Source organism: Exiguobacterium sp. MH3 (assembly GCF_000496635.1).
Classification (GTDB): Bacteria; Bacillota; Bacilli; order Exiguobacteriales; family Exiguobacteriaceae; genus Exiguobacterium_A; species Exiguobacterium_A indicum.
The window spans coordinates 1037416-1095086 of the sequence record NC_022794.1; the positions used below are offsets into that span (position 1 = coordinate 1037416).

Below are 57671 nucleotides of genomic sequence, written 5' to 3' on the forward strand. Positions count from 1 at the left end.
TAGTGCAACCCGAATCGAGTTATGTATCGGGAGCCATCCTTAAAATAGATGGCGCGTGGATGTAAGCATTGGAATTTCAGTTCAGGAATGCTTTTCATTTTTCAAAAAATCATTTAACATGAGGAATGGATAATCGTATCAATAGAGGAGGATGGGCGCGTGAGTGAGTTCGAGCAATGGTATCTCGAATATGAATTAAAGGTCAATCGTCCCGGTATACTCGGGGACATTGCTTCGTTGATGGGAATGTTACATATTTCGATCGTGACGATCAATGGTGTCGATCATCAACGACGCGGTATGTTGCTCCAAACGAAACAACCGGATCAAATTCCACGACTCGCCGCTATTCTCAAGACGATGTCAACCATAGAGGTCATCAAACTACGAAAACCAAAACTACGTGACCGAATCGCGATTCGTCACGGGCGCTATATCGATCAAAGCAGTGATGAACGAAAGACGTTCCGCTTCGTCCGGGAAGACTTAGGGATTCTCGTCGATTTCATGGCAGAGCTATGTAAACAGGATGGGCACTTGTTGATTGGTGTCCGCGGCATGCCACGCGTCGGTAAGACGGAGTCGATCGTCGCAGCGAGCGTCAGTGCAAATAAGAAATGGCTGTTCCTATCGTCGACGTTGATTAAACAGACGGTTCGAACATCGTTGTTCGACGACGAGCGGACGGGTGATTATGTTTACATCATCGATGCGTTAGTGTCACAACGAAATTTCGATGAACGACACTGGCAAATCCTGCGGGAAGTCATGCGTCTACCCGCGACGAAGATCGTCGAACATCCGGATGCGTTCGTCAAATCGAGTGAGTATACGTGGGATGATTTTGATTACATCATTGAATTACGCAACACGACTGAAGAAATCATTGTGACTGAACTGCCTCGTTCCCATGGGGGAAATGATTGGTTCAACTTTGAATAAGTATGAAAAATGGAAGGTGTGTTACCGATGACCGAGCTCGGAACCTACTTAAAGGAACAACGGGAGGCGCTAGGCGTCTCTCTCGAACAAATTCAAACGACGACAAAGATTCAAAAGCGTTACATCGTCGCGATCGAAGAAGGCAATTATGATCAATTGCCGGGAGCCTTTTACGCCCGGGCCTTCATCAAGACATATGCGGAAGCACTCGGTCTTGACGTCGATGAAGTCTTTACGACTTATAAACGTGATCTTCCGGAACCGGAAGCACAACCGGTCGTCGAACTGTCACGGCGCGCGACGTATTCGAAATCCAGTGCTCCGAAAAAGAGCGTTGCGAAGCGTTGGATTCCGAATATCATCATCATCGTACTAATCTTTGCAATCGGTACTGCCTTGTATTATGGTCTGCAGACGTTCCTCGACGGTAACGAAGAGGCGAAGACGTCCGCACCGAAGCAAAATGATGTCACGATCGATCAAGGGGACGCGCCAAGTAAAGAGACGGATGCGCCTGCGAAGACGGAAGAAGAGCCGAAGGAAGAACCGGCGAAACAGGAAGAAACAAAAGAAGAACCTAAAAAAGAGGCACTTGCTGCGAAGTCGACATCTGGTCAAGATGTCACATATGAAGTCGCAACGAAAGATACGATGAGTGTCTCGATTCAAATCAAGAAAGATGCCTCTCCGTCGCCATTCGTCGGTGTGCGTGATACATCACTTGAAGGAAAAGCACTCGCGCCAGACCACATCAACGCATCGGATCCGAATCCGATCGTCGTGAAGGACGCGAAGACGGACTTGATCCGCATCCGGATTGGTTCGATTAAAGGGATTGATAAAATCGTCGTCAATGACCAAGAACTGAAACTGAACCGTTCGCTTCTCGTCCAAAACATCTATCTAAAGAAAGTAGCCACGCCGTAATCCGGCGTGCCTTCTTTTAGATGGTATGTCATTTACATATGAAATGAAGGAGGAGGGCGTTACATGAACTTACCGAATCAATTGACAGTATTACGCGTTTTATTAATTCCCGTGTTCGTCATCGTACTTGCGATTGATCCGAACTGGGGACAGTGGGATGTGTTGGGAGCTGAGCTTCCCGTCTCACACTTCGTTGCAGCTATCATCTTCCTTGTTGCTTCACTGACGGACTGGCTCGATGGTTATATCGCTCGTAAACAAAAATTAGTGACGAACTTTGGAAAATTCATGGATCCACTTGCTGACAAGATGTTAGTCGCTGCTGCGCTTGTCTACTTGGTGGAACTTGGATTCGTCGCAGCATGGATCGTCGTCATCATTCTCTGTCGAGAGTTCGCAGTCACGGGTCTTCGTCTCGTCGCATCTGACGAAGGAATCGTCCTTGCTGCCGGAAACTCTGGCAAAGCCAAGACATGGGTCCAGCTGACATCAATCACGGCATACTTGTTGCACGATATCATCTTTGCGATGTGGAACATCCCGTTCGCAGATATTACGATGTGGCTTGCTTTGATCTTGACGATCTACTCAGGCGTCGAATATTTCTCGAAAAACATTAAGTTAATTACGAAATCCATGTAAGATGGATCAATTTAGACTGTTCGTCATACCGAACAGTCTTTTCTTATACTTCAAGAAGGTGAGGAATCAACATGAAAGCAGAAATCATCGCAGTAGGAAGCGAGCTCCTCCTTGGGGAAATCGCGAACACGAATGCACAGTACCTTTCCGAATGGTTAGCGAGTGCCGGAATTGACGTTCATTATCACACAGTCGTCGGTGACAATCGTGAGCGGATGCAAGAGACATTCCGTCAGGCGCAACAGCGGGCAGATCTCCTCGTCATCACAGGAGGTCTTGGACCAACGGAAGACGATTTGACGAAAGAAGTGCTCGCTGATCTCCTCGGACGTGATCTCGTCCTCGATCAAGCGGCGTACGAGCGAATCGAAGGATTTTTAAAGACACGTCAACGGGAGATGACGATCAACGAACGAAAACAAGCTCTCGTCATCGATGGTTCGACGGTATTACGCAATGATGCAGGGCTTGCTCCTGGTATGTCGGTCCAGACCGAGCATCACCAATATATCGTCTTACCCGGTGTGCCACGCGAGATGAAGCAAATCCTCAAAGATCACTTCAGTCATCTATTCGGTCAAGAAACGATTCGTTCTCGGACGTTACGATTCTTCGGAATCGGGGAATCGGCTTTAAACGACCGTCTAGAAACGTTGATCAAGGAAGCGACCAATCCATCGGTCGCACCGTATGCGGAGCTCGCTGAAGTCCGGTTGCGCCTGACGGCTAAAGCACTCGATCAACAGGAAGCCGATCGTATGCTCGATGAACTCGAACAACACGTCCTTGCTGAAGTCGGCATGTACTTTTATGGATATGGGGAGACGAGTCTGCCGGAAGTCGTCCTAAAACGGTATCAAGAAGCAGGATTGACACTTTCGCTCGCCGAATCACTGACGGGAGGAGCTGTCGCGAGTGGTCTCGTTGATGTCAGCGGTGCGAGTCAAGTATTGCGCGGGAGCGCTGTCGTCTATGATGATGCAGCGAAGCAAGCCGTGTTATCGGTACCAGATGATTTATTACGAGAGCATACTGCTGTCAGTAAAGAGGTAGCGATTGCGATGGCTGAAGGGGCACGAGAACTGTATCAATCCGATATCGCCGTCGCCTTGACGGGGGAAGCAGGTCCGACGAGCAACAGTGGAAAAGTGGTCGGAACGGTCTATTGTGCTGTTGCGGACGCACATGGAACACGGATCGTCGAATGGCAATATCCATCGTTCGACAGAGGCATGATTCGACTGCGCGCCGTCAAGGATACCTATTTCCTTTTACTGAAACATCTCGAAAAATCATCAGAGTAAGAAAAATGATCGAAGTGCAAGTATGCGAATAAATGTTCGTAAAATGCTTGTCATTCGGTCTCAAAAGAAGTACAATAATCTCAGTAAGATAATTAAAAGGAGGCCTGCTACGTGAGTGATCGTAAAGCAGCACTTGAGATGGCGTTACGCCAGATAGAGAAACAGTTCGGTAAAGGTTCTATCATGAAACTCGGAGAAAATGCAGATCAGAAGGTATCAGTAATCTCTTCTGGATCGATTACATTAGATATTGCCCTAGGTGCAGGTGGATACCCACGTGGACGGGTCATCGAAGTATACGGACCTGAATCGTCAGGTAAAACGACGGTTGCGCTTCATGCAATCGCAGAAGTTCAAAAACAAGGCGGACAAGCCGCATTCATCGATGCGGAGCATGCGCTTGATCCAGCATATGCAAATAAACTCGGTGTCAACATCGATGAGCTCCTCTTGTCACAACCGGACACTGGGGAACAAGCACTTGAAATCGCGGAAGCACTCGTTCGTTCTGGTGCGGTCGATATTCTTGTCGTCGACTCTGTTGCGGCACTCGTACCAAAAGCAGAGATCGAAGGCGAGATGGGTGACTCACACGTCGGTCTTCAAGCACGTTTGATGAGCCAAGCGCTTCGTAAGTTGTCTGGTGCAACGAATAAATCGAAGACGATCGTCATCTTCATCAACCAAATTCGTGAAAAAATCGGTGTCATGTTTGGTAACCCGGAAACAACTCCAGGTGGTCGTGCACTTAAATTCTACTCGTCTGTTCGTTTAGAAGTGCGTCGTGCGGAAGCGTTGAAAAACGGTACGGACGTCGTCGGTAACAAAACGAAGATTAAGGTCGTCAAGAACAAGATCGCACCTCCGTTCAAACAAGCGGAAGTCGACATCATGTATGGTCTCGGGATTTCGAAAGTCGGCGAGTTGATCGACATCGGAACAGACCTTGATATCGTTCAAAAGAGTGGTGCATGGTACTCGTACAACTCTGAACGTCTCGGTCAAGGGCGTGAGAACGCGAAACAATACATGGTCGAGCATCCGGAAGTCGCAGCAGAGGTCGAACGTTTGATTCGTGAACACCACGGTCTCGTCGATCGCGAAGAGCCGGTTGATTTCGAAGCAGAACAACCAGAAGATCTATTTGCTGAATAAACCGTTTCAGAGAGGATTCGCGTGCGAATCCTCTCTTTTTTAGTGTAAAAGAGGAAAACAGTGGAATTCTTTCCCGTCCGTTCGTTGACAATGAACGAGTGCTATCCTTACAATATAGATGTACGTTTTTTAGACAGCTTCGATGAAATACCGAAATGAACTAAGAAACACCTTGCAAAGGGGAGGTGAACCCATGAGTACACTGACTTGGATTGTCATACTTCTCCTCACTTTGCTGATCGCATTCATCGTAGGCTACTTCTTGCGGAAATCGATTGCAGAAGCGAAAATTCAAGGCGCAGAAACGGAAGCGAACAAAATCGTCGAACGTGCGCGTGAATCGGCTGAGGCAACGAAAAAAGAAGCAGTACTCGAAGCGAAAGATGAAGCATTCAAACTTCGTAACGAAGTGGAAAAAGAATTGCGTGAACGTCGCCAAGAGCTAGCGAAACAAGAAGCCCGGTTGCTCCAGAAAGAAGAGACACTCGATCGCCGTGTTGACGCTATCGACCGTAAGGAAGATCAGATCAATACACGTGATGCAGAGATCGCGAAACGGAAGCATCAAGCTGAAGAACTAGAGCGCAAAGTAGAGGACCTGTATGAACAGGGACGTCAAGAGCTTGTCCGCGTCGCGAATTTATCGCAAGACGAGGCAAGAACGATCATCATGGATGAGACGAAACAGGCTGCTTTACATGATGCAGCCATTCTTCAAAAAGAAATCGAACAAAAAGCAAAAGAAGAAGCCGACAAGAAAGCACGTAACATCTTGTCACTTGCGATTCAACGGTTCGCCGCTGAACATATCGCAGAGACGACTGTATCGGTCGTCAACTTGCCGAACGATGAGATGAAAGGTCGGATCATCGGACGGGAAGGTCGCAACATCCGTACGCTCGAGACCTTGACTGGGATCGACTTGATCATCGATGATACGCCGGAAGCCGTCATTTTGTCTGGTTTTGACCCAATTCGTCGCGAAGTCGCTAAAATGGCGCTCGAGAAATTGGTTCAGGATGGTCGGATTCACCCGGCCCGTATTGAAGAGATGGTCGACAAATCCCGTCGTGAAGTCGACGAGCGGATTCGAGAAATCGGGGAAGAAGCGACGTATGATGTCGGAATCCACGGCATTCATCCGGACCTTGTCAAAATTCTCGGTCGCTTGAAGTACCGTACGAGTTACGGACAGAACGTCCTGTATCACTCACTTGAGGTTGCCCACCTTGCAGGTATGATGGCAGCTGAACTTGGAGAAGATGTCACGCTTGCGAAGCGTGCGGGTCTTCTGCATGATATCGGGAAAGCGATCGACCACGAAGTCGAAGGCAGTCACGTTGAGATCGGAGTCGAGCTCGGTACGAAGTACAAAGAGCATCCAACCGTCATCAATGCGATCGCGTCCCACCACGGGGATACGGAAGCGACATCTGTCATTTCCGTCTTGGTCGCAGCTGCGGATGCATTATCTGCTGCTCGTCCAGGTGCACGTCAAGAGACACTCGAAAGTTATATCCGCCGTCTCGAACGCCTCGAGGAAATCTCGGAATCGTTCGACGGTGTCGAAAAATCATTTGCGATCCAAGCGGGTCGTGAAGTCCGTATCATCGTTCGACCTGACGTCGTCGATGATGTACTGGCTCACAAGATGGCGAGTGACATCCGGAAAAAAATCGAAGAAGAACTCGATTATCCGGGACATATCAAAGTCACGGTCATTCGGGAAACACGAGCAGTCGAATACGCGAAATAAGTGGAGTGGCGGGCGACCGCCACTTTTTTTAATGAACGGAGGAACAGCAATGAAGATTTTATTCATCGGAGACGTCGTCGGTGCACCCGGTCGACACATCCTGCAACAATTCACAGCACGCCTGAAAGCGAAGTATAACCCGAACGTCATGCTCGTCAACGGCGAAAACGCGGCACACGGACGCGGCATCACGAAGTCGATCTATCATCAATTCCTTGAACTCGGATTCCACGGAATCACGATGGGGAACCACACGTTTGATAACCGCGACATCTTTGACTGGATCGACGACGCGGATCGAATCGTCCGTCCGGCGAACTATCCGGAAGGCACGCCAGGTCGTGGGATGATGATCGTCAAAGCAGGTAATAAAAAGATTGCCGTCATCAACGTCCAAGGAACGGTCTTCTTACCACCACTCGGTGACCCGTTCCGTACCGTCGATGCACTGATTGCTGAAGTCGAAGGAAAAGTTGATGCCATCTTCGTTGATGTCCATGCGGAAGCAACGAGTGAGAAAATTGCGATGGGCTATCACCTCGACGGTCGAGTACAAGCTGTCGTCGGCACACATACGCACGTCCAGACAGCAGATGAGCGTGTCCTTGACGGAGGAACGGCTTACATCACGGATGTCGGGATGACAGGTCCGCTGAACGGCGTGCTCGGAATGCGCCAGGAAGATGTCCTACGAAAATTCAAGACACAGCTCCCAACACGGTTTGAAGTTGCCGAAGGACGGGAACAACTTAATGGAGTCTTGATTCATATCGATGACACAACCAAAAAAGCAACGAAGATTGAACGGATTCATCTGACGGATCAGTCAGTATTCTTCGACTGATTGCCATTTCTGGATGGGGAGGTACACGCATGGACGTCCTGAAAGTATCAGCTAAGTCGAATCCAAACGCGGTAGCAGGTGCACTCGCGGGTGTCATTCGAGAGAGAGGTTCCGTCGAGATTCAGGCCATTGGTGCGGGAGCGCTCAATCAGTCTGTCAAAGCCGTCGCCATCGCACGCGGATTCGTGGCGCCTTCTGGCATCGACTTGATTTGTATCCCAGCCTTCACAGACATTTTGATTGATGGGGAAGAGAGAACCGCCATCAAACTCATCATCGAACCACGATAACGAATTGGACATAGGTCCTATTTGCAAGTAGACCATTTACTCGACTGGAGTAGATGGTCTTTTTGCTGCGCCTGCGAAATTTTCTCACCTTTCCACCGAGGGAGCATTGTACTACTTCCGGTAAATCGGTATCATGAGGGAGGATAGAGAGAACTATCATTTCAGGGGACAGAGAAGGAGCGAACGTCGATGTATAATCAGTTATCATGGAAAGTTGGCGGTCAGCAGGGAGAAGGGATCGAATCAACAGGCGAAATCTTTGCGATTGCCTTGAATCGACTCGGCTATTACCTGTATGGTTACCGTCACTTTTCGTCACGTATCAAGGGAGGACATACGAACAATAAGATTCGTGTCGCGACACAGGAAGTCCGGACGATTTCCGATGATCTCGATATTTTGGTCGCATTCGATCAAGAGACGATCGATGTTAACTTCCATGAATTGCGTCAAGGTGCCATCATCATCGCGGATGCGAAATTCAATCCGACGAATCCGGACGAAGCACGCGCTTCCTTGTATGCGATTCCATTTACGGAAATTGCAGCTGATCTCGGTACGGCTTTGATGAAGAACATGGTCGCGATTGGTGCATCGAGCGCGATTCTCGGCATTGCACCGGAGCGTTTCCAAGCCGTCGTCGAACAGATTTTCGGTCGAAAAGGTACAGACATGGTCGAGAAAAACTTAGCGGCAATCCGTGAAGGAGCAGCAGCGTTTGAAGCACTTGCAGGAGAGGGCGAGCGTTTCGTCTTGGAACCGGCTGACGGAAAACAACGGATGTTCATGATCGGAAACGATGCGATCGCCCTTGGTGCAATCGCCGGTGGAGCGCGTCTGATGGCAGCTTACCCGATCACACCATCATCTGAGATCATGGAATACTTAATCAAGAAACTGCCGCAGTTCGGCGGAACGGTCGTCCAGACGGAAGACGAGCTGGCAGCAGTCACAATGGCAATCGGTGCGAACTACGCAGGTGTCCGTGCTTTGACGGCGTCTGCTGGTCCAGGATTGTCATTGATGGCGGAAGCGATCGGATTATCCGGGATGACGGAAACACCGCTCGTCATCGTCGATACACAACGGGGCGGTCCGTCAACCGGTCTACCGACGAAACAGGAACAGTCTGACCTGATGGCGATGATCTACAGCACGCATGGTGAGATTCCAAAGGTCGTTTTGGCACCGTCAACGGTCGAGGAAGCGTTCTACGATGCAGCAGAGGCATTCAACATCGCAGAGGAATACCAGTGTCCTGTCATTCTATTGACGGATTTGATGCTGTCTCTTGGAAAACAATCGGTCGAACCACCGGATATGTCACGCGTTGAGATCCGACGCGGGAAGTTGATCCAGGAAGACTTACCGAAACTTGAAGGAAAAGCGTACTTCAAACGCTACGAAGTGACGGAAGATGGGATCAGCCCACGTGTCATTCCAGGCGTCAAGCATGGGATTCATCATGTAACGGGTGTTGAGCACAATGAGGAAGGTCGTCCGTCGGAAGCGACGAAGAACCGAGTCGATCAGATGACGAAGCGACTCCGTAAGCTAAACACGTTCCGCTTACAGGATGCCGTTCTCGTAACGGAGCATCATGCAGAACCGGATATCTTATTCGTCGGTTTCAACTCGACACGTGGAACGATCGAAGAGATCATGCCACGACTCGAAGCACAAGGAATCAAGGTTGATCACTTGCATATCCGTCAAGTCCATCCGTTCCCAAGTGAGCTAGTCACGCCGCACTTAGAGCGGGCAAAACGAGTCATCGTCGTCGAGTACAACGCAACGGGACAACTGGCGAAGCTGATCCAGATGAACTGTGGACATGCATCGAAGATCGAGCATATCCTGAAATTCAATGGCGACCCGTTCTACCCAGCAGAGGTCGTCGAGCAGGTCGTAGGAGGGGTATATCATGGCAACCTTTAAGGATTTTAGAAACGATGTCAAACCAAACTGGTGTCCAGGGTGTGGAGACTTCTCGATTCAAGCAGCGATTCAGCGTGCTGTCGCGAACGTCGGTCTCGAACCAGAAGAGTTGGCATTGATTTCCGGGATTGGCTGTTCTGGTCGGATTTCCGGTTATATCAATACGTATGGCTTCCACGGCGTTCATGGACGGTCCCTTCCGATCGCCCAAGGTGTCAAGATGGCGAACCGCGAATTGACGGTCATCGCGTCTGGTGGCGACGGTGATGGATTTGCAATCGGCATGGGACATACGATTCATGCATTCAAGCGCAATGTCGACATGACGTACATCGTCATGGACAATCAGATTTACGGCTTGACGAAAGGACAGACATCACCCACTTCTGCACCTGGATTCAAGACGAAATCTACTCCAAAAGGGTCGATCGAAAAGAGTGTTTCACCCGTTGAACTCGCCTTGACGGCTGGTGCGACGTTCGTTGCCCAAAGCTTCTCGAACGATTTGAAGGGCTTGACGCAACTGATCGAGCAAGCGACGGCACATAAAGGATTTGCCTTCATCAACGTCTTCAGTCCGTGTGTCACGTTCAACAAGGTCAATACGTACGATTGGTTCAAACAGAACTTGACGAAGCTGTCCGACATCGAAGGATATGATCCGTCGAACTTGGATCTTGCGAAACAAACTGTTCATGCGCACGACGGACTCGTCATGGGATTGATCTATCAGGATGAAACTCGTCCTGATTACCAGTCACAAATCGATGGGTATCAAGAATCGGGTCTCGCGTATGCGGATCTTGAGCTGAACGAAGAAACATTCGGTAAACTGGCAGCAGAATTCATGTAAGATAGAGGAAAGATGTGTTTGGTTTTTTGGGGATGCTAAACATTTGGAAGTTCACCACATATAAAAAAACGTGAGCTTCCGCGAAGGAGTCGGGGAAAGATGACGAAATTAGTAACGACGGTAGAAGAGACGACAACGACGAAAACGATGCGGGCACTCGTCAAAGAAGAACGCGGGTTCGGTGCGGCACTCAAAGAAGTACCGGTACCCGTACCGAGTCGTGGAGAAGTCTTGATTCGAGTCGAGGCAACATCGATCTGTGGGACGGACGTTCATATCTATGAGTGGGACGCGTGGGCAGCCTCGCGTGTCAATCCGCCGTATGTCTTCGGTCACGAGTTCTCGGGCGAAGTCGTCGAGCTCGGAGAAGGCACGAAACGTTTGAAGCTCGGTGACCGTGTCTCGGCGGAGACGCATATCGTCTGTCATCAATGTAAACAGTGTCTACGTGGGCAATATCACATCTGTAAGAACACGAAGATCATCGGTGTCGATACACAAGGTTGTTTTGCGGAATACGTCGTCATGCCGGAAGAAAACCTTTGGGTCAACCCGGAAGATATGCCAGCAGGGATCGCCTCGATCCAAGAGCCGATGGGCAATGCCGTCCATACGGTTCTCGCGAGCGATGTCAGTGCGAAAACGGTCGCAATCGTCGGTTGTGGTCCGATTGGTCTGATGGCGGTCTCCGTCGCTAAAGCAGCTGGTGCGGCGGAAGTCGTTGCGATTGACGTCAATCCGTATCGTCTTGAACTCGCGCGGACGATGGGGGCGGATGTCGTCATCGATTCACGTCATGACGATGTGTTAGAGCGAATTGAACGTATGACGGACGGCGACGGGATTGATGTCGTCTGTGAGATGAGTGGTCATCCGGTTGCGATTCGTCAAGCCTTCGAGATGGTGACAGCAGGTGGAGACGTCAACATCCTCAGTCTGCCGGTCAAACCGGTCGAAATCGATTTGACGAACCACGTCGTCTTTAAAGGTGTCCGGGTCCAAGGGATCACCGGTCGGAAGATGTACGAGACATGGAGCCAGGTTTCTGCTTTCTTATCGAGCGGAAAAGTCGATGTCCGACCGTTGATCACACACACGTTGCCGCTTGAGCGGTTCGAAGAAGGATTTGAATTGATGCGTCAAGGGAAATGCGGGAAAGTCGTATTACAACCAAGGGGGACGAATTAATGGGATTTGAACACTTACGGACAGAACTAGAAGAGATGAAACAGGCGGGCACGTTCCGCAACCTCGTAGCACTTGAGAGCGCGCAACATAACCGCGTGACGATCGACGGTAAGGAATTGATTCAACTGTCGTCGAACAACTACCTCGGACTCGCCGCACATCCGCGTCTCGCTGAACAAGCTGCGGAAGCGGCGCGCACGTTCGGTGCTGGAACAGGATCCGTTCGGACGATTGCCGGAACACTCGAGATGCACCAAGCATTCGAACGGGAACTCGCGACATTCAAGCATACGGAAGCAGCACTTGTCTTCCAGTCGGGATTCGCAACGAATCTCGGTGTCTTATCGGCACTGCTCGGTCCGGAAGACGTCGTCATCTCGGATGAGTTGAACCACGCTTCGATCATCGATGGGATTCGTCTGACGAAAGCGAAACGCCGAATCTATAAACACGTCGACTTGGCGGATCTTGAAGCGGCCTTACAAGAAACACAAGACGCGCGGACGCGCCTTATCGTCACGGACGGTGTCTTCTCGATGGACGGAAACATCGCACCACTTCCAGAAATCGTTGAATTAGCCGAGCGTTATGACGCACTCGTCATGGTCGATGATGCTCATGCGTCAGGTGTGCTTGGGAAAGCGGGACGCGGTACGGTCAATCACTTCGGTCTTGACGGGCGTGTTGCCTTGCAGGTCGGTACGCTCTCAAAAGCTATCGGTGTCCTCGGTGGATACGTCGCGTGTGAACAGCACGTCAAAGATTATCTGATCCATAAAGGACGTCCGTTCTTGTTCTCGACATCACATCCACCAGCAGTCGTTGAAGCGAATCGGGAAGCGCTCCGTGTCATGGAGGAAGAGACGGAACTCTTCGATCGTCTGTGGGAAAACACGGAATTCTTTAAACAAGGACTCCGTGATCTTGGATTCGACATCGGTACATCGACGACGCCGATCACACCGGTCATCGTCGGGGATGAAGCACGTTGCCACGAATTGTCGGACCGCTTACGTCAAGAAGGTGTCTTCGCTCAAGGCATCGCCTTCCCGACGGTCGCAAAAGGAAAAGCACGTGTCCGGACGATCGTGACGGCGGAACATACGCGTGAAGATTTAACGACGGCACTTGCAGCTTTCGAAAAAGTCGGTCGTGAATTAAACTTGATCGGTTGATATCGATCACGGACGAAATGAGTCCGCATACTTTCAGGCAGCGGATCAGCGATCCGCTGCCTGAAGTGCGTCACGGGCGAAAGAATCAACGTCGACCGTTTTTACTTTTGCGAGATAGGGAATAACAGATGAGGAAAGGATGTGACCTGATGAGTACGAAGAAGAAAGGGATTTTGCTCTCATTTTTGATGCTGACGCTGCTCCTTGGGGGTTGTATTCGCATCCAATATGATGCGACGATCCATACCGATCAAAGTGTCAACTTAAAGACGACATATGCCGCAAAGGAACACCCAGTGGCGCGTTTACTGAACCTAAATCCGAATTGGAATAGTTATGTCAAACAGGCAGAAAAGAACGGCTATGCAGCGAAGACGTTCAAGACGAAGGATGACTATGAAGGGATCCGGATGCAGAAGACATTCGCGAACTTCAAGGACATGACATCGATCAAGGACGAATGGAAGACAGGTATCGGTGGGATTCTCATTCCACCTGATACGAAGTTCGACATGAAAAAATCGGATGGTTTTTGGTTTGATACGTATCGACTGGATACGAACATCGATCTCAGTATCGATCGTTTGAATATCAAAGGCTATCAACCGACAGGACAGGTCAAGAAACTCGCCGATCGGTATATCCGTCAAGCCGATATTGAGATCAAGCTCCACGGTCCGAAAGTCATTGGTCTCCAAAATGGAGAAAAGATCGACTGGTCGAATTACCATGATGTGTCATGGAAATTATACGGAACGAAAGCCAACCAGCTACAGTTGATTGCGTATGTACCGAATCCGACAGGTTGGATCATTACTAGTATCGTGTTATTAATCGGTGTCGGATTATTCCTCTACTGGGTCTTTCACCGTGTCCGTCGTTTGCGCCGGCAACAGTTGAAGACGATCAGCATCTCGCTCCTCGTCTGTTTGATCGTCGGGGGAGGCGCGTGGTGGGTGTTCGCGGAGGATACGTCAAGTGCGCCGCCACCAACGCGTCAGATCGTCACACAAGGAAAGAGTGAAATCGTGCCGACGTTCCTCGTCCATGGGTTATTCGGGACGGAGCGGACATTCGTGCCGATGATTCAAAACTTCACGAATAAAAAAGTCGCCGATGATGGTGGTCGATGTGACGTGACTCGTTCCGGGAAAGCAACCTGTAGCGTCAAACCATCATCGACCGGCTACCCACTTGTCCGAATCGTCTTCGCAGATGATGAGGCAAGTCTTGCCGATCAGCAAAAGTGGTTGAATGCGGCGATTGCAGCTTACGATGCGAAACAAAAAGCGACCTTTGCCGATATTCAGCTCGTTGGGCACAGCATGGGTGGTGTCGATGTCGTCGCCTACACGGTCCAAGAGGAAATGCCGTATCACGTCCGGAAAGTCGTGACGCTCGACTCACCGATCGCCGGTTCGGATTACGCGAAACTCGGATTGACACTTGCGCCACTTGGCACGAATACGAACAGTCCTGCGATACGCGATCTTGCGAAGGGCTCACCAGCGATGAACAATCTGACCCAAAGGCTTGAGACGTGGCCACGCGACGTACTCGTCTATTCGTTTGGTGCCAAAGGAGGCGACTTCAATCTGATTTCGTTAAATAGTTCGTTTGCACTCGAGAACTACACGGATAACATCCAGACGAAATCCTATAAGTATGATCACTTCACGATTCATCGCCGGGAGCCGGTCTTCCGCGAAATCCGCAATTTCCTGTTTAAAGAAAATCGAGTCACGGAGGAGGAACCATCATGAAACAGGTCGTCATCGTCGGCGGAGGAATTGCCGGTCTAACGGCTGCGGCATTGATCGCACAAGAAGGACATGCCGTCACGGTACTTGAAGGAAGCCGTGAATGGGGAGGGTCAGCCGGGAAGTTCACACGCCGGGACTTGACGTATCCCGTTGGAGCGACCCTTGGGATGGGATTTGAACCGGGTGGCATTCATGCCCGTGTGCTCGATCATCTCGGAGTGACGCACCAAGTCAAGCCACTCGACGTCATCATGACGATTCGCATCGAAGGACGATTGATTCATTATTATCAAAATCGTGATGCGTTTCTAACCGAATTGACCTCACATTTTCCGGAGCAGGCATCGTCGATTCGGGCATTCTTTGCTGAAATCGAGCAGATACACGAGGCAATTCGTCCACTGATGGCAGAACTGCCGGCATTGCCACTTCAAGATTTAGCCGACGTCCGGCGGTTAGTCCGTCACACGAAAAGTGTCGTCCTCTTACCATATTTTCCGCTGACGATTGGTCATCTGTTACGCAAACATCGATTAGCGGATACGCTGTTCGCACAAGTGATCGACGGGATCTTGCTCGACAGCATGCAGACAGGGCAGGAAGCATCTGCTTTACTAGGGGCCGTCGCCTTATCGATTTACCACGAGGGTGCTTATTATGTCCCGGGTGGATTATACCGACTGGCCGAGCAATTGAAAGAGACAGCAGAGGCGAGCGGGGCGACCTGTCTCCTTGGGCGAAAAGTCACGTCGATTCGAAAGACACCGGATGGTTTCTTGATCGAGGATCGTCGCGGACGCTTGATGCTTGCAGATGCTGTCATCTGCGCAGTTCCGCTTGAAGGCATCAGGGAAGTCGTCAGTACGGATATGCAACGAACGTTACGACGGACGTACCAGCGACAAGAAAAGCTACAGCAATGGGCGACGTTTACGTATTATGCGGCGATTCCGGAGTCGATCATTTTGTCTGACGAAGCATTCCGGCAAGTTCATGATCCGTCCTTACCTTCAGGTCATGCCTTCATCTCCCTCTCCCGTCCGGACGACCGATTACGTGCACCAGCCGGTCAGCGGACGCTGACGATGTCATGTCATGTTCCGATTGGTACGTTTGATAAGACGGACCGGAAACGCTACGACGAACAGGTCGAGGTGATGTCGGCGATCTTCGAAGCTATTCTTGAACAACAGTTTCCTGGCTTCGTGCAACAGGCGATCGAACGCCATCCGGGTGGACCCGGTGCGTGGGTACGCTATACGTTCCGTCCGGACGGTGGAGTCGGGGGATATCCGCAACGTCCGAGTACAAGTCTCTTGTTCGCGGCTCCGTTTCGTACGGGCATCGATCACTTCTTTGCAATCGGCGACACGATCTTTCCGGGTGCCGGGACGATTGGGGCGACGACGTCTGCGATTCATGTTGCCCGACAGTTTGATGTCAGATTATGAGAAATCGTCGTAAAATGATGAAAGAAGCGACGCATCTGTCGCTTTTTTCACATTTGAGGATTATGATGAGGAAGAGTCGGGAACATGATATCCATGAACAGAAAGAGAGAAGGAGTGAAGAACCATGGAGACATTCGAGCAAAAATGTCAGTCGTTCATTCAGGAACGACGACCTGAAGTCGGTCCGATTCAATTCGAGTCGGCGCGTACGTTTCTCAATGCACGCGGTTTAAGTGTCTACGAACGGATTTATCAAGGGAAAGAAGAAGTCCGATTAGCGTTCGTCGAGCAGACGAATGGTCAACAACTCGTTTCATTGATGGAAAATACATTCGGCAACGGACTGGTCTATTTTGTCTCAACGGCAACCGCGACATGGGATGGCGACCGTTTTGGTGAATACACGTTTTAAGTACATAGGGAGTCCCAGTCGATGACTGGGGCTCTTTCGTGTCGAAACCTAATCCTTGTCCCGTTCGTAAGGTAGATAAGTGACTCAGTTGAAGGAGGAAACGATGTGTCATCACTTGAACAACCTAAAACATCGACACGGCGGCTTGCGACCGTCTCGTTGATTTTCATGGCGGTCGGATTCGTCGTCTCATTGCCATTTAAAGAAAATGCGTGGGTCTTTTGGCTCCAGAGTGGTTTTGAAGCCGGACTCGTCGGTGGGATTGCCGACTGGTTCGCGATCACGGCATTGTTTCGCCATCCGCTCGGCTTAAAGATTCCCCATACGAACCTGTTGCCGAAAAATCGGGAACGGGTCATCGAATCAATCGTTCATATGCTCGAGACGGACTTGCTCAATAAAGAGAGTATCGTCGCGAAGCTCCAGCATATGACGCTCGCAGACCGTGTCATCAAAATCTTACGTTCGATTCTCGTTCTGCCTGCTTTTCGAGCGACCGTTACCGAACTATTGGTCGGTCTGATCCGGAAATTACCGAAAGAGGCGATTCTTGAGTTTGCGAATACACGGGTGACGGAGACAATCAAAGCGTATCCGTCAAAACGGCTGGCGGTACGGGCGATGGAGTTAAATGAGGAACGTCGACTCGACGAGTGGCTGATGGATCAGCTACTCGGTTATGGGCAACGTCTGCTCGAAGACCCCGTCATCCGAGACCAGATTGGGCGCCTTGCCTATACGGCGATGATCGACCAAGAAAAGAATACGTTCTTGCGGGTGACGGCGCGAACCGTCCAAAAAGTCTATTCAGAAGAAAAACTCAGTCTTGTCATTCAAGGTGTCTTGTTGACGGTCATTCAAGATATGCGACACGTCCATCACCCGAATCGTTTAGCGATTCTTGATCATCTGCGTCGTAATCTGGCACAGTTATCGATTGATGAAGAGCGTCTAGCAAAAATCGATGCTTGGAAGGCAAGCGAGGTCGACCGGTTTGACTTCGTTCCGGTCATTGAACGCGCGTATGATGCTGGTTTGATCGAACTCGAACGCTACTTGACGTCAGATGCCTTCTGGGCGGAACGGGCGATGCCGATGCTTTCGCGCGCTTTAGACGACTGGGAACAGCATCCGACGTTCAAAGATAGCAGTGATCAATGGATGAAGGAGCAACTCGTTCGTTTCGTCGAACAAAATCACCAAAAAATCGGTGGACTCGTCCGCGAGAACTTAAACCGGTTCGATACGGAGACACTGATTCATATGATCGAGGATAAGGTCGGCAGTGACTTGCAATGGATTCGGGTCAACGGGGCATTGTGTGGATTCATCATCGGTTTGATTCTCGGTGCGATCAAGGTGTTCGTCGGATGAGCCGGTGGACGCATGATGTGACGTTGTCGGAAGCATTTGATTTTAAAGGAATCGTATCTCGTTTGACGGAAGACCCGTTACAAATCGAACAGGATGGGCGACTCGTCGTTCCGATCTTCATCAACGATCAGGCATACATCACGACGATGGAAGCCATCGATGGTTACACGTTACGGATTGACGGTTCAGGACCGCAAACAGCGGTGCTGACGCAACTCAATCGACGCTTTCGACTCAATGAGCCAAATCCTGCGCAGCGTCTCAAGGCGACGTCGTTACACGCGATCGTCGAACGGTTCGGCGATGAACGACTCGTGCTTGATCATTCACCGTTCACGGCCTTGATTCGCTCGATCATTCATCAACAGATCAACCTCTCATTTGCCCATACGTTGACGGAACGTGTCTTTCGAACATTCGGAACGGTCAAGGACGGGATCATCCTTCCGCCGACACCGCGTCAATTAGCAACTGCGCGTCGCGAGGACTTGCTTGCTCTGCAACTATCAGGACGTAAAGTCGATTATCTGCTTGGCGTAGCGACGGCAACGATTGATTATGATGCATTGACGTCAGCCGACGACGCAGAAATCGCTGAGACGTTGATTGCACTGAAAGGCGTCGGACCATGGACGGTCCAAAACGTCCTGATGTTCGGATACGGTCGTCCGGACCTTTTTCCGGCATCGGACATCGGGATATTACGGGCTTTCGAACGGTTGCTCGGTTACCGACCGACGGTGGAAGAAGCGACGCGACTGGCGGAGGAATTTGCCCCTGTCCGTAGTCACGCCGCCTATCTATTATGGCGTTCGATTGAATAAGGAACTATTCTTGTCACTCTATCGCGAGAACGGTATAATGAATGCGACAGAACGAGGAATCGTTCAGAATGCTAAGGGAAGCGACGTGTTCGCTAACGATAGAGGGGACGAATGTGGATGTATACAGATGAACAAATCATCGAAAAAGCCAATGAAATCGCCAAAATGATTTCAGAGACACCGGAAGTAGAACGATTTAAAGCGGCAGAAGCCAACATCAATGGGAATGAAAAAGTCCAAAAGATGATGAAACAAATCAAGTTCCTTCAAAAAGAGGCAGTCAACTGCCAACATTACGGCAAAACAGAAGCACTCGCACGTGTCGAAGCGAAGCTCGATAAATTGTTCGCTGAGCTCGATGAGATGCCTGTTGTCCAACAGTTCCAAGAAACACAAGAAGAAGTCAACGGACTTCTCCAATACATCACGGTGACGATCTCGAACGGGATTACGGATCAAATCATCGAAGCGACGGACGGAGATGTTCTCGCTGGTAAGACAGGTAGCGGCATGGAAGCAGAAAACAAAAGCGGCGGTTGCGGCTACTAATCACGAAATGAACGAAAAGCCGACGGACATCCGTCGGCTTTTTCTACGAATGAGGTGGAAGAATGGAAGCAGTACACAACACTCCGATGATGAAACAATACTTCTCGATCAAGGCGGATTATCCGGATGCCTTTTTGTTTTATCGACTCGGTGATTTTTACGAATTATTCTTTGAGGATGCCAAAAAGGTCGCCCATGAACTGGAGTTGACGCTGACGGCGAAAAACGGCAAGAACGCGGAACATCCGATTCCGATGTGTGGCGTGCCCCATCACGCAGCGAACGGCTACATCGAACAGTTGATTGAGCGTGGTTATAAAGTGGCGCTTTGTGATCAAGTCGAGGATCCGAAGTTGACGAAAGGACTCGTCAAACGCGAAGTCATCCAAGTCATCACACCGGGAACGTTGATGTCCGCCTTGACGGAAAAAGAGAATCGGTACTTAGTCGCGGTCGTCGAACAGGACGGTCGTTTTGGGATTGCTCGCGGTGATGTCTCAACAGGTGAGAGTGCCTTGACAAGCGTTGCGACACTCGACGGTGTAGTCAAAGAACTGAGCATCATTTTGCCACGGGAAATCATCGTCACGACAGAGGAACACGAGACGGCGCTCGCGCACTTACGGATTCCACTGACGCGTAGTTCTCGGCGCGAATCGCATCCGCACGGGGATCGTGCGATTAATGCAGCCCAAGCGGAAGCCTTTGCGGTGCTCTATGCCTACATGCACGATACACAAAAAAGAGCGTTGACACATCTACAACCCGCTGTCGTCTATGAAGCGAGTGACTTCATGCAACTCGAGCCAAATACGGTCAAGAATCTCGAACTCGTCCGCTCGGCACGAACAGGAGACAAAAAAGGTTCGTTGCTTGGTCTGCTTGATGTGACAGGTACAGCGATGGGCGGACGGATGTTGAAACGCTGGCTTGAAAAACCGTTGTTATCGGAACGCGTGATCACCGAGCGGCTCGACGCTGTCGAGGAATTGTTGCAACACTACTTCGAACGTCAGCAATTAAAAGATACGTTACGCGAAGTCTATGATCTCGAGAGACTCGTCGCAAAAGTCGGTTACGGTACGGCTTCAGCGCGCGACCTCGTTCAATTGAAGTCGACGTTACGGCTGATTCCCCGCATTCAATCAGCGCTCGAGGAGATGATGAGCGAACGTCTTGGTCAGCTCAGTCTCGGACTCGATCCGCACGACGAATTGAGCGATTTGCTCGATCGTGCTTTCGTTGAAGCACCACCAATCTCAACGAAAGAGGGCGGAATGATTAAGGCTGGTTATTCAGCAGATCTCGACGAGTTACTCGTCGCCTCAAAAGACGGAAAGACATGGCTTGCGACACTTGAAGCCAGTGAACGGGCAGCAACCGGCATCAAGACGTTGAAGATCGGCTACAATCGCGTCTTCGGTTATTACATCGAGGTATCACGAGCCAATGCCAAGCTGTTGCCAGAAGGACGGTATGAACGGAAGCAGACACTTGCCAATGCCGAGCGTTACATCACACCGGAACTGAAGGAAAAAGAAGCATTAATCCTTGGTGCGGAAGAGAAGAGTGTCACGCTCGAGTACGATCTCTTCTGTGGAGTGCGCGATGAAGTCAAAGGACACATCGAAAGCTTACAACGGGTCAGTCGCCGGATCGCGGAACTCGACGTCCTCGTCGCACTAGCTGAGATTGCTGAAACGCACGACTATGTCCGACCAATCACGACGACGGGACGAACGGTTGATATTCAGCAAGGACGTCACCCGGTCATCGAAACAGTCTTACCGCGCGGTGAATACGTCGCGAACGGGATCACCTTAAACGAAGGACGCGAGATGCTGTTGATCACTGGACCGAACATGTCCGGTAAATCGACCTATATGCGACAATTCGCATTAATTGCTCTATTGCACCAAATCGGCTCGTTCGTACCAGCTGCTCAAGCGGAACTGCCGATCTTCGATCAAATCTTCACCCGGATCGGGGCGGCAGACGACCTCGTCAGTGGACAGTCGACATTCATGGTCGAGATGGTCGAGACACAAGAAGCGTTGACGCGTGCAACGGACCGGTCGTTGATCCTGCTAGATGAAATCGGTCGCGGGACCTCGACGTACGACGGGATGGCACTCGCACAAGCGATCGTTGAACACATCGCCCGGCATGTCGGAGCGAAGACGCTATTTTCGACCCATTACCATGAACTGACGGTGCTCGAAGAATCGATTGATCGATTAGCGAACGTTCACGTCCGTGCCGTTGAACAAGATGGGCGTGTCGTCTTCTTGCATGAAGTACGCGACGGAAAAGCCGACCAATCATACGGAATCCATGTCGCGCGGTTAGCTGATTTACCAGATAGTCTGATCGAACGGGCGCAAGTCCTCTTGTCCGAGTTCGAGCAGGCTGAGCCTGTTCCGGTCGCAGCACCTGTAAAAGCTCCTGTTCAGGAGGAGCCGATTGATCAACTCAGTCTGTTCTCAGATGCGGATCCTCTGCGAGAGACGATGGCGAGTCTTGATTTGATCAATATGACGCCGCTCGAGGCATTGAATACGCTGTATCGTCTACAAGCCGAAGCGAGAAAGTGAGGAGAATGCAGTGGGAATCATTCGTGAATTATCCGATAGTTTAGCGAACCGGATCGCGGCGGGAGAAGTCGTCGAACGACCAGCATCGGTCGTCAAGGAACTGGTCGAGAACGCACTTGATGCCGGTGCGACCCAAATCGATGTCGAACTCGAAGAAGCTGGAATGAAACGGATGACGATCCGCGACAACGGACACGGGTTTTACCCGGATGACGCTGAACTGGCTTTCGTCCGTCACGCGACGAGTAAGATTAAGGACGAGCATGACTTGTTCCGAATCAAGACACTTGGTTTTCGCGGAGAGGCACTTGCCTCGATCGCGTCCGTCAGTAAAGTGACATTGAAGACGAAACGTGAGGACGCGGAAGGAATTCAAGTGACGCTTGAGTACGGGACGGTCGTTGAACGGACACCAGCAGCAATGAACCGGGGAACGGAATTGACGGTCGAGCATCTCTTCTTCAATACACCGGCACGGCTGAAGTATTTGAAGACGACGCATACGGAGCTTGCGGCGATCACGGACGTGCTGAACCGGATGGCGTTCGCTCATCCAGACGTCAAACTTCGAGCAACGCATGAAGGGAAGACATTGATCCAGACGAACGGATCAGGAGACGTCCGGCAAGCACTGGCGAGTGTCTACGGTCATCAAACGATTCAAGGAACACTAGTCGCCAAAGGTGCGAATGCCGATTATCAATTGACGTGTCATCTCGTCAAACCGGAAGTGACCCGTGCCTCAAAGAATTACATCACGTTGATTCTCAATGGACGTTCGGTCAAAAACTTCGCCCTGACGCAAGCGGTCTTGAACGGTTACCATACGCTCTTACCGATTGGGCGGTATCCGATTGCAGTCATCGAGGTGACGATGGATCCACTCCTGATCGATGTCAACGTCCATCCGGCGAAACGAGAAGTCCGTCTTTCAAAAGAGATGGAGCTCTGCCAGTTGATCCAGGAGACAATCAAGATGACGCTCAGCCGGGAGACGCTGATTCCGAAAGTGACGCCACCGAAACCAAAAAAGGATCCGAGTAGCCAGGAAAAACTCGATTTTTCTTACGTCGCGGAACCAGTCGAAGAAACGTCATCGCGAGCGGTCTGGAATTATCCGATTCCGAAAAAGCCGCAAGAAGACGATCGACCACCTGTCGAGAAATCATTACCTTTTAGCAACGAGGATGATCTATTCGAGCCCATCGCACCGGTCAAGCAGGAGTTTGCTGAACTGATTGAGGAACCAGCCGCGCGTCCGCGCTTTCCGCATCTCGACGTCATCGGTCAACTTCATTCGTCCTATATCGTCTGTGCCGGGGAAGACGGGATGTATATGATTGATCAACATGCAGCACAGGAACGAATCAAATACGAGACGTATAAGGTCATGTTCGGTCGACCACCGGAACAGAGGCAACAATTGCTCTTACCGTATACGTTCGAAATCTCGTCGGATGATATGAAACGGATGGATGAAGTCCTTCCGTTGCTAAAAGACGTCGGCATCGAGTTCGAAGCATTCGGTCCACAAAGCTTCATCGTCCGAGAAGTTCCGACGTGGTTCCCGTCCCATCGGCAGGAAGAGACGATTCAGGAATTACTCGATGAAGCCTTGATGAAGCGAAAAATCGATCTCGAGACGTATCGGGAAGATGCCGCCATCATGATGGCATGTAAGAAATCAATCAAGGCGAATCATCCGTTGAACGATGAGATGATGCGCCGGTTGATTGACGATCTAGCGAAAACGGAGATGCCGTTCACATGTCCACACGGACGTCCAGTCATCATCGAATGGACGACGTATGAACTCGAGAAGTTATTTAAACGGATCATGTGATTAAGATGAGGAGACGATCCCATTCAGGTGTCGTCTTCAGATTGAAGACAAGGCGCAATTTTTCTCTAATGAGAAGGATTGCGCTTATTGTTCGTCTCGAATCATTTTTTGTACTGATACACGACTGACTGGTTTTTGTTTGTGCTAATACAAAAAAGGTGAGGATTTTCATGAGAACGGTTACTTCAGTTGATTAACTAGATTTCATTGATTGTTGAAGGAAAGAGGCGGATAATAAGACCCGAAACTGTTAACAAGGGGACCTTTATCATGCTTTCACGCGTTATGCGTATCATTCAAATCATTGCTCAAATCGCACTTATTTTTTGTTTTTCACTCAGTGGGGACTGGGTGAGCGAAACTTTCCAGTTACCATTACCCGGTAACATCATCGGCTTGATTCTGCTATACGTGATATTAAAAAGTCGACTGCTTCCTCTCGTCGCTGTTGAACGGGGCGGAACCTTTCTGCTGTTCGTCATGCCGTTATTCTTTGTCCCAGCACTGTCCGGAATCATGGATTATACGGCATTCCTTCGAACATCTGGTCTTCAAGTCGTGTTGATCGTCGTCGTCAGCAGCCTTCTGACGTTAGTCGGATCAGCGTATATCGTCGATCGCTTGGCACACCGAAAAGAGGCGGTGACCCCACATGAGTGAGACACTGTTCTGGATCATCCTGACCATTCTTTTATTCAGTGGCGCAATGTTCCTTTATCAGCGTCATCCTCGTGTCTGGACGTTACCGATCCTGACGGTGACCGCTGTCCTGATCGTAATTCTCGTCTATAGCGGCGTCTCACATGCAGAATACATGCAAGGGGGACAATATCTGTCGAAGATGCTCGGTCCAGCGATCACGGCATTTGCGATTCCGCTCTACCGGGTCCGGCATCACGTCCGCCGTTTTCTGCCGGAAATCGGACTCGGTGTATTGCTTGGAACATGTATTGCAATGAGTTCAGATCTGTTACTCGGTCTGCTACTCCATCTTGAGCGGACGACGAATCTTGCCTTGTTACCCAAATCGGTCACTTTACCCGTTGCCTTAGCGATTTCACAAAAAGCTGGCGGGACGACGACGCTGACGGCTGCCTTCGTTTTATTGACAGGATTGACAGGATCAATCGTTGGACCAAAATTAATGACGGGCTTGAAGATTCGTCACTTCGTCAGCCGTGGGGTTGGACTAGCGTCGATTGCCCACGTCATGGGCGCGACGAAATCGATGAGTCTTGACCAACGGGAAGGGGCGGTCGGTCTGCTGACGATGGTCTTGACGGCCGTCTGTGCCAGTGTCATCGCACCGTTTTTAATCACATGGTTATATGGGTAAACACTCTGTTTTTTCAACGGAGTGTTTTTTTTTGTAACCGATTGAAACTTGTCGACCACTTTTGCAGTATAGTACAACAGAAAACAGGGTGGAGGAGAATCAGATGATCATTTGGATTAACGGTACGTTTGGCGTCGGGAAGACGACGGCAGCAAAAGGGCTACAACAACGCTGGAGCGGATCACACATCTTTGATCCAGAGGAGACAGGCTATTTTTTACGAGCGCAACTGCCGGAAAACAAGGATGATTTTCAGGATGAGCCGTTGTGGCGCACGTTCAATCGACAGCTCCTCGAACAGCTCGATACGGAAAAGGCGCGGATCATCGTACCGATGACATTGACGAATCCAGCGTACTTTCAGGAAATCATCGGTACGTTACGAGCGAACGGGCATGACGTCCGTCATATCACACTGATGGCGAAGGAGACGACTGTCAAACGTCGGTTGATTAGCCGCTTTGAGCGTCCAAACTCGTGGGGCGGTCAACAAGCAGAACAACGCTTACGTCAACTGACCGATCCATTGTTCAGTCAACAGATCGAGACGGATGATCTGACGAAAGGACAGATCGTCGATGCGATTGCCCTCGTGACCGGGATTGGACTCTCGCCTGCCCGACCATAAAGGATTCAAGAAAGATGTTTCCGGGAATCATTAGATGATAATAGATGAGGAGGAAACAATCTTGAACGAAGGGCAACTTATTGCTAGGAGGATTTATGAATATGAAACACTGGATGACTGAGAAATTGGGCAGACAGTTGATGGCGATTTTTTATAGTGTCTTTGCACTAAGTGTCATCACATCGGTTGCCAGTTATTTATACGTGGATAATGCAGACGGTCGGACGAAGGAACAAGTACTCGACCAGTTACAAAAGACACAATGGTTCTGGTTCTTGAACTTGATGATTTTTTTATTTTGTCTACTGTTCATCGTTCGCCCATTGATTCATCGGGTGACGTCACAACTCCGCGAATTGAACGTCAAGAGTCGTCGCCTTGCAGAAGGCAAATCGATTTCGCTCGAGCATGATGTCGACAGCCATAATGAAGTCGGTCAATTAACGGCATCATTTTACCAGATGGCACGGTCGATCTCATCACAACATGCGGAATTGTCAGCTAAGAATCAAGAAATGGAACACAATCAGGAAGTATTGAAGCAAAAACAGAACGAGCTTGAGCGTGCTCTTGAAGTGACGCGGACGAATGAACTCCATTTGCAGGATCGGAATGAACTGATCGAAACGCTTGCTTCAAAGGAGAGTTTATTCGATTATTCATCCGTCATCAGTACGATCGTTCGGTTGACGAAGACGGAATTCGGTGCACTGTTATTGATCAAGAATAATGAAATCGCGCAAGTCGTTCCAAAAGAAATGACAGAAGAACAACAAGAGAGTCTGAAGACGGAGTCGTTACTACTAAAGCGAGTCATGATTTCAAAGGAAACCGCACATTCCTCAAAAAAGGTCGCGAACGACGATCTCATCAAGTATCCGTATCACGTCTATGAAGGTGTCATTCCGATCATGGATCCGGCAAAAGAAGAATTGATTGCCTGTCTCTATCTAGCACGGTTTGACGCACCATTCAACCAACAGGATTTAGCGGAACTGGAATCGTTCTCAAAACAGATTGCGATCTCATTGATGCGAATGTCACTCTACGAACAGATGGAATACGAACGAAAAGAGACGGCACAACTGCTGAATTCCGTTCGGGAAGCGATTCTCTACATCAAACACGAAGAGAAGACGATCTTAGGAAATCAGGCGTTATTCGATATCTTCCAGTCGTTACAAGTCGAAGAAGACAACGATTCGATGACCTTCCTTGAAGTCCGACCGGAAACGATGTTCGAACAGATGGATCAAAAGGAAGCGTTTGAAGCATACTTTGAAGAAGTCTTATCGGGTGAGATTCCGGAGGGCATGTTCTCCTTGTCGATTGATCAGGGGGAATACTTCATTCAAGTCTATGCCGAAGCCATTGCGCACGGGGGACATTCAAAAGGAACGATTCTCGTCTTCCGTGACGTCACGGCTGAGACAGAAGTCGACCGCGTGAAGTCGGAACTCGTCTCAACGGTCTCGCATGAACTTCGAACACCGCTCTCTTCGATTTATGGCTTTACGGAGCTCATGTTGAAACGGGATTTGGATCCTGAGCGGAACAAGCGATACTTGCAGACGATTCACGATGAATCGAAGCGTCTGACCGATCTCGTCAGCGACTTCTTGAACGTTCAGCGGATGGAGTCAGGAAAGCAAGAGTATGACAAACAAATCTTTGACCTGAAAGAAATCGTCAAGGAACAAATTCAGTTTTATCAAGCAGCGACGGAGCAACACAGTCTGAAACTTGATTTGAATGATGAACAGGACTTCATGGTCGAGGCAGATGCGAACAGCATGAAACAGTTACTCGGTAATCTCTTGAATAACGCGGTGAAGTACTCACCGGACGGCGGGGATGTCGTCGTCACGATGATTCACCAACACAATCAAATCGAACTCAGCGTTCGCGATTTCGGGATCGGGATTCCGAGTCATTCGATGCCGCATCTATTCAGTAAGTTTTACCGGGTCGACAACTCAGACAGCCGAAAGATTGGCGGGACAGGTCTTGGATTATCGATCTGTAAGGAAATCGTTCGCGCACATGATGGCAATATCGAAGTCGAATCAATCCTTGGAGAAGGAACGGTCTTCCGGGTCAAGTTGCCGAGTGCGACAGACGCGTTACTCGAAGCAGAATGAAGAGATGAAGAAGAGGCGATATCATGCGCCTCTTCTTTTTTGTCGTGCCTCGTGTGAGATTCGTCCAAATTCCTGCGTTTGGCTAAAACGAGTAAGATGCAGACATTTGAACGATAAATCGAACAGATTGATGACAGAACGGCTGAAACAGTTGAAAAAATCGTAAGTTGTGCAGGGATTGCGAACGTTTCTGAACTCTCGCTATAGTGATTACAAAAAACGTGGGAGGAAAAGAATCATGGAGAGCTTAGAAGCGTTACTCACACCACCGCAAGATATCGAACAAGAGAATGCAAACATTGATGGCAAAACACCGCTAGCGAAATTACAGCGGATTGCTGGGGAAGCAGCGCGACAGATGATGCGACAACATCTCGAAGCAGATGTCTTGCAGGCGCTTGACGACAACATCTTGTATATCCACGACGCCGATTATTATGTGACCGGGACGACGACTTGTGCCCAGATTCCGCTCGGTCAGCTACTCTCAAACGGATTTCAGACGACACACGGTTCAATCCGACCAGCGCAAGACATCCGTTCGGCCCTCGCCCTTGCAGCAATCATCGTCCAAGCGAATCAAAACATGCAGCATGGCGGACAAGCATTCGCAACCTTTGACGATGATGTAGCACCATTCGTCGAAAAGACCTACCAACGCGAATGGACCAAACTACATGACCTCGTGCCGCATTGGAAGCGACGCAAGCGGGAGCGGCGCGCATGGCAGGAGACGTATGAAAAGACGTTTCAGGCGTGCGAAGCGTTCATCCATAATACGAATTCGATGCATTCACGCGGTGGGGGACAGGTGCCGTTTTTATCCGTCAATTATGGAACGAATACGACGCAGGCAGGTCGGCTCTTCCAGCGCGCCATGCTGACAGCGACGGAACGTGGGTTAGGAAGAGGGGAGACACCGATCTTTCCGATTCAAATCTTTAAAGTCAAACAAGGCGTCAACCTGTCACCGACAGACCCGAACTACGATTTGTTTCAACTTGCCACCCGCGTGACAGGAAAACGATTGTTTCCGAACTTTGCGTTTCTTGATGCACCATTCAACCGTCAGGAGCAACCAGGGGGAGCCGAGGTCGCGTACATGGGATGCCGGACCCGTGTGTTTGAAGATCGTGGAGACATTCCGTCCGTCACAGGGCGAGGGAACTTATCGTTTACGAGCATCAATCTCGTCCGTTTGGCACTTCAGAGTCAAACCGTCGATCAAATGTTCGAAGCCGTCCAAGAGACGACAAGACTTGCATGCCGGCAACTCATTGCGCGTTATGAGTTCCAGGCAAGTCGAACAGCTGACGCGTTTCCATTTTTATATCAACATGTCTGGAAAGACGGTGAGATGCTAAAAAGTACGGATCAGGTGGGACCGGTCCTAAAGCACGGGACGTTAGCGGTCGGCTTCATCGGTCTCGCGGAATGTTTGACCGTCCTGACGGGGAGTCATCATGGGTATTCCGAACTGGCACACCGGATTGGTCTTGCCTTAATTCAAGCGATGCGAACGGTCGTCGACAACTATGGCGAGATGACGGGATTGAACTTTAGTTTGCTGGCAACTCCAGCTGAAGGGTTGTCGGGTAAGTTCACACGTCGTGATGCTAGTGACTTCGGTGAAATCAAAGGAGTGACCGATCAGCCGTATTACACGAATTCCTTTCATATCCCTGTCGACGCCCCCGTGACGATTCGTGAGAAGATTCAACTCGAAGCTCCGTTTCATGCATTATGTAATGGTGGACACATCACCTATGTTGAGACAGATGGCGCCCTTGCCGGAAATCCGCAAGCGATTGAAGACATCGTTCGTTTGATGGCGGAAGCTGGAATCGGCTATGGATCAATCAATCATCCCGTCGATCGTTGTCTTGATTGCCGAACGGAGCAGACGATTGAGGATCAGTGTCCGGTTTGTGGGAGTTCATCCATCGAACGGATTCGACGGATCACAGGATATCTCGTTGGTACGCTGGACCGCTGGAATGAAGCCAAACGGGCTGAAGAGCAGAATCGGGTGAAGCACGATGCTACGCGTCCTCTCCCTTCTTCCTGACTCTGTCGTTGACGGTCCCGGTTTGCGAACGGTCCTGTTTCTTGCCGGTTGTCCACACCACTGTATAGGCTGTCATAATCCATCCTCCTGGGACCCGACAGGTGGAGTGGAGTGGACGATTGAAGAAACAGTAGAACGGATTCAGGCGATCGGAAATCGTCGTTTGACATTGTCCGGCGGGGAGCCGATGCTTCAAGCGGCAGCAATTGTGCAACTTCTCGAACGACTTGGACCAAACTATGACGTCATTTTATATACTGGCTATGTACTAGAGGAAATCTTAAGACGTCGACGATGGCATCCACTAATACTGCGACTAGACGGACTCATCGATGGTCCGTTCATCCTGTCGAAACTCGACCGAACGACACGTTTTCGGGGCAGCACGAATCAACGAATTTATGATCGTCAGCAGTTGCAAAAAAGAGTGTTACACGAAAACAAAAACTCCCCCGTCTCATCAGACAGGGGAGAATCAGATCATGCATATTTTTGTTCTTGATCGACGGATTCGACGACTGCGAGTGTCGTCGTCCGTCGTTTTTTGATGAAGAACGATAAAATCAGTGCCGCGAGTGCAAGTAACGTTGCGATGAAGAACGTATCGTTGATTCCTTCGATCATCGCCTGCATTTGTAACCATTCCGGATTAGCGGCTTCAGGTTGTGAAGCGAATTCCGGAACGTGATGTTTCGTCCGCGACGTCATGATCGTCACGAGCAGACCTGAACCGATCGCACCCGATACTTGTGACAACGTATTGTTCAATGCCGTACCGTGGGGCGTCAAGTGTTGCGGAATATGGTTCAATCCGTTCGTCATGACCGGCATCATGACCATCGAGATTCCAAGGAAACGTAGCGTATACATGATGACGAGGAACGCGTATGACGTATCCGCAGCTAGCTGACTGAACGAGAACGTCGTCAAGACCGTCAGTGATAAGCCGATGATTGCAAGGATCCGGGCACCGAATCGGTCGAACAGACGACCTGTGATCGGTGACATGATCGCCATGACGATCGCCCCCGGTAACATCAAGAGACCAGAGTGAAACGGTGAGATACCCCGAATCGTCTGGATATAGATCGGCATCAAGATCATTGCGGAGAACATCGACATGTTCAAGACCATCGAAATTCCTTGCGATAAGGCGAACATCGGATAACGGAAAATCCCGAACTCAAGCATCGGTTCTTCGAGCATGAATTGACGTATAATAAAGGAAGTCAGACTAATCACACCGATGATCAATGATCCGATGACCGTCCAAGACCCCCATCCGGCAGAACCAGCGGAACTAAATCCATATAGTAAACCACCGAAACCAAAGCTTGAGAGAACGAGTGAGAACAAATCGAGTTTGAGTGTGCTACGAACTGTCTCTTTCTTCAACAAGAAGGCACCCGTGAACAGTACGAGTAATGCGATCGGTGTAACGAGATGGAACAACATCCGCCATTCGTAGTGTTCAAGAATCCAGCCTGACAATGTAGGTCCGATGGCTGGGGCGAACGTGATGACAAGTCCGAAGATGCCCATTGCTTGTCCGCGTTTCTCGATCGGGAAACCGGTCAAAAGAACGTTCATTAATAGTGGCATCATGATCGCAGAACCAGATGCCTGCATCATCCGCGCACCAAGTAGAAGCGGGAAGACGTGTGCTTGTCCAGCGATGATCGTACCGAGTGAGAACAGCGTCATCGCCGTCAAGAACAGTTGACGTGTCGAGAACTTCTGGACAAGGAAGGCTGACGTCGGAATCATGATTCCGTTGACGAGCATATAGCCCGTCGTCAACCACTGGGCGGTGCTTGCCTGAATACCGAAGGATCCCATGATCGACGGTAAGGCGATATTAAGTAACGTTGAGTTCAGGACCGCAACGAACGCACCTGCCATAAGGACAGTTAAAATTAAATAAAGTCGTGATGATTGCTTGCTTGATTGCATTTCGTTATGCTCCTTTTGTACTACGAGTCTAAAATGTTAGACTTGAATTCTATGACTAACTTGGCTATCTTACCAGGCTAAGTCGAATGAATTCAAATTATTTGCTTCATACACTAAAATAAGTGATTGGTAAACCATTGCAATCATTTGAACAGAAAAGGAAAAGACCATGAATCCAAAAAAGAAACAACTTCTAGATGCCGCCTATCAGCTATTCGTCGAAAAAGGATATCAATCGACGTCCATCCAGGACATTCTTGAGCACAGTAATGTTTCCAAAGGAACGTTCTATAACTACTTCTCCTCTAAAAATGAATTATTCATCGATGTATTCAATACCGTCTTTGAAAAGATGCGGACAGCGCGCAAGGAAATTCTCGTCGGACGAGATGTCTCGGATTATGAGACGTTCATTCAACAAGGTAACTGTTACTTGGAACTGATGCAAAAATATAAATTGTATACGTTGTTCGAAGAGGCGATTGCTTCAAATGAAAAAGAACTGAAGACGTTCATGGAGAATAACCGTCTTCTCGAGATCGAATGGACGTTTGAACGATTACGTGATTTATTCGGTCAGACGAAAGAACCGTATCTTCTAGATTTAGCGGTCATTTATACAGGAATGTTGCAATATGCGATGTACTTCTTCCGACAATCTGAACCGAACACACAACCGGAACGTGTCGTCCGTTACGTATTCAATCGATTGACGCATCTCGTCGAAGACGTCAGTCGGACGGAAGAACAGTTGATTCCGCCGCGCTTCCTATCCGTTTGGCTCGACCGTCCACAAGATGAAGTCGTCATTCGGAAGGATTTGTTCGAGAAGACGAGTGCGCATATGAAACGCTTGATTACCCTGTCATCGATTTCCGATGAATCGAAGGAAGCCCATGAAGAGGTTCTTGATTTCATCTATGAAGAACTACTCGAACGGAAGAAACCAAAAATTCATCTTCTACGCCGGGCACTCGAGACGATGGACGAAGATCCGGTCTTTGCGGGTCAGGAGATCATGGCAACCTATAAGGCGATGGTCGATGAGATTGCCCGTGTGCGGACCAAAAATTCCTAAAAAGGTTGCTTTTTGAAACTGACCAGATTACACTGAGACCATTCATGTTAGAAAAGGGGTCTCATCATCATATGTTTACTCAATGGAAAAAAGAGTGGTTCCTGCAACCAAAAGCGGATTTGCTGTCCGGAATCGTCGTTGCCTTGGCACTCGTTCCGGAAGCAATCGCGTTTTCGCTGATTGCTGGCGTTAATCCGATGGTCGGTTTATACGCTTCCGTCATCATTGCGATCGTCATCTCGATTGCCGGCGGTCGTCCCGGAATGATTTCAGCTGCGACCGGTGCGATGGCACTCGTCGTCGTCCAGCTCGTCAAGGACCATGGTGTCGATTATTTACTAGCTGCCGGTATCCTTGCCGGAATTCTACAAATCGCGTTCGGATTTTTAGGAATTGCTAAGTTATTACGGTTCATTCCTCGATCCGTCATGGTCGGATTCGTCAATGCTTTAGCGATTTTGATTTTCTCGGCACAACTGCCGCAGTTCGAAGGACAGAACTGGATCATGTACGCAATGGTCGCCGCATCACTCGCCATCATCTTGTTATTCCCACGCGTGACGAAAGCGATCCCGGCACCACTCGTTGCGATCACGATCATGACAGTGTTGACGGTCGTCTTCTCACTTGATACACGAGTCATCGGGGACATGGGGCAAATCGAAGCGGCGTTACCAAGCTTCTTCCTGCCGGATGTTCCGTTCTCGCTTGAGACGCTCCAAATCATCTTCCCGTATGCTTTGTCACTTGCATTCGTTGGGTTGATCGAATCGTTGCTGACAGCACGAATCGTCGATGAGATGACGGATACGACGTCGAACAAAGCGATGGAATCACGCGGACAAGGAATTGCGAACATCATCGCAGGTATGTTCGGTGGCATGCCGGGCTGTGCAATGATCGGTCAATCGGTCATCAATGTCACGTCGGGTGGGCGTGGTCGCTTGTCGACGTTGACAGCAGGTGTGTTTTTAATGCTGTTGATGTTTACGATGAATGATCTATTGATGACGATTCCGATGGGAGCACTCGTCGGCGTCATGTTCTTCGTCTCGTATGCGACGTTTGACTGGGGATCATTCAAGATGCTCAAGACGTCACCGAAGAGTGATTCTGCTGTCATGCTCGCAACCGTTCTCGTCACCGTATTGACGAACGATTTATCAATGGGTGTTCTTGTCGGAATCTTGCTTGCTGCGTTATTATTTGCGTCAAAAATTTCTCGTATTCAAGTCGAGCGCAAGGAGCAAACAGATCGAGTCCGTTATACGATTCGTGGACCGTTGTTCTTCGCATCGACGACAGCATTTGCAGAACAGTTTCAGCTCGAAACTGATCCATCATCCGTCATCACACTTGATTTCTCAGCGTGTCACTTGTTTGATGATTCCGCTATCGAAGCAATCGAAAACGTCGTCTTGAAATACGAACGACTTGGCAAAAAAGTCGAACTTGTTGGATTGAATGAAGAGTCGCAGGCTCTTGTTGATCGACTAGCTCAGCGGATTGCGTAACGAATTGTATAAAAGGGGTGGCATTCCTAGGTACTTTGGGAATGCCACCTCTTTCTATTGTCTCGACGAGTCATATACGCACTATGTATCCAATAATTGTATGATGTGATAAGGTGTAAGCTATTAAAAAAGAAAGTTATTATGAACTAACGTTAAAAACTTTAATTCAACTCACTTTAATAAGTAAACGAGGTTCACTAAATGAAAAATTACCATTTGAATAGAATACTCAATTTAAGGACAGTCGAAGCATATTTTTTGAGAGATGGTTATTTAACACCACCTATGTATTGCCTAATACTCATTGACTATCAACGTCCTAGCACTATTGACGATTTTCCTTATTTAAAAAATATTGATGGAATCTCGGAAGACGACTTTGGATATGATAATTTTATAAAAGCAATCATTATTTCACCTGAGGAAGTTACTCAAGAAACGTATGATGAATTATGTACCGTGGCAGGTGGTTTTTTAGAGGATAAAGAAGAGTGTCGATGGAATTTGGATATTGAAGTTATTGGTAATTTCAAACATAAAAATAATTTGGATGACATTTTTCCTTTACTCCAAAATGTATTAGAAAAATACAAGTGTCCTATAAATATTCATCATATTCCTATAGAAAAATTTAACTTCTTATCACAGGAATAAATGAGTATGATGTTTTAACATTCAAACCTACTACTCGTCCGATATGATTTATAAGATATCTATATGATCTTCAACTGTTGAAACGAACTAAAAGTCAAAGAATGACTGAATACCATGTATGAATTATGTTTTATCACTAAAAATAATAGCAAAACGATTTGAGGATTGAACATGTGCTGGAGAGGATAAGTGCGACGTGCTTTCAGTTTCGCTATACTAGAAACAAAAGGGGGCATTTAGGATGAAATGGTTTCGATTTGAGCAAGAAGGAAAAGTAGGTATCGGGGTTGAACGGGATGGCTCTACATATGATGTGACGGCACAAGTCTATACGGATTCATTGTTTGAAGTGATTTCACGTGAGTTCGATGTTGATCTTGATTTAGATATCGCGCCACTACTTAAAGGGGATTTTCGAAAACTGGCACCGTATATTCCGGCACGAAACGTCATCTGTGTCGGCAAGAACTACGCCGATCATATCAAGGAGATGGATACGGCGGGAGCGGGGAAATTCGTCTTGTTCACGAAAGCACCGACATCGATCGTTGGTCCGTTCGAATCGATTGAGCGGCATGCGGATTTGACACAGCAACTGGATTATGAAGGTGAACTCGCCATCATCATCGGCACGACGGGGCGTGATCTGACACCTGAGAATGCACTTGATCACGTGTTTGGCTACAGTATCGTCAATGATGTGACAGCGCGGGACTTACAAAAAGAACACGTCCAGTTCTTCCGTGGCAAATCACTCGATGGGTTCTGTCCGTTCGGACCGGTCATCGTCTCAGCGGACAGCTTTGATCCGCGTGACGTCCTCGTCGAGACGCGTGTGAACGGGGAACTCCGTCAATCGGGATCAACCGCCTTGATGTTGCGTGATGTCGTAACGATTTTAGTTGAAGTGTCGCGCGGGATGACGCTTGAAGCAGGGGACGTCATTGCGACAGGCACTCCGGCTGGTGTGGGTCACGGCATGAAACCACCGGTCTATCTTCAGACAGGGGATGTCGTCGAAGTATCGATTGAAGGAATCGGTCGCTTGCAAAATGAAGTCCAGTGAACGAAGATGACTGAAATGACCGATTTTCATTCACCACTTTCCGAATTACTTTGGAAAGTGGTTTTTTATTTTGTGAAAATCGTCAAAAATTTAAAAAATGATTGATTCTAACCAACAAAACAGTCATAAAATGACCGTTTTTGATGTATAATGAAACTATAAGAACGGTTTAATGTCGAAAAAAGTCGTATTTTGAACGTTTTATAAAGAATTTATATAAATTTTGAACGTTTTTGATTGATTTTTAGATGTAAACGCTTTATATTAAAGATGCGGAGGGAAACCTTATGTTAACCAAAAAACGCCATCAACTCATCCTTGAGCTTTTAGCCCGAGAAGAAGTCGTCAAGATGCAAAAGATCGTCGAACAAACCGGTGCGAGTGAATCCACGATTCGTCGGGATTTATCACAACTCGAGACAGCAGGTCATCTGCGTCGGGTGCACGGGGGCGCGACAGCGAACCATTTGCAAATTGAAGAACCGAGTTATTTCGAGAAGAGTGACCAACACGTCGAAGAGAAGGAGCGGATCGCGCGAGCGGCTGCCGACCTGATTGAAGACGGGATGTATGTCTATCTCGATGCCGGAACGACGACGCTTGCCATCGTTCCGTATCTCGAAGAGAAGGCGATTACGGTCGTAACGAACAGTCTTCCTCTAGCGAACACGTTACTCTATCACCGTATCCCGACGTTCGTCGTCGGAGGGCAACTCAAGCATTCAACGCAGGCACTCGTCGGTTACAACGCACGTGAAGGAATGTTGATTTACCATTTTGATGTCGCGTTCCTTGGGATGAACGGTGTTCATCCGGCACAAGGCTTCACGACACCGGATCCGGAAGAGGCACTCGTAAAGAAGACAGCGATCGAATTAGCAAAACAATCGTATGTACTCGTCGATGAGACGAAGCTGGATGCAATCAGTTTCAGTCGGGTGGCGTCCTTGCAAGCGGCGACGATCATCACGACGACATCCAGTGAGCAAGAAGCGAAATACAGTCAATACACAGAGGTGGTGAACGCGAAATGATTTATACACTGACACTCAACCCATCCATCGACTATTATGTCACGTTACCGGTATTTGAGGCAGGACAAGTCAATCGTGTCGAACAGGCGGAAAAAGTGGCCGGAGGGAAAGGGATCAACGTCTCTCTCGTCCTAAAAAACTATGAGGTGGAAACACAAGCACTCGGATTCCTTGGAGGAAGTACCGGACAATTCATTCGGACGGAACTCGAGAAACGAGGCGTGTTGACGGACTTCACACCGATTCAAGATGAGACGCGAATCAACGTAAAGATTCGCGCCGATCAAGAATCTGAGCTGAATGCAGCGGGACCGAAGATTCAACCGGAAGAGCTGGAGCATTTATTATCCCGATTCAAGACGATGGAAGCCGGTGACATCGTCGTCTTCGCAGGTAGTATCCCAAGCAGTCTGCCGCATGATCTCTATCGTCATATCGCGACGATCCTGAATGAACGGAACGTCCGCTTCGCTGTCGATACGACGAAGGAAGCGATGCTTGAAGTCTTACCGCTCGGTCCATTTTTAATCAAGCCGAATCACCATGAACTCGGTGAAATCTTCGACGTCGAGATTACGTCGAAGGAGATGGCCGTTCCATACGCCCAACAGCTCGTCGAGCGAGGTGCCGAGAACGTCGTCATCTCATTTGCAGGAGACGGAGCACTGCTTGTCAATCGTGAAGGTGCCTATACGGCAAACACACCGGCAGGGAAGCTCGTCAATTCCGTCGGTGCTGGAGATTCACTCGTCGCTGGATTCGTCGCCAGCCACGCGCTCGGTAAATCACCAGAAGAAGCGTTCCGCTATGCGGTGACGACTGGTAGCGCGTCTGCTTATTCCTTTGGTCTTTGTACGAAGGAAGATATCGATCGTCTCATCAAAGACGTCAACGTCGTTGAACTCATTCAATCCTAAAAGGAGTGTGACTACTCATGAAAATTACTGATCTCTTGACACGTGATACGATTCAGCTCGATTTACAAGCGTCATCTAAAGCCGCTGTCATCGATGAACTCGTCAACGTCCTCGATCGGGCAGGAAAACTGAACGATCGCTCGGCATATAAAGAAGCGATTCTCGCACGGGAAGCGCAAAGTACGACAGGTTTAGGGGAAGGCATTGCCATTCCACACGCAAAAACAGCAGCAGTCAAAACACCAGCGATCGCTTTCGGTCGTTCGGCAGGTGTTGACTACGAAGCACTCGATGGTCAACCAAGTCGGTTGTTCTTCATGATCGCAGCGGGTGAGAACGCAGATAATGCGCACCTTGAAACACTTTCGAAACTATCGGTTTATCTGATGGATATGAACTTCCGCGATACGATCCTTGCGGCTAAAACGAAAGACGAAGTCATCGCAGCAATCGAAGCGAAGGAACGTGAAGAAGAAGGTCCAGTTGACGTCTCAAGCGACAACGTTGACCAAGACGCACCGTATATCCTCGCTGTCACAGCTTGTCCGACAGGGATTGCACACACGTATATGGCGGCTGATGCCCTTCGCCAAAAAGCAGAAGAGATGGGTGTCCGCATCAAAGTCGAGACGAACGGATCGACAGGCGTCAAGAACGGTTTGACACAACAAGACATCAACGATGCGACAGCGATCATCGTCGCTGCGGATAAAGCGGTTGAGATGGATCGTTTCAACGGGAAACACGTCGTTGAAGTACCGGTCGCACAAGGAATTCGTAAACCACAAGAATTAATTAACCGTGCCGTCAAACAAGACGCACCTGTATACAAAGCGAGCGGTTCAAGCGAAAGTTCAAAACCAGCGCGTGGTGGATTCTACAAACACTTAATGAGTGGGGTATCCGCAATGTTGCCACTCGTCGTCGCTGGTGGTCTCTTGATTGCGATCAGCTTCTTCTGGGGAATCAACTCTGCGAACCCGGATGATCCGTCATACAACGAGTTCGCTGCTCAGTTAATGTCGATCGGGAAAGCTGCATTCGGTCTCTTGATTCCGATCCTCGCCGGATTCATCGCGATGTCGATCGCTGATAAACCAGGTCTTGCTCCTGGTCTGATTGCTGGTTTCCTTGCAAGCAACGGTAATGCTGGTTTCCTCGGTGGATTGATTGCCGGTTTCCTTGCTGGTTACGTCGTGCTCTTGCTCGTTAAAGTCCTCAAAGGTCTCCCAGCAGCACTTGAAGGAATCAAACCAGTCTTACTCTATCCATTGTTTGGTTCATTCATCACAGGGATGATCATGTTGCTCGTCATCAATGAGCCGATCGCGAAGTTCATGACATGGCTCACGGATTCGTTGAACGGGCTCAGCGGTGGGAACGCAATCCTCCTCGGTATGCTCGTCGCAGGTATGATGGCAATCGACATGGGTGGTCCAATCAACAAAACAGCATATGTTTTCGGTACAGCTGCTCTTACAGCAGGTAACACGGAAGTCATGGCAGCCGTCATGGCAGGTGGGATGGTTCCACCACTCATCGTGGCTTTCTCATCAACATTATTCGCACGTAAGAAATTCACACCGCAAGAACGTGAAGCAGGTATCGCTGCTTACGCAATGGGTGCATCGTTCGTCACAGAAGGTGCGATTCCATTTGCAGCAGCCGATCCACTCCGCGTCATTCCTTCAAGCGTCATCGGTTCAGCTATCGCTGGTGCATTGACGATCGTCTTCGGCGTCTTGCTCCCAGCACCACACGGCGGTATCTTCGTCTTCCCGTTACTTGATGGTCCATCAGGTACGGTCATGGCAATCGTCGGTTACGCGGGTGCGATCCTCATCGGTTCACTCGTCGGTGCGGCAATCCTATCCTTCCTCAAAAAACCACTTGTTGACCAATCGGTCGCGAAAGCGGAAATGACAGAAGGAACAGGTACGAAAGCATCATAATTCATCTAAATCCTCTCCGTTTTCAAGCGGAGGGGATTTTTTGTTGAATTTTGACGGCTAACGGTGAAGAATAGAGGGCATACTGAATAAGAAGGAGGGATGGACATGGGTGGACAATCCTTACAAATCGGACCACGGACCATCAAGACAGGTCTTGCGGTCATCTTGGCGCTGTTGATCAGTAATCTGTTCAACCTCAGCCCGATCCTGCCTGCAATCTCGGCAGCGACGACACTCCTGCCTTCGGTCTATCAGACATGGAAACAATTTCTCGAGGAAGCAGAGGCCAACTTGATTGGTGCCTTTTTGACGTTACTCGCACTTTGGATTTTAGGGGATAATCCAGCCAATCCGCTCGCGATCGGAATCGTCATCATGGCAGCAATCTCGATTTTGCTAGCCTTTGGTTTCGGGCGGACGATTCCACACGTCGTTTTGATGATCATCGTCATTCTCGAAAGTGTGGCGACAGCGACCGAGCCACTTTGGCAAGTCGTCCTGATCCGTTACTTGCTCGTCATGCTCGGGATTGGCTGTGCGCTTGGCATCAATGCGCTGATCTTCCCGCCGCGCTATGGCAATGTCTACTATCAAAAAGCGACGAAACTCTTCGAAAAGCTGCTCGTCGTCACGCGAGCGATTGCCTTCGAAGGCAAGGTCGCCCCATATCGGGCGGCAATCGATAAAATGTCAAATTCGCTCCTTGAGACACAAAACTTGTTCAACCTACACAAGGAAGAGATTCGAGGAACGCGTCAGAAGCACGCCTCGCTCTTACGGAACCTCTTGATTCTCAAACATATGCAATCGTGCCTCGAACGTGGTGTCGCGACGGCAGAGCGCTTCAGAGAGCGAGAGAAGGCCCTTGACTCGATTGCGGACGATCTTCGGAGTGAATTGTTTTATCACTTGATGCATATCGCCCAGCGACAAGAGAAGGTCTTGCTGACATATGATCTCTTATTGACGGAAGAACCACTCGCAATGGAGGATCTCGTCAAAGAGAACATCGCCTTCGTTAAGCACTCTTTCCTTGACCGCGATGAACTCGAGGAAGAAGTCATCATGGAAATCTTACCGATCGTCGTTTCGATGAATGAGTGGATCCAAGAGCTTGAAGCATTCGAAAAACGGCTCAATGGTGCGCTTCGTCGTCATATCACATCACTGACGATCGAACAAAAATCAGTCCGTGATAAAACATTTAATCGATTTAAACGTAAAAAAGCCATTGACGAAAGTAAAAAGTAAGCGTATAGTCCTCCTTAACGATACTTTACTTGCTAAAAGCATAACAGTATAACAGCATAACAGAACGAAAGATTAAGCGATGATGAAACCGAAGTAAAGACCATCTCCCTGTTTCAGAGAGCACGTGGCGCTGCGAACGTGTACACAGATGGTGTTGAATTACAGTTTCTGAGCTTCTTGCGTAAGCGAGCGGAGCACACCGTTATCCCAATCATAAGTGACTCAGTCGATGACTGGGTAATCAGGGTGGTACCGCGGCTTTCGTCGCCCCTGTCGAACAATATGTTCGGCAGGGGCTTTTTTGTTATCTCACATTCATTCAAGGGGGAACTCATATGTCTACACCAATCATTCCAAGTCATTTACGTCCACACGTCGCACCACAGCACTACGAAGACTACACGCCAACGGATCATGCCGTTTGGAGATACGTCATGCGACTGAATTTAAATACGTTACAAGATACAGCACATCCGGCATACCTCGAAGGGCTTGCTGCATCGGGCATCAGCCCGGAACGGATTCCGGACGTGCGTGAAATGACAGCGAACCTAAGCCGTGGAGGCTGGGGAACAGTCGCTGTTGATGGTCTCATTCCTGGCGTCGCCTTCTTCGATTTCCAAGGGCACGGACTCTTGCCGATCGCGACCGACATTCGGAAGGTCGATAACATTCTCTACACACCGGCGCCAGATATTTTGCATGAAGCAGCGGGGCACGCGCCAATCTTGATGAATCCGGTCTACGCGGAATTCGTTCGACGCTTCGGTGAGATCGGGGCACATGCCTTTAATCATAAAGCCGAGCATGACGTGTTCAAGGCACTAAAGAAATTGACGATTGTCAAAGAGAGCCCGTTCTCGACGCCAGCCGACATCGAGCAAGCTGAAGTCGAACTCGCGGAGACACGGACACACGTCAAAGGAATTTCGGAAGCGAACGAAATCTCACGTCTGTTCTGGTGGACGGTTGAATTCGGTCTGATTGGTAATATCGACAACCCACAAATCTACGGGGCAGGTCTTTTATCATCCGTCGGTGAAAGTCGCCACTGCTTAACGGACGCGGTCGTCAAACATCCATTCTCACTTGAAAAAGCACTTGCAACGAAACATGACGTGACGAGCATGCAAAAAGAACTCTTCGTTTGTGAATCGTTCGAACAACTCCGCGATGCACTTGAAGAATTCGCACAGTCGATGTCTTACATTCGCGGTGGCATCCACGGACTAACAAAAGCGGTCGAATCGGGTAACCTGTCAACGCTCGTCTTCGACAGTGGTCTCTCGCTCGTCGGTGTTCCTGAAACGCAAGAGATTCACGATTCGCTTCATCTCGTCAAACTAACAGGTCCGACAGCGCTTGCTGCGAACGGCGAAGTGTTGACAGGTCAAGGACTTGCAGATCATCCGGAAGGCTTTACACTCCTTCACGGCAAGGAATTGAACGAAGTATTGATGCAAGTCAAAGTCGGTGAACGTCTCGACTGGGCGGAAGGAAATGTTCGCGTCACAGGGGACATCACAGCGATTCAAAACGTCAATGGAAATCGGGCGCTCGTCGTCTTAGAAGCAGCGACGCTTGCAAACGACGGGAAAACGATGACGATGGACCGGATGGAATTGATCGTCGGTGACATCACGTCAGCATTCCCGGGAACGGAAGTTGAAGCACTGAAGCCGATTCCGGAAACGGTCGAGTTCGAACGAATCGAACGTCCGTTGACAGCGGCTGATCCGATCTTCGAAGTCGTCCGCGAGATTCGCGAAGGTCGTGCCGGACGAGAACGGTTACCGCAACTGATCGATCAGACACTCGTCCAGTTACCGGACGCTTGGTTACTCCGTCTTGAATTACTCGAGTTAGCGGATGAAGTCGATCAACCACGTCTGATTGCAGATCTCGAGCGCTTAAAAGCGACATCTGAGCAGCGAGATGAATTGATCACGCGTGGGATGGCCTTACTCGACGTCGTTCATCAATGAGTCGAACTCCGGTTCTGAACCTGTTAGAATGGAGACATTCGGTAAAAGGGGATGATCGGTTATGACAAATTATTATCAAGACGTAAAGGAATTCCACCGTGTGTTTTCACACCCTGGCGCAACGACGCCAACACCTATGACGGTCGATCGTGGAATCAAACGCTCGACCTGGACGGCAGAAGAAGCGGTCGTTGAGTTCCTGCATCAATCGGCGACGAGTGAAACAGAATTTCTCGAAGCAATCGAACGTTTCAAGTCAGGACTTGATACAGCGGTCGAAAAATCGCTTCAGATGAAACAACCCGAAACAGATGTCGAACGGCTCGTCGGACAAGGGGATGCCTTGACGGACGCCCTCTACTTCATCATGGGAAGCTTCGTTGAGGTCGGGCTTGATCCGGCTCCATTGTTCGAGATCGTCCAGCGTGCGAACATGGCGAAGCTTGGACCGGACGGAAAACCAATCTTCCGGGAATCGGACCAAAAGGTCATGAAACCGGAAGGCTGGCAACCACCGGAACCACAATTAGAAGCAGAAGTGCGTCGGCAAATCGCTGTAGCTTCGAGTACGTCGAAAGCGTGATTCATGACGATAAAAAGAGAGGGATGACTGGTCTGCGAACCGGTCATCCCTCTCTTGTTGTATTTATTCACTTTTGACTTGATAACGCGATAAATCGAGTTGACGGGCGGTCAGGAACTCGACCCCTTCTGCTTCAAGTGCCAGTCGCTGTTCATCGCCTTCAAGCGATAGTTTTCCACCAGCAGCGAGCACGCGGTGCCACGGTAGACGTTCCGTCTTACTCATACTGTGAAGAATCCGCGCTACTTGTCGGGCGCTACGCGGATGGCCGGCGAGTCGAGCGACTTGCCCGTACGTCATGACCCGACCAGCAGGGATCGAACGAATGATAGTCAGGACATCTTGCGTGAATGGTGTCATGTTTCGTCCGTAGCAACGACATACTGTTGAATCTTATCGTCTTCATCAAAGCCGATCGTCACATCGATGATGCCTTGTTGCAGGCGAATCTGGAGTTCGAGACGGTCCTTGATATCGTCCGCTTGTGCGATCGTCAACGTCGGGTCGACTTCAATCTCGACTTCGACGTGGAAATGATCGCCTTCCTTAATGACTTCTAGTTTACTAATGTCCTTGACGTCAGGGTCCTTTATGATTAGACCGCCGAGACGTGCTGCCATCGTCTCATCGGCTTCACCCAGTGCACCAGCTGCGTTTTGCAGGAAGACATTCCCGACGACGTAAAACATCATCAGTCCGATGAGGATCGAAGCAATTCCTTCTGCCTGATGGAACGGTGTCACATGCGAGATGATGACGGCGAGCATCGCGACGACGCCACCAGCCGTTGCGACCAAATCTTCTAGGAACACAAGGCGTGTGGCTGGTTTCGCTTGTTTGAGTGAGCGGAAGCTGTCAAGAATCAAGCGTGGTCCTTTCGAGTCTAACTTCGCATCGTGCGCGATCTCTTGCATCGCTTTCACGAAAACGCCACTTTCTAAGACGACACCGACGAACAAGACAGACAACGTAATCCAAAAGCCAGTTGATTCTGTCGGTTCGATGATGTGGGCGATCCCTTCATGAATCGTCTCGTACGCCATGATACCGACGAAGAGGATGGCACCGAGCAAGACGAGATTGACGAGACGACCGAAGCCGTTCGGGAAACGTTTCGTCGGTGCCTTTTTACTGAGGGCAGAACCGATGAAGACAAAAAATTGGTTAGCAGCGTCCCCGAGCGTATGCATCATCTCCGCGAACATCGCGACATTTCCCGTCAGGACGTAGGCAATTGCCTTGATGATGGCGATGACGGAGTTAACGATGCCTGCCGTCAGCGCCGACCGGTTTCCCCGGCGTAATAACGTAAAAAATTCTCCCATGATTGTACTCCTTTTAGTTAAGTTACATATTAGTTCATTTTATTATGTTACATCATTTTGAGAAAAACGACTATCTTCACACGAAAAAACCCACGCAAGCTGCGCGGGTTTAACTCGTCAAGACAAGTCGACTGTTTTATTGATTTCGTTCTCATCGTCTTTGCCGACGACTTTCTTCAAGACTTGTTTGACGGACTTCGTCGTGTTTCCCGTTTCCCAGTATTCAGCAGCTTCCGTGTTGACCTTGATCAAGACGACTTTCGGATCTTCGTATGTCGTTCCAAGGTATGCTTCGTAGCGTGGACTCCAGAGCTCTTTTTTTCGTTCGATATCTTCGACGAGTTCTGCTGTCCCACGAATCGAGACGTATGATTTGTCGACGTACGCGACGTTAACGCTCGGATTCTTAAGTAGTTCTTGGTACTTGTCTGTTTCTTTTGAAGTGAGGAACCAGAGGTCGCCATCAAATTCGATATCCTGTGTCTGCATCGGACGCGATACGAGTCCTTCTGCTGAAATCGTCGTCAGCATCGCTGTTTCGATTTTATCAATCAGTTTCTTGACCGTTTCGACTGCTTCTTGATTCGTAGTATGGGTTGACATGTAACTCCACCTCATTCGTTAGATTTTTATGCTCACTTAGGCATTGTTCCCTGAATTTCAAAATGAAAACGTCCCCATGATAGAAAGAAGCAGTTTCGTTGCACCGTACAACGAGGAGGCGTACAGTGTAGGTACGCATTCGAAAGAAAAAGGAGAGACATACATGAAACTTAGTATTTTAGACCAATCCCCGGTCTCTAAAGGACAATCGCCATCTGATGCCTTACACGAAACGGTCGAGCTCGCGAAAATCGCGGACGAACTCGGCTACCATCGCCTGTGGGTATCCGAACACCACTTCGCTAAAACATTGGCTGGTTCAAGCCCGGAAGTCTTGATCGCTTACATGGCGGCAGTGACGAAACAGATTCGCCTCGGTTCAGGCGGTGTCATGCTGCCGCATTACAGTGCTTATAAAGTCGCGGAGAACTTCCGTGTCCTTGAAGGGCTTGCACCGAACCGGATCGACCTTGGACTCGGTCGGGCACCAGGCGGTATGCCGCTTGCGACACGTGCGTTGCAAGAAGGATCGTCGCCACGTTTTGGTGGAGCCGATTACGGCGAACAACTCGATGATCTCGTCGATTACTTGAAAGACGGAGCACCTGCCGGACACCGGTTCGCGGGACTCGTCGCAACACCAGAAGTCGATACGACACCAGAAGGTTGGTTGCTTGGATCAAGTGGGGGTAGTGCCTTGAACGCTGCGCAACGCGGATTCGGATTTGCCTTTGCCCACTTCATCAATGGACAAGGTGGACAAGAAGTGATGGACTACTACCGTCATAACTTCATGGCGACGTCGTTCAATGAGACACCACAAACGCTCGTCTCGATCTTCGTGACGTGTGCTGAAACGACGGAAGAAGCAGAACGGTTAGCTTCAAGCCTGGATCTGTCACTACTCCTACTTGAAAAAGGGGTCTCGTCGACAGGAACGCCAACTCCAGAAGAGGCAGCGGCGTATCCGTATACGTTCCAAGACCAATTCCGGATCGCTGAAAACCGGAAGCGGATGATCGTTGGTAACCCGGAATCCGTTGCAAAACAATTGCAAGAGCTCGCTGATTCCTACGGCACAGACGAAGTAATGATCGCTTCGATGATCGCTGACAAGGAAGCAAAACAACAATCATTGAAATTAATCATGGATGCCGTCAAAGCGACGGTCTGACCGATACGCACGTCCTTTCTCACGAAGTGAGGGAGGACGTGTTTTTTGCGTCTGCTACGGGAATGCTCTCGGATAAGATGTCATTACGAAGTCGGAGGAATCCGAATGATGCTGCACCGAATAAGCCGACTGTACCGACTCCAAGTAGCACGATGATAGATACATGATCACTGAGTAAACCAAACAATAGGGTACCGATCGGCATCATCGCCATTGCAATGGATTCCAGCACACCGATGACACGTCCGAGGTAAGCCGGATCGGTCTGTTTTTGAACGATGAGCTGCAGTGGAATGTTCATCCGTAAGACGAGCATGCCGTCGATGAACAATAGAATCATGAAAAAAGGTAATAGTAGAGCAGATGGAACATAGCCGAGTAGGGCAAGTGCAGGAAGCGCATAACAAGAGGCGATTAAAAAGAGCGACTCGAATATCGTGCGTAACGGACGTTTCACCGTAAAGCGAGGTAAGGCAAGAAGCAACGAAGCGACAAGAAGACCGGCACCGAGTGCGGACTCGACCAGTCCAAACCGAAATGGTGTGAATTGCAGTCGATCGAGCAAAATGATTGGTAACAAGATTTCGAAAGCGACAAAAAAGAAGTTCAGGACAATCGCCATCAGGACGAGTGTCGTCAAGACCGGTTGACGGAACAGATAACGGTAGCCCTCTTTAAACTCCGAGACGAAAGACGGAGTATCGGTAGTAGCCAGAGGAGAGGTATCCACTGCAAGAAAGCGGAGGCGGCTATTCCACCAGGCAGCAGAAGCAAACAAGAGGAACGGTAAGATCAAGAATTGCGTGATGGAGACAGTGGCGATAAGAAATCCCGCAACGAGTGGAGCGGTGATCGTTGAGGTCGATTGAATCGTCGAGAAAAGCGCGTTTCCGCGTTGTAACTCATCTTCTTCTACGAGTCGCGGTAACGAGCTTGATAAGGTGACGGATAGGAACGTCGACAGGCTCGTCAAGAGGACACTAGCAACGATGTAATGAACGGTATGTAGAGGGGCTTGTAGCGAATAGAGCAGAAGTCCGAACAAGACGAGTGCACTTAAGCTTTCGGTCATGACGATGATTCGTTTCCGGTTCCAGCGATCAGCGAGGACACCAGCAACCGGTGAGAGCAAAATCCGTGGCACTGATCCTGCAAGCAGGACGAGCGCAAACTGAAAACCAGACGATGTTTCCCGTAAGACGGTCAGTCCAGCGACGAACGTAAAGAGACTTGCCGCAAATAATGAACAAAACTTTCCGAATAAGACACGCTTTAAATTAAATGACATCCTGTTCACTCCTTCAGAGTTAAATTTTATTGAACTTTAGTGTAGAATAAAGGAGTGGAAGAAAAATGTAAAGATAAAGTTCAATAAAATTTAACTTTTATGATAAAAGGAGTGACAAGTGTGTTAGGGGAACGTATCAAACAGATCCGAAAACAGAAAAAAATGACGCAAACGGACGTTGCGACCGGCATCATCACGAAGTCGATGCTCAGTATGGTCGAGAACGGGAAAGCGACACCGTCAGTGCCCGCACTACAGGCGATTGCTAGGCGATTACAAGTGACGGTCGAGGAATTGATGCTCGATCCGCGGGATGTTCGGATGCGGGAACTCCTTGAAACAATCCGTTCACGAGATACCTCATATCATTCGGACGAAAAGGTTCGGGAAATTCTGCATCCGTATTTAGTGCCAGAGACAAACTCTTACTGGCAAGGACAGGTCTTTCAGGAATATGGGGATGCCCTCCGAACGTCTGACCCGGAGCTTGGTTTGATTTATTTCGAGAAAGCAGAGCGGGTTTTTCAACAGCTCGGTCGTCAAGATGAACAATTACTTGCCCAAATCGCAAAAGTTTACTTTTTATTCAATCTCAAACGGACGAAGGAAGCGTATGAGCTGATCGAAGCAATGGATATACCACGTGAGATTCCACTTGCACCGAAAACCTATTTAAAGCTTCAAATCCTGCGTGCGCTCCGAGCAAGTTTGTTCGATGATCACTACACAGAAGCGATCGCCTTATTGCGTGAAGGGGTTCAGTATATGCGGGAGCAAGATGTCTATTATCATGTCATTTCGTTTCAACGTTTCCTCGGATTGTTTTTATATCTAGAAGGGGAAATCGAACAATCACGGCAAGAGTTTGATCGACTGGAGCAGTTTTTTGCATTTAGTGAAACGACTGCCGTCGGACGAATCGAAGTCGATTTAACGAAAGGACTCATCGCGATTTTTGAAAACGATACGGACGGCATGCAAATGGCGTGGGAAAAACTCGTCACTGTGGCGATCGATGACGCGAAGCATTACATCGGACAACTCGAAGTCCATCTCCTTGTCAACGGCATCGAATTACCGAATCAGACGCTGCAGCAGAGCGTCGATAAGATATGGGAGATGCAAGATGCGTGGCTTGCCGCGAGTGGATTCGACCAAGCGATGATGCTACAGACGCTCGTACTAGCGATGCAACGAGGGATTGGTCAGGAACGGCTGGAGGATGTCATTCGATTGAAGGATGATCTTCAAAGCGAACGACTCAAAGGCGATCTTGAGCGAGAGATACAAGCATTGGTTAAGGTTCAATGACAAAAAAACAGGCATGAGGCGAGTGCGCTTCATGCCTGTTCGTGTAAGGATGTCGTTCTTCTGAAAATCAATAAGACGCAAGCGGCGACGGAAACGATCAAGTGACCGATATAGACGTCTCCCGTCTGGATATAATGCAAGAGCATCGAGCCACCAAAAATCAATAAGGCAAGAAAGAGAAGCCGAACATACAGTGTTTTGTAAGACATGCAGACACATCCTTTCCATATCCAGTATATCCCAAAGTGAAGTGGTAAGACAAAAAACATCCACCCCGAGGGATGGATGAGGAAAGTTTAAAGTGATTTAAAGCCTAATAGTTTTTGCGTCCAGTAACGTTCCGATACACGGCTGATACCTAAAGCAGGTTCATTTGCATGAATGAACTGATCGTTGTTCAGCATGATGCCAATATGTGTCGGACCAGCGGCATAGGTGTTTTCGAAGAAGATGATATCGCCACGCTTCGGTTGACGTAATTTTGATAACTTCTCTCCGAGATACCGATCATCGTTCCAGTAACCGTTGACGTTCGTCCGTCCGACAGCATAGCCAGCGGCATTCAACGTGTAATTCACAAAACCAGAGCAATCGAATCCACCATTGACGGGGCTACTTGATCCCCAGACGTATGGTGTACCAAGATATTGTTGCCCAATCGAGATCGCACGTTCCATCAATGTCGAACCAGGTACGGTCGTCACAGGAGGTGGTGGCGTGACCGGAGGCGTCGTCGTGACGGATCCCGTCGTGATGTAACTCTTCGCAACATAGTAGAGACCCGTTCCAATCTTGATCTGGTACCAGCCGCTATCTTTTCCTGTCGTTTCACCTGTGACATTGACCGTTGAGCCGCGTCCGACTTGCGTGAAGACTTTAGAAGACGTCGAAGGCAATGTGCGGACGTTCAGCCCGGTTGGGGCATTGACGCGATACGTCTTCGAAGCATCAACCGGCGTCACAGAGACTCCGGGAGTCGTTGGTGTTGTTGGTGGCGAAGCTTTTGTTGAAGCTTTGACATAAGTTGAAGCAACATACGCTTCTTTTCCGTCGAGCTTGACTTGGTACCACGAATCAACGGCACCTGTGACATCGAGTACTGTCTGATGGGGTAATGTCTTGTAAATTTTTGCGTTCGTTGCTGCAGCAGTCCGTGCGTTCAAGCCTTCCTTCGCATTAACCGTGTAGATCTTCGAGCGATCGACCGCTTTAATGACGTTCTTGACGGGTGTCGTCGTAGCAGGTTTTGACGTAGACGTTACTTTCACTGTCTTTTTATCAACTAATGATGCATGGATAAAAGCTACTTGCTTCTTATACGTGATTTGATACCAATCACCGGATTTTTTCGTAACAGTCAGAACGCTATTTTTTGCCAGTTTTCCGAGTGATTTCGAACTCGTCGTTGCTTGTTGGCGGACGTTGACAGCATCGGTGTTCGTTATGTAGGTCGTCGTTGTCGTAGTCTTTACTGTCGTCGCCTTGACGTATGCTGAAGTGATGAAGGCTGGTTTTGACTGGTAACGGATTTCGTACCAGCTGTTGACCTTCTTGACTGCTGTCAGCTTCGTTCCTTTTTTCAGTGTCGTGATGACCTTCGCGGAAGTCGAGGCAGCCGAGCGAATGTTGACGTTATCCGTCAATGTTAAGGTCGTTGACGCAGCAGAGACCGGTCCAGTTGAACTGATCAAGGCGATCGTCGTAAGAGCGAGAAATGTCTTCTTCACGTGACGTAGCTCCTTCCAAATAGATAGGTAAAAATCGTTGTTACCATTTTGTCATAAAAAGTGCTAATTCCCCTGATTTTAAAATATATTTTTGTTCTAAAAAACTACGCGGTTGTTTTAATAAAAAAATGAATAGCTCGATACAGTATTTTCAAAAAAGTTCGAGTACACTAGAAGTACTCGGAAGGAGGCTACACATGTTACGCCGTTTTTATCAATATTATATCCCGCATAAACGTTTATTTTGGCTTGATTTCATATCTGCCTTATTCGTCGGGGTTTTAGAACTTGCTTTTCCACTCGCTGTCCAGTGGTTCATCGACTCCTTGTTGCCAAACGGTGAGATGAACTGGATCATCCTCGTCAGCGTCGGATTATTAGCACTCTACATCATCAGCACGTTGATGCAGTTCGTCGTCAACTATTTTGGACATAAGCTCGGGATCAATATCGAGACCGATATGCGTCGTCAACTGTTCAGCCATGTGCAGAAACAGTCGTTCCGCTTCTTCGATAATACGAAGACCGGTCATATCATGAGTCGGATCACGAATGATTTGTTTGATATCGGGGAACTTGCCCATCACGGTCCGGAAGATGCCTTCATTGCCGTCATGACATTGCTTGGTGCGTTCTCGATCATGTTGACGATCAACGTACCACTCGCGCTCGTGACGATCATTGCGGTACCGTTTTTGATCTGGCTGATTAGTTATGCGAACGTCCGGATGAATAAATCGTGGGACCGGATGTATGGTAACATCGCGGAAGTCAATTCGCGCGTCGAGGACAGTGTCTCTGGTGTCCGTGTCGTCCAGTCATTCACGAACGAAGCTTACGAAATCGAGCGTTTTGAAAAAGACAACGCGACGTTCCGGCAGTCGAAGATCAATGCCTACAAGGTCATGAGTAAGAGTCTATCCGGCATCTACTTGACGACCCGTTTGATGACGCTTGCCGTCTTAGTCGTCGGTGCCTACTTGACGTATCGCGAAGCTTTAACGGCAGGGGAACTCGTCGGATTCATTCTTTATATGAACATCCTGCTGAAGCCAATCGACAAAATCACCGCATTACTTGAGATGTATCCAAAAGGGATGGCTGGCTTCAAACGCTTCCTCTCGATGATTGATGAGGATGCATCGATTCCGGATGCGCCAGACGCACTCGTCGTTGATCGGTTGAACGGTGGCATCACATTCAAGGATGTGGCGTTCGGTTATGAAGCCGATCGTCTCATTCTAGAGAATATCAATCTGACGGTCGAACCGGGTCAGACAGTCGCGTTCGTCGGAACATCAGGGGCAGGGAAGACGACGATCTGTTCGTTGATTCCACGTTTTTACGATGTTCTAGATGGCGCAATCACGATTGACGGAATCGATATCCGGCAGATGACGAAGGAGTCTCTGCGACAACAAATCGGGATCGTCCAGCAGGATGTCTTCTTGTTCTCAGGGACGATCGCTGAAAATATCGCCTACGGTGACCTGAATGCGACGCACGAAGACATCGTGCAAGCGGCGGAACGTGCCCATCTCGGTCCGATGATCGCGGATCTTCCGGATGGGTATGCGACACAAATCGGCGAACGGGGACTCAAGTTATCGGGTGGGCAAAAGCAACGACTTGCCATTGCACGGATGTTCCTTAAGAACCCGCCGATTTTGATTCTCGATGAAGCGACGTCTGCGCTCGACACGGAAACGGAAGCACTGATCCAAGAATCGCTCGCCGAGTTGTCCGAGAACCGGACGACGCTCGTCATTGCCCATCGTTTAGCGACGATCCGGAATGCGGATAAGATTTTCGTCGTTACGAAGGACGGCATCGTCGAAGAAGGCTCGCATGACGAACTGATGAATCAAGGTGGTTATTTCTCCCGGTTGTTAGAGAGACAACGAGTTTGAATCGATTTGAAAGATTGGAAAGCAATGGACATGTTCCGTTGCTTTTTTTGTTCGTTCAAAAATAAGATTGTGTATGCTAATTTTAGGGAAAACGATTTATAGAAAAGAAGGCGAGGTGGAAGGATGTACGGTCAATTCTGTGAGAACTATGATGAGAGTTATCCCGTCTTGCGGGAAGAGACGTCACATGATTTCCATCGTTTTTTTGCACTGTCTTACACGATTCATGATACTGTCTTTGAACAAACTGTATATGAAAGACTAATGCGGACAATCAAACACAAGACATCGCGTTTTTCAGCGCTTCGGAGCCGTTATACGCCGTTACTTGTCGCCCATGTTCAATTGAATAGCACGGATCCCGATGTTCTCATCGAAGAGATCATCGTTGCGGAAAAGAAGATTAAACATCGCCTGATTCGTGATAAAGGGGTTCGTCCATTTTTTGCTCTCAACGAAGTATTGAATCGGCGTCAAGGAATCGATGCCTTTCCCTATATGGAACGGCTGCACGCGACACGACCTCATCTAAATGCAGCAAAGCAGTACGTCGTGACATCGACCTTGCTTGAACAGCAGCCATTACCAGAAGAATTTCTAGAGCGGGTCAATACATCGGAAGAGTGGCTCGCGCAATTCATGGAACGAACGAGTGAACGTGTCATTACGGCGCAAATCTTAGCGGCGCATCCAGATCCTTCAGCGCAACAGGAACGAATCATTGCGTGGCGGGAACTGTTAGAGCGGAGAGAGATCATCATCTGGGATCGTTTAATGCCAATTCTTGCGTTACTCCCTACAATGGAACGTGTCGACTGGATTTATGTGACCCGGATCGTCGACCGGGAGCGGGCACGGAATCGATTTTCAGACGAGGTCAACTGGTTGATTGCCTTTCATTTGTTGCTCTCTAAAACAGGTGTGACACGAGTTCAAGCCACGTTGTTATTGCTGGCTGCACTAGAGTTGACGAAAAAACCGTAAAACGAAAAACGAACGAGGAGTGGCGCGCGCCATTCCTCGTTCGTTTGGTTTAGTGACTTAATCGAACGTCGTAAACGTCGCATGTCGTTCGACCGGATACAGTTCCGTACCAGCGACAGCGTTCAAGATCAACTGGTTCCGCGAGACGGACATACCAAGATTATCCGCAGCCGGACCGTGTGATAATTCTAAATTAGCGGTTGCGTATAGATGGTGGGCTGTCTCGACCGAACGCACGATTTGGTAGTCGGCATCGACTTTCCAGGCATTCGGTGCTTCGAATACGATATCAAGTCGGTCGATGAAGCTCGGAAGGGATGGCGAAAAACCAGTTGCCGCAATGACGGCATCTGTTACGGACATACGTTCATCCTCAAGTTCTTGATGTTGCATCGCAATCGTGAACCGCTCATCGTACGTAATCTCATTTACTTCAAGATTCGCGCGGATCGCGACCTGTCGTTGTTCCTCTTCCGTCAAATCATAGAGATGGGCGTAGATCGATTGCAGGGTCTCCGGACTGATACCGTTCTGAGAGCGGGCAAACTTCTTGACCGACTCTTGTCGTACTTCGAGTGGAAGTTGGTTGAAGTACGTGACGTAGCTCGGTGAAAAAATTTCTTCTCCGAGTTTGCCGGTCTCAAGTGTCTCAAACAGTGTCGAACGCGCAATCCACTCGAGTTCAGGACGCTCTGAAGCAGGCGTCGTCAAGAGATCAAGGAAAATCTCGGCGGCACTTTGACCGGAGCCGACGATGCTGATTTTGTTGCGCTGAAGTAAATTTGCCTTGTTCATGACATATTGCGTATTGTGGATGACGCGTTCGTCAAACGTATCCGGGATGGCGGGTTTTGAACCAGTGCCGATGACGACGTTTCGTGCTTCGAACGTTTCGCGTTTACCGGTCGAGACATCTTCGACGAGGACTTCAAAACTATCACCGGTGTCTTGCACGTCGATGACACGTGTCGAAAAGCGGAGATCTTCAAGTTGTGTTGCGACCCAACGTAAGTAATCGTTGTAACCTTGTCTTGAAATCAGAAGTTTTTCATAGAAGTAAAACGTGTGGAGACGGTGAATCGATCGTAAGTAATTGAGATAGGAAAACGAACTTGTCGGATCGGCGAGTGTGACGAGATCGGAGATGAAGCTCGTCTGCATCATCGAGTCCTGGATCATCATGCCGGGATGCCATGAAAATTGTTCGCTTTCGTCAAAAAATAACGTCTTTAAATCTGTCGGATGCGCAAGTGCGCTCAATCCTAAATTCATCGGACCAATGCCAATGCCGATTAAGTCATACATAGAAAAAGCCTCCCAATTCGATATTGTTCTAAAACAATACCCGAAAAGGAAGGCGGACGAAACGTCAGGCTGAAGCTTTACAGCTGGTCGGTCGTCGTTGTTTTGGTTTCGACCGTCATCGTTTTCCCATCACGGATGATCGTCAAGGAGAGCGGTCCATCTGATTTGATCAGTGCCGTTTTGATGTCAACGAATGCTTTGATTTCGGAGTCATTGATTTTCGTGATGACGTCACCTGTTTTCAGTTTAGCCGCAGCAGCTGGACTGTTCGGTTCGACTGACATGACGACGACACCTGTTTTTTGACTGTCTGGTAGTTTGACTTGATCTTTAAGATAACCGGCAGGGAACGCCGCAACGTCTTGTAAGGACACACCGAGCGTCGGATGCTCAACTTTACCGTTTGTTTCAAGCTGTTTGAGGATTGGTAATGCATCATCGATCGGGATACTGAAGCCGACGCCTTCAACACCAGACTCAGCGATTTTCATCGAGTTGATTCCGACGAGTTGTCCTTGTTCATTGATCAAGGCACCCCCTGAGTTACCAGGGTTGATTGCGGCATCCGTTTGAATGACTGTCGTATTGAAGTCGTCTTGTCCATCACTGTTCGTATCGACCGGTACGGTCCGGTCTTTCGAACTGACGATTCCGCGTGTGACGGAGTTTTGGAACTCACCGAGCGGGTTACCGATTGCAAGGACCGTTTGTCCGGCTTTTAAGTCCGCTGATTTCCCGAGTGTGATGACGCCCGGAACATCGCTTGCGTCAACTTCAAGCACAGCTAAGTCATAGGTTTCGTCGCTACCAAGCAACTTGGCTGAGAGCGTCTTGCCGTCATTCAACGTTACATCGAGTTTTGATGCCCCATCGACGACGTGATGGTTCGTAATGATGTATGCTTTACCGTCCTCTTTCTTATAGATGACACCGGACCCTGAACCAGCCGCTGCTTCTTGTTGCGACATCGAGTTGCCCGCTTGATAGTTCGTTACGGTCACGACAGATTTTTGAGCCGTAGCAACTGCGTTCGTCACCGGATCATTCGTCGTCGTTGAGACTTGTTTTGGCATACCATTTGATAGTGGGGTATCAGCGACCTGCTGTTCTTGATCGAGTAGGATCGGAAAGGCAACCGTAGCCGTCAAGACCGCGCCGATGATGCCTCCAGTCAATCCAGGTAAAAGTGCTTTCGTTTTTCCAGCCATAAGTCATCATTCCTCTCTGTATGATTTCTGACTTCATCATAGCAAATGAAGCAATCTCTTATCTGATTACGGGAGACATTCCGAAATGACTCATCATTCCCCATAATTCGACGACAATTTCTAAAAGTTGAGATAATCAGGTCAGTTCGATACACTGAAGCTGTCTCGAACATATATTTCATTAACAGAAAGAGAGTGTGGAACATAATGCTATTGCGTCTAGTCTATGGAGCAGGATTACTGTTTGCGGGAGTTGGTCATTTCCGCAATGAAAAAGGGTTCGTCAGCATCATGCCGTCGTTCATTCCGTTCAAGCGCTTCTTCGTCCAAGTGACAGGGGTCATCGAAATCGCTTACGGTCTCATGTTGTTGACAGGAAAAGGGGTGCACCTCGTTCGTAAGACTCTTCCTGCCTTCTTATATGCTGTCTTACCCGCAAACGTCAACATGGCAGTCAATCCGAAGCCGATTAATGGAAAACGTCTTCCGTCTTGGTTGCTTTGGACACGGTTGCCGCTCCAATGGGGGCTCGTCTCTCTTGCGAAACGTCTGAAATGAATCGGAGCAAAAAGCCGCCTAAATGGCGGCTTTTATTGTTAGAAACGTTTGTTGACAGCAAGTAAGGAAGCTTTTGCAATCTCTTCGTAGGTAGAATCGTTCGGGTGGAATTGGTCACTCGACAAATCACGTTTGACGTCACGCACGAGATTAAACGTGTCGATGATTTCGACATCGTACTCGATACCGAGCGTCCGTGATTTTGCGTTCCAATCTTGGACGATGGCATCGAATGCTTCACCGTTTTCCGTCGCGCGGAAAGGATTATAGAGCCCGACGTAGAAGATGACAGCA

At 49.1% G+C, this 57671-nt stretch carries 52 protein-coding genes and 1 other annotated feature (2 of these 53 only partly in view); of the genes, 42 read left to right on the forward strand and 10 right to left on the reverse strand.

The window, feature by feature from the left end; genetic code table 11:
• From ymfI to U719_RS05350, 27 genes are all read left to right on the forward strand, one after another.
• Positions 1–65 carry the 3' portion of an elongation factor P 5-aminopentanone reductase gene (gene ymfI, locus U719_RS05220; RefSeq protein ID WP_023467697.1) on the forward strand. The gene continues 640 nt to the left of window position 1, outside the view, so the window shows 65 of its 705 coding nt (coding positions 641–705); the start codon falls outside the window, past its left edge; its stop codon occupies positions 63–65.
• A gap of 94 nt (positions 66–159) precedes the next feature.
• Complete coding sequence (locus U719_RS05225; protein WP_023467698.1) at positions 160–942, forward strand: DUF3388 domain-containing protein; 783 nt, start codon at positions 160–162, stop codon at positions 940–942.
• A gap of 9 nt (positions 943–951) precedes the next feature.
• Entirely contained in the window at positions 952–1869 is a 918-nt protein-coding gene (locus U719_RS05230) for a RodZ family helix-turn-helix domain-containing protein (protein ID WP_023467699.1), read from the forward strand.
• Between the two features lie 63 nt (positions 1870–1932).
• Entirely contained in the window at positions 1933–2511 is a 579-nt protein-coding gene (gene pgsA, locus U719_RS05235; protein WP_023467700.1) for a CDP-diacylglycerol--glycerol-3-phosphate 3-phosphatidyltransferase, read from the forward strand.
• 71 nt (positions 2512–2582) lie between these two features.
• On the forward strand, positions 2583–3815 hold the full coding sequence (locus U719_RS05240; protein ID WP_023467701.1) for a competence/damage-inducible protein A: 1233 nt from the start codon (positions 2583–2585) through the stop codon (positions 3813–3815).
• A gap of 111 nt (positions 3816–3926) precedes the next feature.
• The gene (gene recA, locus U719_RS05245; RefSeq protein ID WP_023467702.1) at positions 3927–4970 is read left to right on the forward strand and encodes a recombinase RecA; all 1044 of its coding nucleotides are present in this window, start codon (positions 3927–3929) and stop codon (positions 4968–4970) included.
• Between the two features lie 193 nt (positions 4971–5163).
• A complete protein-coding gene (rny, locus tag U719_RS05250) occupies positions 5164–6726 on the forward strand; it encodes a ribonuclease Y (RefSeq protein ID WP_023467703.1) in 1563 nt (520 codons plus the stop codon).
• Positions 6727–6775: 49 nt separating this feature from the next.
• A complete protein-coding gene (locus U719_RS05255) occupies positions 6776–7570 on the forward strand; it encodes a TIGR00282 family metallophosphoesterase (RefSeq protein WP_023467704.1) in 795 nt (264 codons plus the stop codon).
• A 29-nt stretch (positions 7571–7599) separates the two neighbouring features.
• Positions 7600–7860 (forward strand): stage V sporulation protein S, encoded by a 261-nt coding sequence (locus U719_RS05260; RefSeq protein ID WP_023467705.1) that lies wholly within the window; start codon positions 7600–7602, stop codon positions 7858–7860.
• Between the two features lie 189 nt (positions 7861–8049).
• On the forward strand, positions 8050–9798 hold the full coding sequence (locus U719_RS05265) for a 2-oxoacid:acceptor oxidoreductase subunit alpha (protein ID WP_023467706.1): 1749 nt from the start codon (positions 8050–8052) through the stop codon (positions 9796–9798).
• Positions 9785–10651 (forward strand): 2-oxoacid:ferredoxin oxidoreductase subunit beta, encoded by an 867-nt coding sequence (locus tag U719_RS05270; protein WP_023467707.1) that lies wholly within the window; start codon positions 9785–9787, stop codon positions 10649–10651. Before U719_RS05265 ends, U719_RS05270 begins: the two co-directional genes overlap by 14 nt.
• Before the next feature lie 99 nt (positions 10652–10750).
• Entirely contained in the window at positions 10751–11839 is a 1089-nt protein-coding gene (gene tdh / locus U719_RS05275; RefSeq protein ID WP_023467708.1) for an L-threonine 3-dehydrogenase, read from the forward strand.
• Positions 11839–13014, forward strand: coding sequence for a glycine C-acetyltransferase (locus U719_RS05280; RefSeq protein WP_023467709.1), 1176 nt, complete (start codon positions 11839–11841; stop codon positions 13012–13014). Before tdh ends, U719_RS05280 begins: the two co-directional genes overlap by 1 nt.
• 149 nt (positions 13015–13163) lie before the next feature.
• The gene (locus tag U719_RS05285) at positions 13164–14777 is read left to right on the forward strand and encodes an alpha/beta hydrolase (protein ID WP_235147632.1); all 1614 of its coding nucleotides are present in this window, start codon (positions 13164–13166) and stop codon (positions 14775–14777) included.
• The gene (locus U719_RS05290) at positions 14774–16228 is read left to right on the forward strand and encodes an NAD(P)/FAD-dependent oxidoreductase (protein WP_023467711.1); all 1455 of its coding nucleotides are present in this window, start codon (positions 14774–14776) and stop codon (positions 16226–16228) included. Before U719_RS05285 ends, U719_RS05290 begins: the two co-directional genes overlap by 4 nt.
• 124 nt (positions 16229–16352) lie before the next feature.
• A complete protein-coding gene (locus U719_RS05295) occupies positions 16353–16640 on the forward strand; it encodes a hypothetical protein (protein ID WP_029341204.1) in 288 nt (95 codons plus the stop codon).
• Between the two features lie 105 nt (positions 16641–16745).
• Complete coding sequence (locus U719_RS05300) at positions 16746–18014, forward strand: DUF445 domain-containing protein (RefSeq protein ID WP_023467712.1); 1269 nt, start codon at positions 16746–16748, stop codon at positions 18012–18014.
• The gene (locus U719_RS05305; RefSeq protein WP_023467713.1) at positions 18011–18838 is read left to right on the forward strand and encodes a DNA-3-methyladenine glycosylase; all 828 of its coding nucleotides are present in this window, start codon (positions 18011–18013) and stop codon (positions 18836–18838) included. The genes U719_RS05300 and U719_RS05305 overlap by 4 nt, the downstream gene beginning before the upstream one ends.
• 111 nt (positions 18839–18949) lie before the next feature.
• Positions 18950–19387 carry a RicAFT regulatory complex protein RicA family protein gene (locus U719_RS05310; RefSeq protein ID WP_023467714.1) on the forward strand — a complete coding sequence of 146 codons (438 nt, stop codon included), beginning with the start codon at positions 18950–18952 and terminating at the stop codon, positions 19385–19387.
• A 62-nt stretch (positions 19388–19449) separates the two neighbouring features.
• Positions 19450–21981, forward strand: coding sequence for a DNA mismatch repair protein MutS (mutS, locus tag U719_RS05315; protein ID WP_023467715.1), 2532 nt, complete (start codon positions 19450–19452; stop codon positions 21979–21981).
• A gap of 10 nt (positions 21982–21991) precedes the next feature.
• Entirely contained in the window at positions 21992–23824 is a 1833-nt protein-coding gene (gene mutL / locus U719_RS05320) for a DNA mismatch repair endonuclease MutL (protein WP_023467716.1), read from the forward strand.
• A gap of 270 nt (positions 23825–24094) precedes the next feature.
• Positions 24095–24484, forward strand: a complete 390-nt coding sequence (locus U719_RS05325; RefSeq protein WP_023467717.1) for a CidA/LrgA family protein — start codon at positions 24095–24097, stop codon at positions 24482–24484.
• Entirely contained in the window at positions 24477–25160 is a 684-nt protein-coding gene (locus tag U719_RS05330) for an LrgB family protein (RefSeq protein WP_023467718.1), read from the forward strand. Before U719_RS05325 ends, U719_RS05330 begins: the two co-directional genes overlap by 8 nt.
• A 103-nt stretch (positions 25161–25263) precedes the next feature.
• Complete coding sequence (locus U719_RS05335; RefSeq protein WP_023467719.1) at positions 25264–25788, forward strand: AAA family ATPase; 525 nt, start codon at positions 25264–25266, stop codon at positions 25786–25788.
• Positions 25789–25889: 101 nt separating this feature from the next.
• Complete coding sequence (locus U719_RS05340) at positions 25890–27929, forward strand: ATP-binding protein (protein ID WP_023467720.1); 2040 nt, start codon at positions 25890–25892, stop codon at positions 27927–27929.
• A gap of 238 nt (positions 27930–28167) precedes the next feature.
• A complete protein-coding gene (locus U719_RS05345; protein ID WP_023467721.1) occupies positions 28168–29997 on the forward strand; it encodes an anaerobic ribonucleoside triphosphate reductase in 1830 nt (609 codons plus the stop codon).
• A complete protein-coding gene (locus U719_RS05350) occupies positions 29969–30499 on the forward strand; it encodes a 4Fe-4S single cluster domain-containing protein (RefSeq protein ID WP_023467722.1) in 531 nt (176 codons plus the stop codon). The genes U719_RS05345 and U719_RS05350 overlap by 29 nt, the downstream gene beginning before the upstream one ends.
• Here the strand turns inward: U719_RS05350 and U719_RS05355 are convergent.
• Positions 30478–31950 carry a DHA2 family efflux MFS transporter permease subunit gene (locus U719_RS05355; protein ID WP_023467723.1) on the reverse strand — a complete coding sequence of 491 codons (1473 nt, stop codon included), beginning with the start codon at positions 31948–31950 and terminating at the stop codon, positions 30478–30480. The two genes, U719_RS05350 and U719_RS05355, sit on opposite strands and share 22 nt — an antisense overlap.
• Before the next feature lie 169 nt (positions 31951–32119).
• Here U719_RS05355 and U719_RS05360 point away from each other — a divergent pair, with 169 nt between their 5' ends.
• The 10 genes from U719_RS05360 (at position 32120) to U719_RS05405 (ending at position 43984) form a co-directional block, all read left to right on the forward strand.
• Positions 32120–33028 (forward strand): TetR/AcrR family transcriptional regulator, encoded by a 909-nt coding sequence (locus U719_RS05360; protein WP_023467724.1) that lies wholly within the window; start codon positions 32120–32122, stop codon positions 33026–33028.
• Between the two features lie 71 nt (positions 33029–33099).
• Complete coding sequence (locus U719_RS05365; RefSeq protein ID WP_023467725.1) at positions 33100–34542, forward strand: SulP family inorganic anion transporter; 1443 nt, start codon at positions 33100–33102, stop codon at positions 34540–34542.
• A 201-nt stretch (positions 34543–34743) separates the two neighbouring features.
• Positions 34744–35196 (forward strand): hypothetical protein, encoded by a 453-nt coding sequence (locus U719_RS05370; RefSeq protein ID WP_023467726.1) that lies wholly within the window; start codon positions 34744–34746, stop codon positions 35194–35196.
• Positions 35197–35437: 241 nt separating this feature from the next.
• Entirely contained in the window at positions 35438–36262 is an 825-nt protein-coding gene (locus U719_RS05375) for a fumarylacetoacetate hydrolase family protein (RefSeq protein ID WP_023467727.1), read from the forward strand.
• Positions 36263–36549: 287 nt separating this feature from the next.
• Complete coding sequence (locus U719_RS05380; RefSeq protein WP_023467728.1) at positions 36550–37296, forward strand: DeoR/GlpR family DNA-binding transcription regulator; 747 nt, start codon at positions 36550–36552, stop codon at positions 37294–37296.
• Positions 37293–38213: a 1-phosphofructokinase gene (gene pfkB, locus U719_RS05385; RefSeq protein WP_023467729.1), complete on the forward strand. Its 921-nt coding sequence runs from the start codon at positions 37293–37295 to the stop codon at positions 38211–38213. The genes U719_RS05380 and pfkB overlap by 4 nt, the downstream gene beginning before the upstream one ends.
• Before the next feature lie 17 nt (positions 38214–38230).
• Positions 38231–40165 carry a fructose-specific PTS transporter subunit EIIC gene (locus U719_RS05390; RefSeq protein WP_023467730.1) on the forward strand — a complete coding sequence of 645 codons (1935 nt, stop codon included), beginning with the start codon at positions 38231–38233 and terminating at the stop codon, positions 40163–40165.
• Positions 40166–40270: 105 nt separating this feature from the next.
• A complete protein-coding gene (locus U719_RS05395; protein WP_023467731.1) occupies positions 40271–41416 on the forward strand; it encodes an aromatic acid exporter family protein in 1146 nt (381 codons plus the stop codon).
• A gap of 70 nt (positions 41417–41486) precedes the next feature.
• Positions 41487–41691 (forward strand) — a binding site (T-box leader).
• Positions 41692–41751: 60 nt separating this feature from the next.
• Positions 41752–43401 (forward strand): aromatic amino acid hydroxylase, encoded by a 1650-nt coding sequence (locus U719_RS05400; protein ID WP_023467732.1) that lies wholly within the window; start codon positions 41752–41754, stop codon positions 43399–43401.
• Positions 43402–43462: 61 nt separating this feature from the next.
• On the forward strand, positions 43463–43984 hold the full coding sequence (locus tag U719_RS05405) for a hypothetical protein (RefSeq protein ID WP_023467733.1): 522 nt from the start codon (positions 43463–43465) through the stop codon (positions 43982–43984).
• A gap of 63 nt (positions 43985–44047) precedes the next feature.
• Here U719_RS05405 and U719_RS05410 read toward each other — a convergent pair whose 3' ends face one another.
• From U719_RS05410 to U719_RS05420, 3 genes are all read right to left on the reverse strand, one after another.
• On the reverse strand, positions 44048–44344 hold the full coding sequence (locus U719_RS05410) for an MGMT family protein (protein WP_023467734.1): 297 nt from the start codon (positions 44342–44344) through the stop codon (positions 44048–44050).
• A complete protein-coding gene (locus tag U719_RS05415; protein ID WP_023467735.1) occupies positions 44341–45309 on the reverse strand; it encodes a cation diffusion facilitator family transporter in 969 nt (322 codons plus the stop codon). Before U719_RS05415 ends, U719_RS05410 begins: the two co-directional genes overlap by 4 nt.
• A 117-nt stretch (positions 45310–45426) precedes the next feature.
• Positions 45427–45912 carry a pyridoxamine 5'-phosphate oxidase family protein gene (locus tag U719_RS05420; RefSeq protein ID WP_023467736.1) on the reverse strand — a complete coding sequence of 162 codons (486 nt, stop codon included), beginning with the start codon at positions 45910–45912 and terminating at the stop codon, positions 45427–45429.
• Between the two features lie 163 nt (positions 45913–46075).
• Here U719_RS05420 and U719_RS05425 point away from each other — a divergent pair, with 163 nt between their 5' ends.
• Positions 46076–47086, forward strand: a complete 1011-nt coding sequence (locus tag U719_RS05425) for an LLM class flavin-dependent oxidoreductase (protein ID WP_023467737.1) — start codon at positions 46076–46078, stop codon at positions 47084–47086.
• A 19-nt stretch (positions 47087–47105) separates the two neighbouring features.
• Here the strand turns inward: U719_RS05425 and U719_RS05430 are convergent, their stop codons facing one another.
• Positions 47106–48374 (reverse strand): MFS transporter, encoded by a 1269-nt coding sequence (locus tag U719_RS05430; protein ID WP_023467738.1) that lies wholly within the window; start codon positions 48372–48374, stop codon positions 47106–47108.
• A 120-nt stretch (positions 48375–48494) separates the two neighbouring features.
• On the opposite strand from U719_RS05430, the gene U719_RS05435 reads away from it, so the two are divergent.
• Positions 48495–49685: a helix-turn-helix domain-containing protein gene (locus U719_RS05435; protein WP_023467739.1), complete on the forward strand. Its 1191-nt coding sequence runs from the start codon at positions 48495–48497 to the stop codon at positions 49683–49685.
• A gap of 29 nt (positions 49686–49714) precedes the next feature.
• Here the strand turns inward: U719_RS05435 and U719_RS05440 are convergent, their stop codons facing one another.
• Positions 49715–49894, reverse strand: a complete 180-nt coding sequence (locus tag U719_RS05440; RefSeq protein WP_023467740.1) for a hypothetical protein — start codon at positions 49892–49894, stop codon at positions 49715–49717.
• An 87-nt stretch (positions 49895–49981) separates the two neighbouring features.
• Positions 49982–51412: a C40 family peptidase gene (locus U719_RS05445; RefSeq protein WP_023467741.1), complete on the reverse strand. Its 1431-nt coding sequence runs from the start codon at positions 51410–51412 to the stop codon at positions 49982–49984.
• A 197-nt stretch (positions 51413–51609) separates the two neighbouring features.
• Here U719_RS05445 and U719_RS05450 point away from each other — a divergent pair, with 197 nt between their 5' ends.
• On the forward strand, positions 51610–53322 hold the full coding sequence (locus U719_RS05450; protein ID WP_023467742.1) for an ABC transporter ATP-binding protein: 1713 nt from the start codon (positions 51610–51612) through the stop codon (positions 53320–53322).
• A 123-nt stretch (positions 53323–53445) separates the two neighbouring features.
• The gene (locus U719_RS05455) at positions 53446–54306 is read left to right on the forward strand and encodes a DUF4003 family protein (RefSeq protein WP_023467743.1); all 861 of its coding nucleotides are present in this window, start codon (positions 53446–53448) and stop codon (positions 54304–54306) included.
• A gap of 57 nt (positions 54307–54363) precedes the next feature.
• Here U719_RS05455 and U719_RS05460 read toward each other — a convergent pair whose 3' ends face one another.
• Both U719_RS05460 and U719_RS05465 read right to left on the reverse strand, forming a co-directional pair.
• Positions 54364–55611: a lysine N(6)-hydroxylase/L-ornithine N(5)-oxygenase family protein gene (locus U719_RS05460; protein ID WP_023467744.1), complete on the reverse strand. Its 1248-nt coding sequence runs from the start codon at positions 55609–55611 to the stop codon at positions 54364–54366.
• A 77-nt stretch (positions 55612–55688) separates the two neighbouring features.
• Positions 55689–56819, reverse strand: a complete 1131-nt coding sequence (locus U719_RS05465; RefSeq protein WP_023467745.1) for a S1C family serine protease — start codon at positions 56817–56819, stop codon at positions 55689–55691.
• Between the two features lie 207 nt (positions 56820–57026).
• Here U719_RS05465 and U719_RS05470 point away from each other — a divergent pair, with 207 nt between their 5' ends.
• Positions 57027–57377, forward strand: a complete 351-nt coding sequence (locus tag U719_RS05470) for a hypothetical protein (protein ID WP_023467746.1) — start codon at positions 57027–57029, stop codon at positions 57375–57377.
• A gap of 38 nt (positions 57378–57415) precedes the next feature.
• Here the strand turns inward: U719_RS05470 and U719_RS05475 are convergent, their stop codons facing one another.
• Positions 57416–57671, reverse strand: partial view of an SGNH/GDSL hydrolase family protein gene (locus tag U719_RS05475; protein ID WP_023467747.1) — the end only. 509 nt of this gene lie beyond the right edge of the window; 256 of the gene's 765 nt are visible here — the last part of the coding sequence; its start codon lies off the right edge, out of view; the stop codon is at positions 57416–57418.

Coding starts and splice junctions, on each gene's coding strand:
- U719_RS05465 (WP_023467745.1), bottom strand. CDS start 56,819: ATGGCTGGAAAAACGAAAGCACTTTTACCTGGATTGACTGGAGGCATC.
- U719_RS05240 (WP_023467701.1), top strand. CDS start 2,583: ATGAAAGCAGAAATCATCGCAGTAGGAAGCGAGCTCCTCCTTGGGGAA.
- U719_RS05415 (WP_023467735.1), bottom strand. CDS start 45,309: ATGGGAGAATTTTTTACGTTATTACGCCGGGGAAACCGGTCGGCGCTG.
- U719_RS05455 (WP_023467743.1), top strand. CDS start 53,446: ATGTACGGTCAATTCTGTGAGAACTATGATGAGAGTTATCCCGTCTTG.
- U719_RS05360 (WP_023467724.1), top strand. CDS start 32,120: ATGAATCCAAAAAAGAAACAACTTCTAGATGCCGCCTATCAGCTATTC.
- U719_RS05265 (WP_023467706.1), top strand. CDS start 8,050: ATGTATAATCAGTTATCATGGAAAGTTGGCGGTCAGCAGGGAGAAGGG.
- U719_RS05335 (WP_023467719.1), top strand. CDS start 25,264: ATGATCATTTGGATTAACGGTACGTTTGGCGTCGGGAAGACGACGGCA.
- U719_RS05470 (WP_023467746.1), top strand. CDS start 57,027: ATGCTATTGCGTCTAGTCTATGGAGCAGGATTACTGTTTGCGGGAGTT.
- U719_RS05260 (WP_023467705.1), top strand. CDS start 7,600: ATGGACGTCCTGAAAGTATCAGCTAAGTCGAATCCAAACGCGGTAGCA.
- U719_RS05310 (WP_023467714.1), top strand. CDS start 18,950: ATGTGGATGTATACAGATGAACAAATCATCGAAAAAGCCAATGAAATC.
- U719_RS05460 (WP_023467744.1), bottom strand. CDS start 55,611: ATGTATGACTTAATCGGCATTGGCATTGGTCCGATGAATTTAGGATTG.
- U719_RS05390 (WP_023467730.1), top strand. CDS start 38,231: ATGAAAATTACTGATCTCTTGACACGTGATACGATTCAGCTCGATTTA.
- U719_RS05365 (WP_023467725.1), top strand. CDS start 33,100: ATGTTTACTCAATGGAAAAAAGAGTGGTTCCTGCAACCAAAAGCGGAT.
- U719_RS05425 (WP_023467737.1), top strand. CDS start 46,076: ATGAAACTTAGTATTTTAGACCAATCCCCGGTCTCTAAAGGACAATCG.
- U719_RS05450 (WP_023467742.1), top strand. CDS start 51,610: ATGTTACGCCGTTTTTATCAATATTATATCCCGCATAAACGTTTATTT.
- U719_RS05420 (WP_023467736.1), bottom strand. CDS start 45,912: ATGTCAACCCATACTACGAATCAAGAAGCAGTCGAAACGGTCAAGAAA.
- U719_RS05345 (WP_023467721.1), top strand. CDS start 28,168: ATGGAGAGCTTAGAAGCGTTACTCACACCACCGCAAGATATCGAACAA.
- U719_RS05400 (WP_023467732.1), top strand. CDS start 41,752: ATGTCTACACCAATCATTCCAAGTCATTTACGTCCACACGTCGCACCA.
- U719_RS05355 (WP_023467723.1), bottom strand. CDS start 31,950: ATGCAATCAAGCAAGCAATCATCACGACTTTATTTAATTTTAACTGTC.
- pgsA (WP_023467700.1), top strand. CDS start 1,933: ATGAACTTACCGAATCAATTGACAGTATTACGCGTTTTATTAATTCCC.
- U719_RS05375 (WP_023467727.1), top strand. CDS start 35,438: ATGAAATGGTTTCGATTTGAGCAAGAAGGAAAAGTAGGTATCGGGGTT.
- U719_RS05285 (WP_235147632.1), top strand. CDS start 13,164: ATGAGTACGAAGAAGAAAGGGATTTTGCTCTCATTTTTGATGCTGACG.
- U719_RS05330 (WP_023467718.1), top strand. CDS start 24,477: ATGAGTGAGACACTGTTCTGGATCATCCTGACCATTCTTTTATTCAGT.
- U719_RS05290 (WP_023467711.1), top strand. CDS start 14,774: ATGAAACAGGTCGTCATCGTCGGCGGAGGAATTGCCGGTCTAACGGCT.
- U719_RS05405 (WP_023467733.1), top strand. CDS start 43,463: ATGACAAATTATTATCAAGACGTAAAGGAATTCCACCGTGTGTTTTCA.
- pfkB (WP_023467729.1), top strand. CDS start 37,293: ATGATTTATACACTGACACTCAACCCATCCATCGACTATTATGTCACG.
- U719_RS05340 (WP_023467720.1), top strand. CDS start 25,890: ATGAAACACTGGATGACTGAGAAATTGGGCAGACAGTTGATGGCGATT.
- U719_RS05325 (WP_023467717.1), top strand. CDS start 24,095: ATGCTTTCACGCGTTATGCGTATCATTCAAATCATTGCTCAAATCGCA.
- rny (WP_023467703.1), top strand. CDS start 5,164: ATGAGTACACTGACTTGGATTGTCATACTTCTCCTCACTTTGCTGATC.
- U719_RS05305 (WP_023467713.1), top strand. CDS start 18,011: ATGAGCCGGTGGACGCATGATGTGACGTTGTCGGAAGCATTTGATTTT.
- U719_RS05350 (WP_023467722.1), top strand. CDS start 29,969: ATGCTACGCGTCCTCTCCCTTCTTCCTGACTCTGTCGTTGACGGTCCC.
- tdh (WP_023467708.1), top strand. CDS start 10,751: ATGACGAAATTAGTAACGACGGTAGAAGAGACGACAACGACGAAAACG.
- U719_RS05395 (WP_023467731.1), top strand. CDS start 40,271: ATGGGTGGACAATCCTTACAAATCGGACCACGGACCATCAAGACAGGT.
- U719_RS05230 (WP_023467699.1), top strand. CDS start 952: ATGGAAGGTGTGTTACCGATGACCGAGCTCGGAACCTACTTAAAGGAA.
- U719_RS05255 (WP_023467704.1), top strand. CDS start 6,776: ATGAAGATTTTATTCATCGGAGACGTCGTCGGTGCACCCGGTCGACAC.
- U719_RS05430 (WP_023467738.1), bottom strand. CDS start 48,374: ATGTCATTTAATTTAAAGCGTGTCTTATTCGGAAAGTTTTGTTCATTA.
- U719_RS05410 (WP_023467734.1), bottom strand. CDS start 44,344: ATGACACCATTCACGCAAGATGTCCTGACTATCATTCGTTCGATCCCT.
- U719_RS05280 (WP_023467709.1), top strand. CDS start 11,839: ATGGGATTTGAACACTTACGGACAGAACTAGAAGAGATGAAACAGGCG.
- U719_RS05370 (WP_023467726.1), top strand. CDS start 34,744: ATGAAAAATTACCATTTGAATAGAATACTCAATTTAAGGACAGTCGAA.
- U719_RS05380 (WP_023467728.1), top strand. CDS start 36,550: ATGTTAACCAAAAAACGCCATCAACTCATCCTTGAGCTTTTAGCCCGA.
- U719_RS05295 (WP_029341204.1), top strand. CDS start 16,353: ATGGAGACATTCGAGCAAAAATGTCAGTCGTTCATTCAGGAACGACGA.
- mutS (WP_023467715.1), top strand. CDS start 19,450: ATGGAAGCAGTACACAACACTCCGATGATGAAACAATACTTCTCGATC.
- U719_RS05440 (WP_023467740.1), bottom strand. CDS start 49,894: ATGTCTTACAAAACACTGTATGTTCGGCTTCTCTTTCTTGCCTTATTG.
- U719_RS05270 (WP_023467707.1), top strand. CDS start 9,785: ATGGCAACCTTTAAGGATTTTAGAAACGATGTCAAACCAAACTGGTGT.